This is a genomic window from Caulobacter sp. GW821-FHT11E11, from assembly GCF_058808315.1.
The window spans coordinates 673,472-731,142 of record NZ_JBXARO010000002.1 but is presented as its reverse complement, the minus strand read 5'-3'; the positions used below and the strand labels follow the sequence as shown (position 1 = coordinate 731,142).

43 protein-coding genes (2 of these 43 running past the window's edge) are annotated in these 57,671 nt (G+C 68.0%); 16 read left to right on the top strand and 27 right to left on the bottom strand.

Annotated features, from left to right (window positions below):
* The 3 genes from AC1RR5_RS07335 to AC1RR5_RS07325 form a co-directional block, all read right to left on the bottom strand.
* Positions 1-519, bottom strand: partial view of a FecR family protein gene (locus tag AC1RR5_RS07335; RefSeq protein ID WP_492920558.1) — the 5' portion only. Its footprint begins 465 nt before the window's first position; 519 of the gene's 984 nt are visible here — the first part of the coding sequence; the start codon lies at positions 517-519; its stop codon lies beyond the left edge, outside the window.
* A 3-nt stretch (positions 520-522) separates the two neighbouring features.
* Complete coding sequence (locus AC1RR5_RS07330) at positions 523-1,053, bottom strand: RNA polymerase sigma factor (RefSeq protein WP_492920556.1); 531 nt, start codon at positions 1,051-1,053, stop codon at positions 523-525.
* Between the two features lie 98 nt (positions 1,054-1,151).
* Positions 1,152-3,836, bottom strand: a complete 2,685-nt coding sequence (locus AC1RR5_RS07325) for a TonB-dependent receptor (RefSeq protein ID WP_492920555.1) — start codon at positions 3,834-3,836, stop codon at positions 1,152-1,154.
* A gap of 438 nt (positions 3,837-4,274) precedes the next feature.
* On the opposite strand from AC1RR5_RS07325, the gene AC1RR5_RS07320 reads away from it, so the two are divergent.
* A complete protein-coding gene (locus AC1RR5_RS07320) occupies positions 4,275-6,659 on the top strand; it encodes a TonB-dependent receptor (protein WP_492920554.1) in 2,385 nt (794 codons plus the stop codon).
* Here AC1RR5_RS07320 and AC1RR5_RS07315 read toward each other — a convergent pair.
* The 4 genes from AC1RR5_RS07315 to AC1RR5_RS07300 form a co-directional block, all read right to left on the bottom strand.
* Positions 6,656-8,119: a CehA/McbA family metallohydrolase gene (locus tag AC1RR5_RS07315; protein ID WP_492920552.1), complete on the bottom strand. Its 1,464-nt coding sequence runs from the start codon at positions 8,117-8,119 to the stop codon at positions 6,656-6,658. The two genes, AC1RR5_RS07320 and AC1RR5_RS07315, sit on opposite strands and share 4 nt — an antisense overlap.
* A 93-nt stretch (positions 8,120-8,212) precedes the next feature.
* Positions 8,213-11,017, bottom strand: a complete 2,805-nt coding sequence (locus tag AC1RR5_RS07310) for a TonB-dependent receptor (RefSeq protein ID WP_492920551.1) — start codon at positions 11,015-11,017, stop codon at positions 8,213-8,215.
* A 73-nt stretch (positions 11,018-11,090) separates the two neighbouring features.
* Positions 11,091-12,038 carry a FecR family protein gene (locus tag AC1RR5_RS07305; protein WP_492920550.1) on the bottom strand — a complete coding sequence of 316 codons (948 nt, stop codon included), beginning with the start codon at positions 12,036-12,038 and terminating at the stop codon, positions 11,091-11,093.
* Positions 12,002-12,583: an RNA polymerase sigma factor gene (locus AC1RR5_RS07300; RefSeq protein WP_492920549.1), complete on the bottom strand. Its 582-nt coding sequence runs from the start codon at positions 12,581-12,583 to the stop codon at positions 12,002-12,004. Before AC1RR5_RS07300 ends, AC1RR5_RS07305 begins: the two co-directional genes overlap by 37 nt.
* Positions 12,584-12,739: 156 nt before the next feature.
* Here AC1RR5_RS07300 and AC1RR5_RS07295 point away from each other — a divergent pair, with 156 nt between their 5' ends.
* The 3 genes from AC1RR5_RS07295 to AC1RR5_RS07285 all read left to right on the top strand — a co-directional run bounded on the left by AC1RR5_RS07295 (position 12,740) and on the right by AC1RR5_RS07285 (position 17,304).
* Positions 12,740-15,817 carry a TonB-dependent receptor gene (locus AC1RR5_RS07295; RefSeq protein ID WP_492920548.1) on the top strand — a complete coding sequence of 1,026 codons (3,078 nt, stop codon included), beginning with the start codon at positions 12,740-12,742 and terminating at the stop codon, positions 15,815-15,817.
* 93 nt (positions 15,818-15,910) lie between these two features.
* On the top strand, positions 15,911-16,831 hold the full coding sequence (locus AC1RR5_RS07290) for an alpha/beta fold hydrolase (protein WP_492920547.1): 921 nt from the start codon (positions 15,911-15,913) through the stop codon (positions 16,829-16,831).
* Positions 16,828-17,304 (top strand): cupin domain-containing protein, encoded by a 477-nt coding sequence (locus AC1RR5_RS07285; RefSeq protein WP_492920546.1) that lies wholly within the window; start codon positions 16,828-16,830, stop codon positions 17,302-17,304. The genes AC1RR5_RS07290 and AC1RR5_RS07285 overlap by 4 nt, the downstream gene beginning before the upstream one ends.
* A 42-nt stretch (positions 17,305-17,346) precedes the next feature.
* Here AC1RR5_RS07285 and AC1RR5_RS07280 read toward each other — a convergent pair whose 3' ends face one another.
* The 3 genes from AC1RR5_RS07280 to AC1RR5_RS07270 form a co-directional block, all read right to left on the bottom strand.
* A complete protein-coding gene (locus AC1RR5_RS07280; protein WP_492920545.1) occupies positions 17,347-17,958 on the bottom strand; it encodes a hydrolase in 612 nt (203 codons plus the stop codon).
* A gap of 77 nt (positions 17,959-18,035) precedes the next feature.
* On the bottom strand, positions 18,036-19,052 hold the full coding sequence (locus tag AC1RR5_RS07275) for a FecR family protein (RefSeq protein ID WP_492920544.1): 1,017 nt from the start codon (positions 19,050-19,052) through the stop codon (positions 18,036-18,038).
* A complete protein-coding gene (locus AC1RR5_RS07270) occupies positions 19,049-19,576 on the bottom strand; it encodes an RNA polymerase sigma factor (protein ID WP_492920543.1) in 528 nt (175 codons plus the stop codon). Before AC1RR5_RS07270 ends, AC1RR5_RS07275 begins: the two co-directional genes overlap by 4 nt.
* 165 nt (positions 19,577-19,741) lie before the next feature.
* Here AC1RR5_RS07270 and AC1RR5_RS07265 point away from each other — a divergent pair, with 165 nt between their 5' ends.
* The gene (locus AC1RR5_RS07265) at positions 19,742-19,885 is read left to right on the top strand and encodes a hypothetical protein (RefSeq protein ID WP_492920542.1); all 144 of its coding nucleotides are present in this window, start codon (positions 19,742-19,744) and stop codon (positions 19,883-19,885) included.
* Between the two features lie 3 nt (positions 19,886-19,888).
* Here the strand turns inward: AC1RR5_RS07265 and AC1RR5_RS07260 are convergent, their stop codons facing one another.
* Positions 19,889-20,632 carry a FadR/GntR family transcriptional regulator gene (locus AC1RR5_RS07260; RefSeq protein ID WP_492920541.1) on the bottom strand — a complete coding sequence of 248 codons (744 nt, stop codon included), beginning with the start codon at positions 20,630-20,632 and terminating at the stop codon, positions 19,889-19,891.
* 198 nt (positions 20,633-20,830) lie between these two features.
* Between AC1RR5_RS07260 and AC1RR5_RS07255 the strand changes: the two genes are divergently transcribed.
* The 9 genes from AC1RR5_RS07255 to AC1RR5_RS07215 all read left to right on the top strand — a co-directional run bounded on the left by AC1RR5_RS07255 (position 20,831) and on the right by AC1RR5_RS07215 (position 34,898).
* Positions 20,831-21,988 (top strand): mandelate racemase/muconate lactonizing enzyme family protein, encoded by a 1,158-nt coding sequence (locus AC1RR5_RS07255; RefSeq protein ID WP_492920540.1) that lies wholly within the window; start codon positions 20,831-20,833, stop codon positions 21,986-21,988.
* Between the two features lie 36 nt (positions 21,989-22,024).
* Complete coding sequence (locus AC1RR5_RS07250) at positions 22,025-22,963, top strand: aldo/keto reductase (protein ID WP_492920539.1); 939 nt, start codon at positions 22,025-22,027, stop codon at positions 22,961-22,963.
* A complete protein-coding gene (locus AC1RR5_RS07245; protein ID WP_492920538.1) occupies positions 22,960-23,826 on the top strand; it encodes an amidohydrolase family protein in 867 nt (288 codons plus the stop codon). The genes AC1RR5_RS07250 and AC1RR5_RS07245 overlap by 4 nt, the downstream gene beginning before the upstream one ends.
* Positions 23,826-25,085, top strand: coding sequence for an MFS transporter (locus tag AC1RR5_RS07240; protein WP_492920536.1), 1,260 nt, complete (start codon positions 23,826-23,828; stop codon positions 25,083-25,085). The genes AC1RR5_RS07245 and AC1RR5_RS07240 overlap by 1 nt, the downstream gene beginning before the upstream one ends.
* A 135-nt stretch (positions 25,086-25,220) precedes the next feature.
* Positions 25,221-27,905 (top strand): TonB-dependent receptor, encoded by a 2,685-nt coding sequence (locus tag AC1RR5_RS07235; RefSeq protein ID WP_492920535.1) that lies wholly within the window; start codon positions 25,221-25,223, stop codon positions 27,903-27,905.
* A gap of 144 nt (positions 27,906-28,049) precedes the next feature.
* Positions 28,050-28,778 carry an SDR family oxidoreductase gene (locus AC1RR5_RS07230; RefSeq protein WP_492920534.1) on the top strand — a complete coding sequence of 243 codons (729 nt, stop codon included), beginning with the start codon at positions 28,050-28,052 and terminating at the stop codon, positions 28,776-28,778.
* The gene (locus tag AC1RR5_RS07225; RefSeq protein ID WP_492920533.1) at positions 28,778-29,620 is read left to right on the top strand and encodes a fumarylacetoacetate hydrolase family protein; all 843 of its coding nucleotides are present in this window, start codon (positions 28,778-28,780) and stop codon (positions 29,618-29,620) included. The genes AC1RR5_RS07230 and AC1RR5_RS07225 overlap by 1 nt, the downstream gene beginning before the upstream one ends.
* Positions 29,621-29,658: 38 nt before the next feature.
* Positions 29,659-31,680, top strand: coding sequence for a right-handed parallel beta-helix repeat-containing protein (locus AC1RR5_RS07220; RefSeq protein ID WP_492920531.1), 2,022 nt, complete (start codon positions 29,659-29,661; stop codon positions 31,678-31,680).
* Positions 31,677-34,898: an alpha-L-rhamnosidase gene (locus AC1RR5_RS07215; RefSeq protein ID WP_492920530.1), complete on the top strand. Its 3,222-nt coding sequence runs from the start codon at positions 31,677-31,679 to the stop codon at positions 34,896-34,898. The genes AC1RR5_RS07220 and AC1RR5_RS07215 overlap by 4 nt, the downstream gene beginning before the upstream one ends.
* An 83-nt stretch (positions 34,899-34,981) precedes the next feature.
* On the opposite strand, the gene AC1RR5_RS07210 is transcribed toward AC1RR5_RS07215, so the two are convergent.
* Genes AC1RR5_RS07210 through AC1RR5_RS07160 form a run of 11 tightly spaced genes read right to left on the bottom strand, consistent with a single transcriptional unit; the run spans position 34,982 to position 47,832 of the window.
* The gene (locus AC1RR5_RS07210) at positions 34,982-37,060 is read right to left on the bottom strand and encodes a glycoside hydrolase family 2 protein (protein WP_492920529.1); all 2,079 of its coding nucleotides are present in this window, start codon (positions 37,058-37,060) and stop codon (positions 34,982-34,984) included.
* A gap of 23 nt (positions 37,061-37,083) precedes the next feature.
* Positions 37,084-38,715: a rhamnogalacturonidase gene (locus tag AC1RR5_RS07205; protein ID WP_492920528.1), complete on the bottom strand. Its 1,632-nt coding sequence runs from the start codon at positions 38,713-38,715 to the stop codon at positions 37,084-37,086.
* Positions 38,716-38,772: 57 nt separating this feature from the next.
* On the bottom strand, positions 38,773-39,912 hold the full coding sequence (gene lldD / locus AC1RR5_RS07200; protein WP_492920527.1) for an FMN-dependent L-lactate dehydrogenase LldD: 1,140 nt from the start codon (positions 39,910-39,912) through the stop codon (positions 38,773-38,775).
* Complete coding sequence (locus tag AC1RR5_RS07195) at positions 39,909-40,688, bottom strand: kinase (protein ID WP_492920526.1); 780 nt, start codon at positions 40,686-40,688, stop codon at positions 39,909-39,911. The genes lldD and AC1RR5_RS07195 overlap by 4 nt, the downstream gene beginning before the upstream one ends.
* A complete protein-coding gene (locus AC1RR5_RS07190) occupies positions 40,672-41,628 on the bottom strand; it encodes a 2-hydroxyacid dehydrogenase (protein ID WP_492920524.1) in 957 nt (318 codons plus the stop codon). Before AC1RR5_RS07190 ends, AC1RR5_RS07195 begins: the two co-directional genes overlap by 17 nt.
* Before the next feature lie 9 nt (positions 41,629-41,637).
* Positions 41,638-42,798 (bottom strand): fumarylacetoacetate hydrolase family protein, encoded by a 1,161-nt coding sequence (locus AC1RR5_RS07185; RefSeq protein WP_492920523.1) that lies wholly within the window; start codon positions 42,796-42,798, stop codon positions 41,638-41,640.
* A gap of 4 nt (positions 42,799-42,802) precedes the next feature.
* Positions 42,803-43,573, bottom strand: a complete 771-nt coding sequence (locus AC1RR5_RS07180; RefSeq protein WP_492920521.1) for an enoyl-CoA hydratase/isomerase family protein — start codon at positions 43,571-43,573, stop codon at positions 42,803-42,805.
* 12 nt (positions 43,574-43,585) lie between these two features.
* On the bottom strand, positions 43,586-44,686 hold the full coding sequence (locus tag AC1RR5_RS07175; protein ID WP_492920519.1) for an extracellular solute-binding protein: 1,101 nt from the start codon (positions 44,684-44,686) through the stop codon (positions 43,586-43,588).
* Positions 44,683-45,870 (bottom strand): CaiB/BaiF CoA transferase family protein, encoded by a 1,188-nt coding sequence (locus AC1RR5_RS07170; RefSeq protein WP_492920517.1) that lies wholly within the window; start codon positions 45,868-45,870, stop codon positions 44,683-44,685. Before AC1RR5_RS07170 ends, AC1RR5_RS07175 begins: the two co-directional genes overlap by 4 nt.
* A 23-nt stretch (positions 45,871-45,893) precedes the next feature.
* Complete coding sequence (locus AC1RR5_RS07165; RefSeq protein ID WP_492920515.1) at positions 45,894-46,652, bottom strand: SDR family NAD(P)-dependent oxidoreductase; 759 nt, start codon at positions 46,650-46,652, stop codon at positions 45,894-45,896.
* 1 nt (position 46,653) lies between these two features.
* Positions 46,654-47,832, bottom strand: coding sequence for an aldose 1-epimerase family protein (locus tag AC1RR5_RS07160; RefSeq protein ID WP_492920513.1), 1,179 nt, complete (start codon positions 47,830-47,832; stop codon positions 46,654-46,656).
* 93 nt (positions 47,833-47,925) lie between these two features.
* Between AC1RR5_RS07160 and AC1RR5_RS07155 the strand changes: the two genes are divergently transcribed.
* On the top strand, positions 47,926-48,279 hold the full coding sequence (locus AC1RR5_RS07155; protein WP_492920511.1) for an L-rhamnose mutarotase: 354 nt from the start codon (positions 47,926-47,928) through the stop codon (positions 48,277-48,279).
* Here AC1RR5_RS07155 and AC1RR5_RS07150 read toward each other — a convergent pair.
* The 5 genes from AC1RR5_RS07150 to AC1RR5_RS07130 form a co-directional block, all read right to left on the bottom strand.
* Positions 48,276-50,942, bottom strand: coding sequence for a glycosyl hydrolase (locus tag AC1RR5_RS07150; RefSeq protein WP_492920509.1), 2,667 nt, complete (start codon positions 50,940-50,942; stop codon positions 48,276-48,278). The genes AC1RR5_RS07155 and AC1RR5_RS07150 overlap by 4 nt on opposite strands.
* 14 nt (positions 50,943-50,956) lie before the next feature.
* A complete protein-coding gene (gene pelA / locus AC1RR5_RS07145; protein WP_492920507.1) occupies positions 50,957-52,300 on the bottom strand; it encodes a pectate lyase in 1,344 nt (447 codons plus the stop codon).
* Between the two features lie 144 nt (positions 52,301-52,444).
* Positions 52,445-53,452 (bottom strand): esterase-like activity of phytase family protein, encoded by a 1,008-nt coding sequence (locus AC1RR5_RS07140; protein ID WP_492920506.1) that lies wholly within the window; start codon positions 53,450-53,452, stop codon positions 52,445-52,447.
* On the bottom strand, positions 53,449-54,462 hold the full coding sequence (locus AC1RR5_RS07135; RefSeq protein WP_492920504.1) for a LacI family DNA-binding transcriptional regulator: 1,014 nt from the start codon (positions 54,460-54,462) through the stop codon (positions 53,449-53,451). The genes AC1RR5_RS07140 and AC1RR5_RS07135 overlap by 4 nt, the downstream gene beginning before the upstream one ends.
* 133 nt (positions 54,463-54,595) lie before the next feature.
* Positions 54,596-56,953, bottom strand: coding sequence for a TonB-dependent receptor (locus tag AC1RR5_RS07130; RefSeq protein WP_492920503.1), 2,358 nt, complete (start codon positions 56,951-56,953; stop codon positions 54,596-54,598).
* A gap of 200 nt (positions 56,954-57,153) precedes the next feature.
* Here AC1RR5_RS07130 and AC1RR5_RS07125 point away from each other — a divergent pair, with 200 nt between their 5' ends.
* Positions 57,154-57,671, top strand: partial view of a NupC/NupG family nucleoside CNT transporter gene (locus tag AC1RR5_RS07125; protein ID WP_492920502.1) — the start only. Its footprint extends 736 nt past the window's final position; 518 of the gene's 1,254 nt are visible here — the first part of the coding sequence; its start codon is at positions 57,154-57,156; its stop codon lies off the right edge, out of view.

Below are 57,671 nucleotides of genomic sequence, written 5' to 3'. Positions count from 1 at the left end.
CCGGCTGGCGTCATGCGCCACTTCGAAATAGGCGCGCCCGCCGACCAGATCGATCGAGCGAACCGAGGCGGTGTAGCGCACCCGCATGACGCTCAGGGCGTCCAGGGTGACGCGGCTGCCGTCCGACAGGGTCAGGGTGCGCTGCTCACCCAGGGCCGTCTGGATCAGCTCGTCCTGGCCGCCGCGATGGCGCAGCCACCAGATGCCGCCCGCCGGCGCGGTGACGGCCGCGACCAGGCCCGCGGCGATCAAGCGGCGATCCAGGTTCGGGCGACGTCCACGCCCGGCGCGAGCCCGCGCCAGAGCCTCGCGGCGCGCGGTCAGCAGGTCGTCGGTTCCAGCCGCCTCGCCCATCAGCCGCCACACGGCCTGGGCGCGGTCATAGGCCTCGACATGGGCCGGATCCTGGTCCAGCCAGCGCGCGAAGCCGGCCTCGTCGGACGCAGTCCCGCCCATCCGCCGCGCGGCCCAGCCGGCGGCGGTCTCGTCGATCAGGGACTGTTGAAGCGGGTTCGACAAGGTTCAGCTCTGAAACGGACCGGCCCCGCGCATCAGATGCGCCAGGGCCTTGATGATGTACTTCTCGACCGAGCTGACGGAAACGCCGAACGCCTTGGCGATCTCGGCATGTTTCCAGCCTTCCAGCCGGTGCAGGATGAAGGCGTCCCGCGTGCGCTCGTCCAGTTCGGACAATCGCAGCATCGCCGCCTGCAAGGCCTGCCTGTCACTTAAGACGCGCTCGGGCGAAATACCCTCAAAGCGATCCTGCCGAAGCTCGGTCTCGCTCAGGTGGCTGCGGAACGTCTTCTGGCGCCGGGACCGGTCGCGCAGCAGGTTGACCGCCGTCCGGAAGACGAACGCCTCGGGATTGTCGATGGCCGCCCCGTCCGGCCGTCGCACCAGGCGCAGGAACACCTCCTGCGTCAGGTCCTCGGCCTCGTCACGCGAATAGACGCGGCGCTCGAAATAGGCCGTCAGCGGCCCGCGATAGGCCTCCGACAGGCGCTCGAGGAAGGCCTGCTCGCGCGGATCGAGTTTTGGCTGCGCGGCCATGGCCTACGACAAATCCTCCCTGATGCGCGGATCTTCGCCGCGCCCTTTTGGTTCCGACGCGCTTGCGGAGCCGATCCTCAATGCGCGCGTGCTCATTTTCAGTAGTCCATCGCCAGGCGAACGCCCAGGTGGCGGCCACTGTCGCGCGCCGGCTTCCAGTGGGTGGCGAAGGCCGGCTGGCCGTCGGCGCCCGTCACATTCCACTGCACGTCTCGTCCGCGCGTCACGGCGAAGCGCTGGTCCAGCAGGTTGCTCACGAAGCCGGTCACCCGCCAGCCCGGCCCGCCCAGCATGACCGAGGCGTCCAGCACGCCATAGGCCGGCTCAATCGAGGCCGGGTCCTGCAGCAGGCTGTAATAGACGCGCGAGCGCCAGCGATAGCCGGCATTGACCTCCAGTCGCCGGTCCGCGCCCAGCGGCCGCTGGTAATAGGCGTTGAGGGTCAGCGACCAGCGCGGCGCGTTGAACAGGGTCTTGCCCGACAGGTCCTGGCGACCGCCGACACAGCCCTGGGCCGCCGTCTGGCCGAAATAGCAGGGCGCGCTGTCGAACTCCCGCATGACCGCCCGGCTGTAGGCGGCGGCGCCCGCCACGGTCAGGCGCGGGGTCAGGCGAGCGCTGAACTCGCTCTCCACACCCTCGGCCCGCATGTTGCCGACGCTGTTGAGGACGTTGAATCCGGTGGCGTCGTCGCGGCTCTGGACCTGGAAGCCCGAGAACCGCTCCTGATAGGCCGTCAGGTTCCAGCTGAGGTTCCGGTCCGGGGACACCGCCCGAAGGCCGATCTCGTGGTTCTCGACCGTCTCCGAAGCGATCGGCTGCTGGGCGGCGATGGCGTCGGCCACCGGCTGCCCGGCGAAGGGCCCCGAGGTCAGCCGCGTCCGCGTGGTCAGGCTGCTGGTCAGGTCGTAGGCCCGCCCCTTGTAGCCGGTGGAATAGGTCGCATAGGCCGTGACGTCCGGCGCCACCACGCCCTGCACGCCCAGACGCCCGCTAACGGCGGTGTCGCTGTGGCAGGTCTCGATCGGCACGGTGGGCGAGGCGCGCGAGCACGACGGCGCGCCATAGGTGACGCCATTGCCCAGGTCGTCGAAGCGGTAGCCGATCTTCTCGTGGCTGATCCGCGCGCCCGACAGGATCGAGAGCCGGTCGCTGATGGCGTAAGCCCCTTGCCCGAACGCCGCGAAGGTCTGGCTGAAGGTCCGGGCGATATAGCGCGAATAGGCCGTGCTGTTGGTGGTCGGCAGCGACGGCAGGCCGTTGTAGTCACCCAGGCTGTTGGAGCCCCGCACGAAGTAGCGTCGGGCCTTGGTGTGGCCGACATAGACGCCGCTCACATAGTCCCAGCGCCCGCCTGTGGGGCTGTTCAGGCGCAGCTCCTGGCTCTCGGCGCGGATGCGGAAATAGCCGCCGTTGGACGACCCGCCGCGCGGCAGCCGGGGGTCCTGCAGGCTGTAGTCCAGGTCGGTGGCGTCGGTGTCCTGGCGATCGTAGAGGTAGTAGCGATCCAGGGCCGAGATCGCGGTCAGCCGCCAGGAGCCCACGGCCCCGACCGCGCGGATATTGACGCCCTTGTCCGTGGCGTTACCGCGCGCGTTGATGTCGTAGCGGGCGGTGCGGTTGTTGGGTCCGGGAACGATGCCGCGCAGGATGGTCTCGCGAGGGATCTCGGCCCGGCCCATCGTCGCCTGAGGCGAGACATAGGTGTCGGCCCCGACGCAGCACGAGGCCAGGGTGCGGGTCAGATAGGGCGAGACCGCGATCGTCCAGTTGACGCCCGGCGTCCAGACCAGCTTGCCTCGCAGGTTGAAGTCGGACTGGCCGTTCAGCCACTGCCGGGTCCCGAGGTTGTAGACATTGCCGCGATAGCGCCCGTAGGCGGCCGAGAGCCGGAACTTCAGGTCGTCCGACAAGGGTCCCGTTACCACCGCCTGCGCGCGCTGCTCGTGGTCGTTGGTCAGCATCGTCTCGGCCTGGGCCGAGAAGACGTCGCTGGCCGGCCGGGTGGTGATGTAGATGACGCCCGCTGAGGCCGACTTGCCAAACAAGGTGCTCTGCGGGCCGCGCAGGATCTCGACCTGCTGCACGTCGGCCAGGGCGGTGAAGGCCATGGCCTGGAAGGCCTGCGGCACGTCGTCGACCACCACAACCACGCTGGGTTCGGTGCCGATCGAATAGGAATAGGTGCCCACGCCCCGGACATTGATGCTGTTGTTGCCGGGCTGGGTGGTCTTGGAGATCGTCAGGGTCGGGGCCAACCGCGTCAGGTCGTCGAAGTCGCGCACGCCGGCGCGGTCCAGCATCTGGCTGGACAGGGCCTGCACCGAGGCGTCGGAACGGCCCAGGGTCTCCAGCCGCTTGCCCGAGGTGACGACCACCGCCTCCAGCCCGACCACGGGCTCGATCTCCCGGGCGGTCCGAGCGGGCGCGGGCTCGCGCTGCGGACGGGCGCTGGGCTTGATGCGGTAGATGACGATGACGTCCGACGGCGTGCGGCGGAACGCCAGGTCGGTGCGCGCCAGCAGGAGGCTCAAGGCGCGATCCACGCTCATCCGTCCGCGCAGAGCCGGGGCGCGCTGGTCGGTGGTCAGTTCGGGAGCGTACAGCAGCTGCTCCCCGGTCGCCTGGCCCAGGCGCTGAAGGGCGATGCTGAGACTGGAGGCGTCCTGATCGAAGGTCGCAACGACGCTGGCGGCCATAGCCGTGTCGGGCGCCAGCAGGGCCAGGCCCAGCAAAGCCCCGACACGCCTGCGGCGACGAGCGCGAGCGAGGCGCCGATCCATGTTCACCTCCCCTGCGCGACTCTCCGGCCGCTGTGCGGATCGTCCAATAGACGACTCCTTTCCCTTACGACGCGCCTTGCGATCGGGTCCGCAAGCAAAATGTCGCGATTTGCGCGTCAGCCAAGCGGACAACGCTGTCGGGCCGGATCCGTGTGGCTTCGCAGGAACGCGGGCAGATCAACAGCTATCGACCACAGAAGACGAGCTCAAGAGCAGCTTCACTTCCAGCGATCAGCGAATTTGAACAACAAACGCCACCAACAATAACCGCAGACCAATGAAAGCAACGACAAGCCTTCAGAGCTCTCCGATTGAGATACATCAAGGTTATTGCGCAGAAATTCTGCACGCTCGCCGAAGCAAACTCTATTTATCCCATCGCTTCAGTATAGTTTTGATCCACCCCACATCGAACAACGTTCTGAAACGGGGCTACACGTGATCACTGGTGTTTCGGCGACCTTCCCTTCCCGCCGCCTGTTACTGGCCCTGCTGTGCTCCAGCGCGGCGAGCGCGGCCTTGGCCGGCGAGACGCCCCCGCCCCTGCCCGCCGACACCGCCGCGCAGTCGGCGGACGCCGCCCTGGTCGGCCAGGTCTTCGTCACCGCTCGCCGCCGCGAGGAGACCGCCCAGTCGGTGCCGATCGCGCTGACGGTGACCTCGGCCGAGACCCTGACCCAGACCGGCGTCAACAGCGTCGTCGCCCTGACCCAGTTGGTGCCGACCCTGCAGGTGCTGTCGCCGAACGCCCGCAACACCGCCCTGACGATCCGAGGCCTGGGCGCCTCCTACGGCCTGGCCAATGACGGCCTGGAGCAAGGCGTCGGCATCTATGTCGATCAGGTCTATAATTCGCGTCCCAGCTCGGCGACCCTGGACTTCGTCGACATCCAGCAGATCGAGGTGCTGCGCGGTCCGCAAGGCACGCTGTTCGGCAAGAACACCACCGCCGGCGCCCTCAACATCACCACGCGCGACGCGACCCAGACCTTCGAAACGGACGTCGAGGCGAGCGTGGGCAGCCTGAACTTCCGGCAGTTGAAGGCCACCGTGGCCGGCCCGCTGATCAGGGGCGTGCTGGCCGGCCGCCTCTCGGCCGTGGGCACCTGGCGCGACGGCGACCTCTACAACCCGATCAGCAGGACCAGGCAGAACGCCCGCGCCAGCACGGGCTATCGCGGCCAGCTGAAGTTCACGCCAAACGACCGCCTGACCGTCAAGCTGGCGGGCGACTACAGCGTCCAGCAGCCCGAGTGCTGCACCCAGGTCTATGTCACCGTCGGCCAGACCCTCAAACCCGCCGCCCAGCAATACGCGGCCTTGGCCGCCGGGCGCGGCTACAAGGTCGCCAGCACCAATCCCTATGACCGGATCTCCGACATCAATGATCCGATCCAGGCCGACCAGTGGGCCAGCGGCCTGTCGGCGATCGTCGAATACGACCTGGGCGCGTTCACCCTGACCTCGGTGTCGGCCCATCGCGAGTGGGACTGGGAGCCGCGCAACGACCGCGACTACACCGCCCTGGACGTCACCCGTCGCTCCAACAACCCCTCGCACCAGAAGCAGGACAGCCAGGAGCTGCGCCTGGCCAACAATGGCGGCGGCGCGATCGACTGGACCGTCGGCCTCTACTGGTTCGACCAGAACGTCACGACCCACGGCGTTACCGAATACGGCCGCGACGCCTCGTACTGGCTGCTGCCCGGCACGAACTCTCCGGACGCCCTGCTCGAGGGCTACACGGTGTTCAACGACAGCAGCATCGACACCACCAGCTATGCGGGCTTCGGCCAGCTGACCTGGAAGGTCTCCGACCGCTTCAGCGTCACGCCGGGCCTACGCTACACGCACGAGAAGAAGGACGGAGTCTACGTCCAGACCACGCGCGGCGGCCTGGTCACCACCGACACCACCCTGGTCAACCGCCGCCTGGGCATCGCCCGGCCGCAGAGCTTCTCGGCCAAGACCAGCGACGGTTCGTGGTCGGGTCAAGTGGCGGCGGTCTATGCGATCAACGCCGACATCAATGCCTACGCCACCGCGTCACGCGGCCACAAGTCGGGCGGGATCAACATGACCTCCCTGCCCCTGACCAGCGCCGGCCTCCCGGCCCAGCAAGCGGCGGTGATCCGTCCCGAGCGCCTGACCACCATCGACGTCGGCCTCAAGACCCAGTGGTTCAACCGCCTGGTCACCGCCAACCTCGCGGCCTTCGTCACCGACGTGAAGGACTTCCAGGCCAACGTTGTCGACAGCGGCCCCGGCGCCCTGCGCGGCTACCTGGCCAATGTCGAGAAGGTCGAGGTGCGCGGCGTCGAACTGGACACCTCCACCCGCTCGATCGGCGGCTTCAAGTTCTACGGCAACCTCGCCTATACCGACGGCAAGTATGCCAGCTTCCGCAACGGCCCCTGCCCGCTGGAACGGATCGGCTCTTCGACCGCCGCCTGCGACCTGTCGGGCAAGGCGCTGCCAGGCCTGTCGAAGTGGGCGGGATCGGCCGGCGCCGAATATCGCGCCAAGACCAGCCTGGGCCGTCAGACCGGCGAGGCCTATGCCGGCGTCGACGCCAGCTTCCGCTCGGCCTATTTCGCCGACAGCTCGGACTCGATCCACACCCGGATCAAGGCCTACGAGATCGTCAACCTGCGCGCCGGCTTCCAGTCCGACAGCGGCTGGGAAGCGTTCGTGTCGGTCCGCAACGCCTTCGACGCCGAGTACCTGCAGAACATCACCGTAGTCTCGGGTAATTCGGGCCTGGTGGTCGGCACGCCCGGCGACGCGCGCGCCGTCGCCTTCACCCTGAGGGCCAGCTACTAGCGGCTTGCGGCGGGCGTCAGATAGATCGGATTGCCGATCATCAGCAGGCGCCCGCCCGCATCGCGGACATTGACCCGCACCCAGCTGGCGCGCGGGCCCAGATGGACCGTGAACTTGCCGTCCGAGATCGATGGAGTGAGCTTGGCGCCGTCCTGGATGATCTCCAGACCCGCCGCGTCAGCGCCAGCCAGCGTTACTGCGAAGGTCACCGCCTCGCCCGGCTTGGCCGCCAGCGCTCCGCCCATTACCACTGTCCGGTCGCCGACGCTGGCCGACAGGTCCAGCATCCGGTCGCGGGTCCCGTCCAGGTCGATGAACACCCGCCCCGCTTTCAGGCCCACCAGCAGCGCCTCGGTCGAGAGACTCTCGGCGTGGATCACCGTGGCCGGGCGACCAACGGCCGAGGACTTGTCGTGCGGGATGCCGGCGTCGTGGTTGTCGCTGCCGCCGATGGCGGTGATGCGGCGGCCCTGGTTCAGCTGGGCCTCCCAGAAGGGCACACCCGACAGCATGCCCTCGAAGCCGCCCAGCGCCTTCTCGTTGCCGCCATTGGCGACCTCGATGGCGGCGACCGCGTCGAAGTCGGTGTCCTTGGCGGTCCAGCCGCAGCCCATGCACATCTCGCCCGACGGCACGGCCGGGTGGCTGATCGAGAAGATTCCGCCGGCCGCCTTCACCGCCTGTTGCAGGCTACGGATGGTCGGGACGGTCTTGGAGCCCAGGCGGAAGTCGATGAAGGCCGTGGGCCCGAAGACGTTGGCGTGGCCTTGGAAGGTGGTGACCTCGCGGCCAGTCATCAGCAGCAGGCCCGGGAACGACGGCTGCAGCTCGGCCAGGGCCTCGGCCTGGCTGGTGGTGTTGTGGTCGGTGATCGCGACGAAGTCGAGGCCGGCGGCCTGGGCGGCCAGCACGGTGCGATAGACCGGACATGGCGCGCGCGGCGCCTCACCCGTCGTGCAGCCGCCGTCGCTATGGGCGGTGTGCATGTGCAGGTCGCCGCGGTACCAGCCTGGCGTCGTCGCCTTGGGCAAGGTTGCCGGCAGCGGCGCGGGTCCCCGCGCGAACCAGACCTTGGCCTCGTAGGTCGCCTTCGAGTTCGGCCGCGCATTGGGCACGCCCAGCAGCAGGGTCCATTTCCCGGCCGGCAACGGTCCCGGCAGATAGCTGGCCGTCGCCGCCTCGGCCGAGACGAAGAAGCTCTTCTTGTTGCCGCCGCTCCAGCCTCGGAAGCGGACAGGATCCAGCAGGCCCAGATCCACCACCGTCCTGTTCTCGCGGCCGGTGTAGTCGAAGGCCACCGACAGACGCGTGACACCCGCCGGGACGTCAAAGGTCACCGGCTTGTAGGTCTGGTGGTCGGCGCCGGTGATCTCGCCGGTCAGGACAAGGTCGGGCTTGCCCTCCTGCGCCAGGGCCGGAGACGCGATCAGCAGCAGGACGAGAGCAAGCCAGCGGAGCATGGGTGAGGTCCACAAAAGAATGGGCGGCCGAGGCTGCGGCCGCCCCAAGTTCAGGGGAATGGGTTTCAGGGGAAGAAAGTCAGGCGGCGCGCCCTAGAACTTGTAGAGAAGCGCCGCCTTGAAGGCGCGACCGAACTCCGGCCGGCCGATGCCGTAGAGCGCCCCGGCCTCGCCGCTGATGATCTGGCCGGCGCGGGGGTTGCCCTCGGTCAGGCCCAGCTCGTTGGTCAGGTTCGTGCCGTAGGCATAGACCGACAGCTTGTCGTTGACGTTGAACCGCACCGTGGCGCCCACCAGGGTGTAGGCCGACAGCTTCAGGGTGTTGGCGGCGTCCGAGTAGCGGTCGCCGTAACGCTCGATGCTGCTCTCGATGCGCAGGCGACGGTCCAGCAGGTTCACACCGGGCGTCAGACGGAAGGCCGTCTTCGGCACGCGGATCAGCTGCTTGCCCGTGAAGTCGCGGGTGCGGCTGGCGGTCCCGGCCGGCGGCTTGACCTGGCAGATCGGGTCGGTGGCCGCGACCGTGCAGGCTTCCTCGAACTTGTAGTCGCCGAACTTGGGATCCTGGACCGTGGCGCTGAAGCCCAGGTCGAACCAGGCGACCGGGCGCAGCGTGCCTTCCAGCTCCAGACCCAGGGTCTTAGTGTCGGTGATGCTGGTCTGGGAGACGTAGGCTCCGGTGGCCGGGTTGAACACCAGGCTGCCGAAGCTCAGGGCGTCATAGGCCGTGTGGAAGACCGTGGCGTAGAGATCCAGCTTGCCGGTGGTCAGCTTGTAGCCGCCTTCCATCAGATCCATCGTCTGGATGAAGGGCGATGTATTGGTGGCGTTGGTGATGTAGTCGCCCAGCGACGGCAGGCGGAACGCCGAGGTGTAGCGGGCGAACAGGCCCATGTGCGGGTTGATCCGGTAGTCCGCGCCGACGGTCCAGCCGCTGTGCTCGAACTTTTTGTCCAGGCGGTCATAGACGCCCGAGCCAGCCAGCACGGTGTCGTCAGCCGGGGTCGGCGAGAGGCCCAGATTGATGGTGGCGGTGCGCTCGCTACGGCCTTCGAACTCGATCCGCTCCCAGCGCACGCCGGCGTCGATGCGCAGGGCCGGCGTCACCTGCCACTCGTCGGTCAGGTACAGGGCCGTGGTGTTGGACTTGCCGTCGCCATTGGCGAACTCGGCGCCGTAACGGCTGATGCCGTTCTCGGTCAGGCTGGACAGGATCTTGCCCGAGGCGTCGACAGCCACCAGGTCCAGGCGGCGAGCGTTCTCACGCACGTCCAGCAGGGTGTTGGCCGAATAGCGGTTGAAGGCCTCCTCGACATGGGCGCGGTAGAAGCCGAACGCCACGTCGTGGGTCTGGCCGCCGAAGTCGAACTTATGCAGCACGCGGGTGTCGCTGATCAGCTCGTCCAGCGGCACCGAGACGTAACGCAGCGAACCGTCCAGCACGAGGCCGTTGCCGTTCTGGCCCGCGCCGGTGGTGCTGAACACCTCGCTCGGGTTGGTCGAGTAGCGCAGTTGCACGTCGGTCGCGCCCGGCGTCGCCGCCAGCAGGGCCGCGCGGTACTGAGCGATGCGGGCCGCGCCGGTCACCGGGGTGTTCGGGAACAGGCCGATACGCTTGGACTCCGAGGTCCGGTAGCGCAGCGTCTCCTGCAGATGCCAGCCGTCGGCGATCTCGTACTTCAGCTCGGCGGTGGCTTGGGTCAACTTGACCTCGGTGCCGCGCGACAGGTCCCAGTCGAACGGCCCCTTGGGGCCGCGCAGGGTCAGCTTGTTGGTCTCCGGCCCGGCCAAGGCGCCGGTCAGCGGGTCGAAGCCCGGCGCGGCGCTGGCTTGGCCGTCGGCGTTGAACTTCAGCGGCACGCCGGCGAACAGGATGACGTTGTCGTCCAGGTGCTTGATGTTGAAGTCGAAGCTGCCGCGCTCGAAGTCACGGCCGATCGAGGCGCGGACCTGGTAGCCCTTGTTGGCCGTGAAGCCCGGGTCGCGGATACCCTTGTCGTCGCGCCAGAAGCCGCCGACACCCATGCGCCAGTCGCCGATTGGACCGCCGTAATAGGCGTCGACGCGCTTGAGGCCGTAGTCGCTGCCCTGGATCTTGACGATGCCTTCCTGGGTTTCGCCCTTGCGGGTGATGAAGTTGACCGTGCCGCCCGGCGCGTACGAGGCGAAGATCGAGGACGGGCCGCCGCGCACCACTTCGATGCGGTCGATGGTCTCGTCCAGGCGGAACGACTGGTCGGCGTTCAGATAGCCCAGGCCGCCGTCATGCTGGATCGGCGCGCCGTCTTCCTGCAGGGCGATGGCCGAGAAGCCTTCCTGCGGGATACCGCGGGCGCGGATGTTGGCGCTGGCCTCGCCGCCCGAGGCCTCGACCCAGAAGCCGGGCACCGACTTCAGCGCGTCGGCCACGCCCATCGGCGAGCGCAGGCGCAGGGTCTCTTCGTTCATGGTGGTGACGGCGTAGCTGGTCGCCAGGCGGGTGCGGGCGTCCGAGCCGGCGCGCGAAGTGACGATCAGTTCCTCGACCGTCGACACGTCAGCGGCGGCCGCGCCCGCGGCCAAAGGGCCGGCGCCCCGCTGGCGCAGCGTGATGACCTGGGCGGTGGCCGAGGCGATCTCCAGCTCGCTGCCGTCGATTAGCTTGCGCACCGCGTCCTCGCGGCCGAACGCGCCCTGCAGGCCGCTCGTGCGGTGCTTGGCGGCCACGTCGTAGGGGAACAGGATCTGAACGCCGGCCTGGCGCGAGAAGGCGTTCAGGGCCTGGGCGGTGTCGCCGGCCGGGATGTTGAACTCCACCCGCGCGACGGCCTGGGCCTGAGCGGCGGCCGGAACGACGGCGACCAGCGCAGTCGTGGCCAGAAGCAGAGCGCCGATGCGCGGCGTCCAAGTCTTGGTCATTGTTTTTCGCCCCTCTTGTCATCGCCGGAAATCGGCGTCTCGCTCGGGAAGATGGAAGGGGCGCGAGAAACCTCTATCGAGATTTGAGAAGAATTCGTGACGGACCATCCTCGATGATCCGTAGACCGAAGGTCGTCCGCAGGGCTTCCAGGAAGGTTTCGGGATTGTCGGTCAGGAACCGGCCACCCAGACGCATGGCGCCGACCTTGGCGTCTTCTATGACCAGCTTGCGGACGAGATAACGATTGTATTCCTCGACCGCATCGGACAGGCGCTGACCTTCGAAAACGATTTCACCACGTCGCCAGGCCTGCACGGCCTGGACCTCGGCCTCGGGCGCGGCGGCCACGGCTACGCCGGCGGCGGTGACGGCCAGGGCCTGGCGGGCGTCGGTCGCGGTTTCCACCACCGCCTGGGCTTGGCCAGCGGCCGTGGCGATCGCCGCGCGGCCGGCCAGGACGATCAGGTCCAGGCCCGCCGGCCGCAGGCGGGCGTTGAACTGGCCGGGCGTCAGCCGCGCAAGGCCTTGCTGGGTGAACAACTCGAACGGCCGCAGGACGTCCTGGGCGACGGTCAGGGCCACCTCCCCTCGCTGCAGCCACAAGCGTCGATGCTTGCGATCGAAGCGCCACAACACCTCGGTGTCGGTGTTCAGCTCGACCGAACTGCCGTCGGGCAGAGCCAGGGTGCGGCGCTCGCCGACCCCGGTAATCGTGCGGGCGCGAAACAGCTGATCGCGCCCGAGATAGGCCGCGCCGGAGAGCCCGGCGGCCATGGCGACGCCTCCACCGATCCAGGCGCGACGGCTCATCGCCGGCCGCTGACGCGGCTCGGCGTCACGCAAGGCGTCCAGCTTGCTCCAGGCGGCGGCGACCTCGGCGAAGGCGGCGGCGCGGCGCGGATCGGCGTCGCGCCAGGCCTCGAACTCGGCGGGGTCGGCCCGGCCGGCGTCCAGACGCGCCAGCCATTCCGAAGCCTGGGCGATCAGCGCGTCTCTGTCTTGATCGCCCGTTTTCGCCATGTACCCGCTCTACTCCCGATCCCGCGGCCATCACTCGCCGCCAGGGCCTTCGTCAACAACATCAGCCCTTTGGCCAGGTGCTTCTCAACCGTAGAGATGGATAAGTTCAACCGAACCGCTATCTGGCCCGGCGAAAGCCCTTCCATTTTTCGTAAAGTGACCACCCGCCGGCACTGTTCGGGCAGGCGGTCGACCGCGTCGAGCACCCGCAGCAATTCCTCGCGGGCGCTGGTCACAGCATGCGCGTCCGGCGCCGGGTCTGGCAGGGCTTCCATCTCCAGCACCCCGATCTGGCGAATGCCCACCACCTTGGCCCGGCGAAATCGCTCGAAGGCCAGGTTGCGGATGATGGTCAGGACGAAGCGCTCGGGCTGCTCCAGGCGTCGCCAGTCCGGCACGCCCAGCACCTTGGCATAGGCTTCCTGGACAAGGTCCTCAGCCTCGACCGCGTCGCCCGTCAGCTTGCGGGCATAGGCGCGATAGACCGACGCGGACGGCAGCACCGCCTCGGCGAACCACTTGTCGATCTCACGTAGCCAGGCCATCGCGCCCTGTCCCGTCGGCGACGCGCCGACTCCTTCAAAGCGCTGCACTAACGAGCGGACGTGTCAGTTTGCTGACGATCAACCCATAGGGACTCGCGCGCCCAGCGGGACAGGCCTAGAAACCGCACTGGTGATCCAGCGCCTTTGGGGGAAGGTATGCATCCGCACCGACCCGCATTCCGGCTCTGGACCTGCGTCGGCGTTTTGCTGGCCATCGCAGCGCCCGCGCAGGCCGCGCCCAACCTCGTCCATGTTCGCGCCGGCGCCCTGCAAGACGCCTTGACGGAACTCGCCCGCGATAACGGCGTCGACATCCTCTATTCGGCGGATCTGGTCAGAGGGCGACGGACCGCTGTCGTCAAGGGCCGGCTGACCACGCAACAGGCGCTCTCCCAACTGCTGATCGGATCGGGCGTCGGCTACCGGGTCACGTCCGACGGCGTCTTCGTGCTGTTCGAGTTGCCGAAGCGCGAGATCGCCGATCCAGGCGACGGCGCGATCTCCGAAGTGCTGGTCCTGGGTCGCCGCACCCAGAACGCCGACATCCGGCGAACCGAGAACGACATCCAGCCGTACCGCGTGGCAGGGCCGCGCGACCTGGCCGTCGCGGCGCAGGACAATGTCGATCAGTACCTGCGCGAGCGTCTGCCCGCCAATGGCCAGGTCATCTCGCCCGGTCAGAACGTCGGCTACACGGGGGCTCCCAATTCGGCGATCGACCTGCGTGGCGTGGGCCTGCAACGGACCCTGGTCCTGGTTGACGGCCGGCGCCTGCCCAGCCTGCCATCGCGCGCGGCCGGGCTGGAACAAAGCGACGTCAACGCCATACCGCTGGGCGCGATAGAGCGGGTCGAAACCCTGACCGCTACGGCCGGCGGCATCCACGGCCCAACCGCGATCGGCGGGGTCGTCAACGTCGTGCTGAAGCGCGGCTATCGCGGCGCGGAGCTGACCGTGGTCTCCGGCCTATCCAGTCGTGGCGACGCCGGTCGCGAACGCATCGAAGCGCACCTCGGCTTTACGCCTGATCATGGACGCACCGACGTGATGCTGGCCGCGTCGTATTCCGCCGCGCAGCCGCTGACCGTGGGCCAGCGCGACTATGCGCGCCGGTCGCTCGAATGGCAGGCTCAGAACGATCCGAGCCAGTTCCTGCTGCAGCGCAGGCCGGTCAACGCGATCACTGTCCGCAGCAGCCTGGGCGAGCCGCTACGACTGGACGCCGCCTATGGCGGAGCCGTGCTGAACGGCAGCTACACGTTCCTGCCGCTCGACTTTCAGGGAACGGACCAGGAGAAGGCGGCCGCGCTGGCGACCAATGCCGGACGCCTGCCAACCGACCCCGCCGACGGCGACACCTCGCTGATCTCCACGCCCAAGACCTATTCCATCCTGTTCAGCGCGCGCCGTCGGATCAGCGACCGGCTCGAGGCGTTCGTCGACGGCCTCGACCTCCACGACGAGGCGCGGACCTCCTCGCCCCGGTACCTGGAACTGCGCAGCCTGAGCCACGCCAACGCGGCCGGAAACCTGTTCGCCAACTCGGTCTATTTCTATTTCCCCCTGCCAGGCCTGACAGACCGGAAGTCGGTCGAGATCGATGTCCGCCGTCTCACGGGCGGCCTGATCGCCACCCTGCCCGGGCGCTGGCAGGCGTCCGCGGACTATACGGTCGGCCATTCGCTGCTGGAGATCAGGCGCGAGGGCATGGTCGTCACCTCCAACATCGCCAACGCCTTCTGGGACGGCTTCGCCGGCGCGCGCGGCCAGGCGCCGATCATTCCGCTGGGCGACTATGCCAGCCTGCAATCGGCGGCGATGACCTACGCCGTTCCGTCGGGCGAGCACAGCCGGCTGACCACACGGTTCAGCAACGGCACCGTGCGCGCCGCCGGCCCCATGATCACTCTTCCGGGCGGTCCGCTCACGGCGACGGTGCTGGGCGAGATCCGGCGCGAGCGAATACCCGAGACCGTGTTCGTGGGCTCGGGCGAAGGCGGAATAAGCAGGACGCCGACGCCCGACCGGGTGCAACGCGTGACGTCCGGATATATCGAGCTTCGGGCGCCCCTGTTGTCCCGCGACTCCCGGTTCGCGCCCACGCGCGGCCTGGAGCTGCAGTTGGCCGTGCGGCGCGACGAGGTCAGGACGACCTTCCCCGACACGGTCCTGACCGGCGTCACCACCTATGCCCGCGCCACCGTCCGCCACCAGGCGGATGTGTTCACTGTGGGCGCCCGCGCGTTTCCAGCCGACTGGCTGATGCTTCGGGCCAGCGCGGCGACCGGCCAGTCCCCGCCGGACATGACGCACCTCCAGGAAATCACCATCCTGAACAAGAGCCCGCTCGGCAGTCCCTATACGGACCCCAAACGCGGCGGGCGAAACCTCCTGTCCGACGGCCCCTATCGGCTGGGCCGAAGCGGATGGCACGACATCGGCCAGGAAAAGGGCGTGACGCAGTCGGTCGGCGTGGTGTTCAACCCTTCGGGCCGCAACGGCCCGCGCCTATCCATCGACGCCTCCCGCGTCGAGATCCGTGACGAGATCGGCATGTCCGGTCTCAACCCCCAGCAGGTTATCGACGCCGAGGAGCGCTATCCCAACCGCGTCGTCCGCGAGCCCCTGTCCGCTGCCGACGCCGCCCTCGGCTATACCGCCGGCCGGATCATTGTCCTCTACAGCGGATTGGCGAATGTCGGCCGCACCCTCGCCGAGACGGTGGACCTCCAGCTCGACTGGACGCTGCCGCCGGTCATGGACGGCGAGACCCGGCTCTATGGCGCGGCCACCTGGCAGCCGACCTTGCGGACCCGGCGCCGGCCGGGACTGCCGTGGCTGGACCGCGTCGGCTTCCGCGACGGTCCCCTGGAATGGCGTGGCAATGCGGGCGTCCAATGGACACGCGGCCCGCTGCTGATGGACCTGAATGCTCAGTACATGGGACATTCGCTCCCGCTGTATTCGCCCTACAGCAACGTCATCGCGCAAGGCGCGGCCCATAACCAGACGCGGAAATACATCCCGTCACGACTCTATCTCGACCTGACGGCCCGCCGCCGGTTCGACTTCGCAGGCGACCATGCGCTGCGGTCGCTCGACGTTCGCTTCGCCGTGCAGAACCTGCTCGACACCACGCCTCCCATCGTCGCCGACGCCAACAACATGGGCTACGACTATCGCGGCGACCCACGCCGGCGGCGTTTCGAACTCAGCCTGTCGGGTCATTTCTAGGCCGCCGCGAGCCCGGTGAGGGTTCTTCGAAAACCTGCGTTCCCCCTTGGTGAAGGCGTCCGACCGGACGCCCCGCACACCGGAGGACAGCAGGTGCTCAAGTTCATCCCGGTCGCCTTGGCGACCCTATTCCTTTCGACCTCGGCGTTCGCGCAGGTCAAACCCTTCCCCGCCGACTTCAAGACCCAGGAGATCACCACCAACGGCGCGACGATCCATGTCCGCGTCGGCGGCAAGGGTCCGGCCGTGGTGCTGCTGCACGGCTATGGCGAGACCGGCGATATGTGGGAGCCCTTGGCCGCGGACCTCGCCAAGGACCACACCGTGATCGTGCCCGACCTGCGGGGCCTTGGTCTGTCGTCCAAGCCGGCGTCGGGCGGCTATGACAAGAAGACCCAAGGCGGCGACGTGGCCGGCGTGCTGGCCGCCCTGAAGGTCACCAAGGTCGACCTGGTCACCCACGACATCGGCAACATGGTCGGCTACGCCTTCGCCGCCGAACATCGCGACAGCGTCCGCCGCTTCGTGCTGATCGACGCGCCCCTGCCCGGCGTCGGCCCGTGGGAAGAGATCCTCAAGAACCCGCTGCTGTGGCACTTCCGGTTCGGCGGCCCCGACATGGAGCGCCTGGTCGCCGGCCGCGAGCGCATCTATCTGGACCGCTTCTGGAACGAGTTCTCGGCCACGCCGGCCCGCTTCACCGAAGCCTCGCGCCAGCACTACGCCAAGCTCTACGCCCAGCCCGGCGCCATGCATGGCGGCTTCTCGCAGTTCGCCGCCTTCGACCAGGACGCCATCGACAACAAGGCCTTCGTGGCGCAGGGCAAGCTGGACATGCCGGTGCTAGCCCTGGGCGGCGAGAAGTCGTTCGGCCCGATGATGGCGACGGTGATGCGCTTCGCCGCCAGCAACGTCACCGAGGGCGTGGTGCCCGACTCCGGCCACTGGATCATGGAAGAAAACCCCAAGGCCACCGTGGCCCTGGTGCGTGACTTCCTGGACGCCAAGCCGTGAGCCGTCGTCTCGTCCTCGCCGGCGCCGCGCTCCTGCTGATCGCCGGCGCGGCTTCGGCCCAGGAGCGCCAGGTGCGCCTGACACCGCCGGAAATCCAGGGCCTAACCGCGGGTGGCGCGACGGCTGGCACCTCGGGCGTGACCGGCATCCGCACGACGGTGCTCTACGGCGATCCGACCAAGGCCGGCCCCTACACCATCGCGCTGAAGGTGCCGCCGAACACCCGCATCGCCGCACACGGCCATCGCGACGACCGCACCGCCATCGTGGTCGGCGGCGTCTGGCGCTTCGGCTATGGGCGCAAGGCCGACGAGGCCCTGGTCAAAATCCTGCCGCCGGGAAGCTTCTACAGCGAACCGGCGGGGGTCGAGCACTTCGCCATGACCGGGCCGGAAGGCGCGGTCGTCTACATCTCCGGCTATGGCCCGACCAGCACCGACTATGTCGAGGCGGCCGACGCGCCCAAGCCCTAAGCGCGTGGGGAGCAAGGCCAACCGCCCTGCTCCCCTTTCGCCTCAGTGACCGACCGCGCGCAGCACGATGTCGGCGAAGCCCTCGGCGGTCGCCTTGCGGTTCCAGTCGCGCTGCAGTTCGCACGCCACCTGGATCCAGCTGACCGGCTTGCCGCCCGCCTGGACGACGCGATCGATGCCCGCCTGGTGCGCCAGCTGCGAAGTGCCGCCGACCGCGTCCACCACCGCGAAGACGTCATAGCCTTCAGCCAGGGCGTCCAGGGCCGGGAATGCCAGGCAGACCTCGGTCCACAGGGCGACGATGATCAGCTTCTTGCGGCCGGTGGCCTTCACGGCGGCGACGAAGTCCTCGTCCTCCCAGGCGTTGATGGCGGTGCGGTCGATCGGCTTGGCGTCCGGCAGGACGTCGGTGATCGGCGTGATGGTCGGCGTGTTCAGGCCCGTGGCCACGTTCACCGTGGTGAGCACCACCGGCAGGCCATAGAGCTTGGCGGTCTTGGCCAGATTGGTGACGTTGGCGATCAGCAGGCGCTTCTCCATCGTGACGATGGACGAGACCTGGACCGGTTGGAAATCGATGATCAGCAAGGCGGCGTTCTGCGGCGTCAGCAGGTGGTCGTCCAGCGGGTCGCGGATACTCAGGGGCGATGTCATTTTGCGTTCTCGCTCAAGGGTTTCGAGCGACGATCTGCGGCGCTCCCTAAGGGGGAACGCAGGGTCGCCCGAAGTCCTCAGCGCCGGGTCGAGACCAGCTCGTAGGTGTCGACGTCGCGGGCGATCATCCGCACCGGCAGCACCTCGGACACCGAGCGTCCGAACCGCCGGGCGTCACCGGTCTTGAAGACGCCGGTGATCCGCAGCGCCGCGACCTTTGGATCCCGGATGACGATCCGAACCCGCGTGTAGCGGTTCAGCAAGGCGACCGCCTCGGACAGCGGCTGGTCGCGAAACTCGACCACGCCCTGCTTCCAGGCCAGCGCCTCGTCGACATTGGCCGCCGACACCTTGCCGGCCGCGCCGGCCTTGGCCTTGAAGGCCTGGCCCGGCGTGAGCTTGACGGCCCCGTCGCTGGACGCCACCGACACGCTGCCCTCGGCCAGCACCACCTGTAAGGCGTCCGGCGTCACCTGCACGTCGAACTGGGTGCCAATCGCCGTGACCACGCGCCCGCCCGCCTGCACGGCGAAGGGATGGGCGCGGTCGTGGGCGACGTCGAAGAACGCCCGGCCGTTCAGCAGGCTCACATCACGCCGGCCGCTGGCGAAGGCCACGTCGAGCGCGCTGTCGGCGTCCAGCGTCACATGCGTGCCGTCCGGCAGGTCGACGACGGATCGCTGCCCCTTGCCGGTGACGTAGTCCGGACGCCCCACGGCGGTGAGCGATGGAGCCTCGGCGACCTGGATCGGCTTGGCCGGCCGCTCGAACCAGCCTTGCTGGGCGCCCACCAGCAGCGTCGCCGACACGGCCGCGACGGCGATGGACGCCGCGATCAGACGCGGCCACCAGGGCTTGGCGACGGGCTCGGGTCCGGCCTGCCGGGCCGCGCGGGCCATGGCGGCGATCAGGTCGCTGTCGTCGGCGTCGTCGAAGATCGCCCACATCTGGTGGGCCTGGCTCCAGGCGTCGCGGTTCTCCGGGCTCTCGTCCAGCCACATGGCGAACTGCTCGCGCTGGGGCGATTGGTCGAGGTCCTCGCGGGCCAGCCATTGGGCGGCCGCCTGGGCGGGCGTCAGGGCGTCGCGGCTCATCGGGCGCCTCCCGCATGGGCCATCAGGTGCTCGATGGCGCGGACCATATGTTTTTCGACCGCGCTGACCGACAGGCCCAACTGGGTGGCGATGGCCTGATGGCGCAGGCCGTCGATCCGGCGTAGCAAGAAGATCGTCCGCGTCCGCTCCGGCATGGTCATCAGGGCGGCGGCGGCGGCGTTCAGGGCCTGCTTGCCGGCATAGATGCGGGCCGGATCGAAGTCCTGGTCGCCGCAAAGATCGGGATCCAACGCCACATGCTCGTCGGCATGCCGGACCGTGCGGCGGCGATAACGGTCGGCCAGCACGCTTGCGGCGGTCTGGAAGATGTAGGCGCTGGCGTGATCGGTGTTGTCGGGCGTGCCCCGCACGGTCAGGCGCAGGAAGACCTCCTGCACTAGGTCCTCGACCTCGCCGGCGTTGCGCACACGGCGACGGAAGTAGGCGGCCAAGGGTCCGCGCATCGCCGCCGCCTGCCGCGCGAAGGCGTCCGCGCGCGCGGCGGCGTCGGAAGCGTCAGCCATCAGCCCCTCTCGCGCCATTCCCATCAGAGACTCCGCCACCTGTCCAACAGACCTGGCTTTCGAGAAGGCAGAACGCAGCCCTAGGCAAAGTCCTCATCAGATCGGTGAGGAAATTCCACCGACCCGCGTTACGCTAGTCAGGCGCCCTCACCCAAGGACTCTCCCATGCGCAAGACCGCTATCGCCTTCGCCCTGGCCTTCAGCCTGACGGGCATGACTGCCGCCTACGCCCAGACCAAGCCGACGATCGTGCTGGGCGCCTTCGCCGATAGCAGCAACTGGAACGGCGTGGTCGCGGCCGGCCGCTAAGGGTCAGCCCCGGTTTTCCATGCTCGTGGGCCGGCGCTTGCGCCACGAGGTCTCGATGTGGTCGCGCATGGCATGGGCGGCGCCGTCGGAGTCGCCCGCCACGATCGCGTCGTAGATCCGCTTGTGGGCCTCGTGCGTGGCCCGCACGTGGTCGACGTTCAGGCGGCCACTATAGCCGTAGGTCTTCACGGCCTTGCTCTGGATGCTGTCGATGATCGCCTTGCTGAGGCGATCACCCGACAGGCGCATGATGATGTCGTGGAAGGCGACGTCCTCGTGGACATAGCCGGCGGGGGTGTCGATCAGCCCCTCCAGCCGCTCCATCTGCCGACCCAGCTGGGCGGCGGCTTCCGGCGTGATGTTGCGGGCGGCCTTCGACGCCATGCTGGCCTCCAGCGACGCGCGGATCTCCGACAGGTTGTCCAGATAGCTGAGGCCGTCCTCGCGCCGGAACAGGGCGCTGAGGATCATCGGGTCCAGCAGGTTCCAGGACGAGGCGTCCTGGATGATCGTGCCGCGCCCCTGCTGCGAGACGACTAGGCCCTTTTCCGTCAGCGCTGTCGTCGCCTCGCGCACGACCGTGCGGCTGACGGCGTACATGTCGCACAGCACGTTCTCGGGCGGCAGCACCGTGCCCGACGGATAGATCTCGGTGACGATCGCGTTGACGAGATCCTCGACCACCGCCACGGCCAGCCGGGGACGACGCGCGGCTCGCGCACCCGGGGCGTTCATCGAAGCTGTCATGGCCTGGCGCTCATTTGGTTGTCCGAGCGTTCTATCCGACGCCCTGGTCGTATCACAATACGAGATTCGAAGGACGTCGGGCGGTGGAAAGCCCCGCCCCACCTGCCTTTTCGGGAAGGCTTGCAAAGCCAAAATTCATCATACATATTATCTCATCGAGTGACGACAGTCCCATATTCTGGATTAAAGACCGACACCATGCGGATTACCGGCTATCGCAGCCTGACGACCATCCACGATTGGCAGCGTCCCGTCGGGGACGTGAACGGCGTGGTCGAAGCTGGCGTCACCGAGACGCCGATCCTGCTGCTGGAAACCGACGGCGGCCTGACCGGCGTCGGCTTGGGCCAGCACGCCGACATCGCCCGCGTCTTCCCGGCCGTCGAGGGCGAGGATCCTCGCGCTGTCGCGGCGCTGTACGACCGCATGCTGGCCCACGTCTTCAAGAGCGGCCATGCCGGCGCCACCTATGGCGCCATCGCCGCGGTCGACATGGCCCTGTGGGACCTCAAGGCCAAGATGGCCGACGAGCCTCTGTGGCGGACCCTGGGCGCCCGCGACCGCTTCGTGCCCGGCTACGCCTCGGGCCTGTGCTACGGCCTGACGGACGAAGCCTTCGAAGCCCACTACGTGCTGTGGGCCGAGCGCGGCTTCACCGCCGCCAAGATCAAGGGCGGCCGCGATGTCGAGCGCGACGTGCGCCGCCTGCAGATCGCCCGCGACGTCCTGCGCCGCAACACCGAGCGCCCGGCCATGATGCTGGACGTCAACGAGTGCTGGAGCCGCAAGCAGGCCGTGCGCCACACCAGCGAGATCGAAGCCCGCGTCGACCTGACCTGGATCGAGGAACCTTTGCGCCGCTGGGATGCCGAGGGCCACGCCATCGTCAGTCGCGCGATCAAGGCCGCCGTCGCCACCGGCGAGAACCTGACGGGCCTGGACCAGTTCACGCCCCTGTTCGAGGCCAAGGCGGTCGACATCGTCCAGACCGGCAGCGTCTGGGGGATCACCCACTTCAACCGCGTCGCCCTGGCGGCCCACGCCCACAACCTGCCTGTCTCGCCGGTCGGCTATGACTGCAATCCGGTGGCCCACGCCGCCGCGGCCGTCCCCAACATGGTCGGCATCGAGATCCAGGACTTCAACTTCCCGCTGGGCCTTACCGTCGACCAGCAGATCACCGACGGCGGCCTGGTGCTGGGCGACCGTCCGGGCCTGGGCATCGAGGTCGACGAAGAGGCGATCGCCGCCAACCGACTCAGCGGAACATGGTCCAAGTCCGGGGGACCACACGTCCGGTCCCGGCGGGCCGGACTGGGGCTGGTCCCCAACGGCCGCGCCGCCGGCGAACGATAAGACGTCCTCAAGGACGCAGGGTAGGAAGCAGACAGGATGATCACCACCCGCCTCGGCGCGCCCCTCTCGCCCGTCGCCCTCGGCGGCGCCTCGCTGGGCGGCGTGTATCACGCCGTGTCGCAAGGCCAGGCCGACGCCGTTGTCGTCGCCGCACTCAAGGCCGGCGTCAACCTGATCGACGTCGCGCCCTACTACGGCCTGACGCGCGCCGAGACGGCGTTGGGCGTGGCCCTGAAGGGCGCCGACCGGAACGCCTACGTACTGATGACCAAGGTCGGTCGTTATGGCGACAAGACCTGGGACTTCTCGCGCGAAGCCACCCTGCGCAGCCTGGACGAAAGCCGCGCGCGCCTGGGCGTCGACCGCATCGACGTCCTGCAATGCCACGACATCGAACACGGCGACCGCCGCCAGTTGCTGGACGAGGCCCTGCCGACCTTGCGCGACCTGAAGGCGCAAGGCGCGATCGGTCACATCGGGATCACCGGCTACGACCTTGCCCTGCTTGATGACATCGCCACGGCCGAACAGGTCGACACGGTGATGGCCTATTGCACCTACACCCTGCAGGACCAGCGCCTTGCCCCGGTCGCTCAGCGCCTGGCCGCACAAGGGGTCTCAGTTTTCAACGCTTCGCCCCTGGGCATGGGACTACTGACGGCCGGTGGTCCGCCGGACTGGCACCCTGCCCACGACAGCGTCCGCGACGCGTCCGCGGAAGCCGCCCGCCGTTGCGCAGCGCTGGGCGGAGATCTGTCGTCCGTCGCCTTGCAGTTCGCTTTGCAGACCGCCGCCAGCGCTGGCATGGCCTCGACGGTCATCGGCATGTCCAAGGCCGAGAACCTGCATCGCAACCTCACCGCCCTGACGACGCCGTTGGATCCCGCGCTTTTGGCCACCGTCGAGGAGGCCCTGGCGCCGGTCCGCGACCTCGGCTGGGACGTCCTGCCCGGCAACGGCGGCAAGGGCGCATGATCGACGCGCACCTGCATCTCTGGGATCCCGCCAAGCTGGACTACGACTGGCTGCGCCACGTGCCGACCATCGCCGGCCGGCAGTGCCCCGAACAATGGGCCACCCTGCGCAATGGCGTGCGGCGGGCCGTGTTCGTCCAGGCCGACTGCGCGCCGGACCAAGCCCTAACCGAGGTCGACTGGGTCGCCGAACAATCGCACCCGGACCTGGAGATCCTCGGCATCGTCGCCTTCGCCCCGCTGGAGCAGGGCAAGGCGGCCGGCGAGCACCTCGACGCCCTGCGCCACCGTCCGCTGGTGCGAGGCGTGCGCCGCTCGGTGCAGAATGAGCCCGACGACCTCATCACCGATCCTAGCCATCTGGACGGCCTGGTCGCCGCCGCCGAGCGCGGCCTGACCATCGACGTCTGCGCTCGCGACCACCAGCTGCCGCGCGTCATCGAGATGCTCAGCGAGCTGTTCGAGCGCGCGCCCCAGGCTCGAGTGGTGCTGGACCATCTGGGCAAGCCCGACATCGCGGCGCACGGCGGTGACATCCGCGGCGCGAACTGGGCCATCAACCTGCGCTTCCTGGCCGCCTTCCCGAACGTCTTCGCCAAGCTGTCGGGCCTGATGACCCAGGACCATTGGACCGAAGGCCGCGACGAGACCCTGGTCCCTTACGTCCGCCACGCCCTGGCGTGCTTTGGGCCCGAGCGCCTGATGTTCGGCGGCGACTGGCCGGTCGTCGAGCTGGCTGGCGGCTATGCCCGCTGGCTGACCCTGTTCGAGACCATCACCACCGCCCTGCCCCCGCGCGACCGCCTGCGCATCGAGGCGGGAACCGCCACCGATTTCTACGCCCTGGCGACGGAGACGCTCTGATGAGCCTGGACACCACCCTGCCTGCCGCCGCGCCTGCCAACGCCGGCCGCATGCGCCTGCAGCTGTCGCTGATGGTCAACTTCTTCCTGCTGATGGCGCTGTACAGCGGCGTGCTGGGCGTGCTGCTGCCCAACCAGATCGCCACGCTGAATCCCGGCGAGAAGGCCAACAACCTGGCCCTGCTGTTCGCGATTACCTCGGTGTTCTCGACCCTGACCACGCCGATCGCCGGCGCCCTGTCTGACCGCACCCGCACGCGCTGGGGCCGCCGCTCGCCGTGGATCGCCATCGCCTCGCTGATCGGCTCGATGGCCCTGTTCGGCGTGTCATGGCAGACCAGCTTCTGGTCGCTGATGGTGCTGTGGGTGATGGCCACCGTAGCCTACAACTCCATGCAGCCGGCCATGACCACGGTGATCGCCGATCGCTTCGCGCCCGAGACGCGCGGCGCGGTGTCGGGCATCGTCGGGGCGGGCATGACCGCGGGCCTGACCGCCGGCACCGTTGTGGCCGGCTATCTCGCCGGCGCCCAGGTGCTGGCCTACGGCCTGTTCGCCGCAGCCATCGCCATCTCGTGCGTGGCCTTCGTGCTGATCAACCGCGAGCCGTCCAGCGCCGAGGCGCCCGCCCGCCCGTTCTCGTGGAAGGCCTTCGCCACCAGCTTCTGGATCAGCCCAAAGGAACACCCGGACTTCGCCTGGGCCTTCGCCGGACGGTTCACCGTCTACATGGGCTACCAGGCCGTGGCGGCCTACCTGCTGTACATCCTGCGCGACTATATCGGCCTGTCGGATGCGGCTTCGAACCGGACCATCGCCAACCTGGCAATGCTGACCCTGGTCTGCCTGATCGTCTCGTCCCTGGCCTCGGGCTTCCTGTCCGACAAGCTTCAGCGCCGCAAGCCGTTCGTGATCGCCTCCAGCCTGATCATGGGCTGCGCCATGGTCGCCCCGCTGGTCCTGCCCAACCTCACCGGCATGTGGATCTACGCCGGCGTCATCGGCATCGGCTACGGCATGTTCATGTCGATCGACATGGCGCTGATGACCCAGGTCCTGCCCAAGAGCGCGGTCGGCGACGAGGGCAAGGACCTCGGCGTGCTGACCACGGCCGTCAACATTCCGCAGATCATCAGCCCGGTCATGGCGGCGGTGCTGCTGCACATCTTCGACAACAACTACGCGGCCATCTTCGTCGCCGCGATCGTGTTCGTCTTCGCCTCGGCCCTGTGCGTGGCCCCGATCAAGGGTGTGCGCTGAGGTCCGAATATTCGTATGACGTATTATGATAATTTGACATACGTCTTACCTTGTCGTAGAAGCTTTGGTTAAGGCCGGGAAACGGCCAAGGGGTTGAAACGACAGGATCCAAGCATGTCCACGAAGACGACTTTGATGGCCGCAACCGCTCTCGGGCTTCTGGGAGCATGGGCGGCTCCTTCGGCGGTTTGGGCTCAGGACGCCTCCACGACCGCTGTCGAGGAGATCGTCGTAACGGGCATCCGCGCGAGCCAGCAGCAATCGATCGACATCAAGCGCAACGCGGTCGGCGTCGTGGACTCGATCGCCTCGGAAGACCTGGGCAAGCTGCCCGACCAGAACGTCGCCGAGTCGCTGCAGCGCATCGCCGGCGTGACCATCGAGCGTAACCGCGGCGAAGGCCGCTACGTCTCGGTCCGGGGCTTTGGTCCCAAGTTCAACGCCGTCACCGTCAACGGCCGCACCCTGGCCACCGACAACAACGGCCGTGAGTTCTCGTTCGATGTCCTGCCCTCGGAGATCATCTCGGGCGCCGACGTCTACAAGTCGCCGCAGGCCAGCGTGAACGGCGCCTCGATCGGCGCGACCATCGACGTGCGCACCCTGCGCCCGCTGGAACAGCGCCAGGCCTTCAGCGCCGCCGGCTCGGTCAGCGGCACCTGGGCCGAACTGCGCGACAAGTACAATCCGGAAGCCTCGGGCGTCGTCAGCTGGCGCAACGCCGATCGCACCCTGGGCGTGGCCCTGTCGGCCTCGTACACCGACCAGAAGGTGCGCGACGACGAGTTCACGATCGGCGCCGGCCATGTGCGCCGCTCCAGCACGGACTCCTACTACAACGCCGGCGGCGTCGCGGGCGCGCGCATCGGCCCGGGGGTTGCGGCCTTCAGCAACGTCTCGATGCCCTCGAACCTGTCGCCGTTCTTCTTCGAACGCGACAAGACGATGCTCGGCCTGAACGGCACGGTTCAGTACAAGCCGACCGAGCGCCTGACCGCCACGATCGACGCTCTGTACGCCAAGGCCGACATCAAGGAACAGCAGACGGGTCTGGCCTATGACTTCGCCGGCGGCACGCTGGTCGAGCAGGTCGTCCAGAACGGCGAGGCGGTCTACCAGCGCTACCAGGGCGGCTTCGTCGACCAGATCATCCAGTACGATCACCGCAAGGTCACGACCGACCAGATCGGCCTGAACCTGAAGTGGGCCGCCACCGACAACCTGACCCTGAGCTTCGACGCCTCGACCTCGAAGGCCGAGCGTCGCGGCAAGGAAGACAACGACTTCACGACTATCCGACGCAAGAACGTCGACACCTGGTTCGATCGCCGGGGCGGCAACGAGATGTACTCATACGGCTTCACCAGCCCCAACTACGCCAACGCCGCGACCAACCCGCAGGGCGTGACCGCCCACTACTACATCTGGGGCGGCGGCTCGGACGTCGACGACGAGATCAACGAGTTCGCCTTCGACGCCAACTGGAAGCCGGAAGGCATGGTGTCGCTTCGCGCGGGCCTGGCCTCGCAGAGCCGCAAGAAGACCATCACCGCGGTCGAGATGCCATTTGGCGAGCAATGCGCCTACTGCGACTCCAACCAGGTGCTGCCGACCACGCTATTCCAGAACACCAACCGCAACTTCTTCGACGGCAAGTACGGCAACAGCATCCTGCACGACTGGCTGATCTACGATCCGCGCGCCCTGATCCTGCAGGTCAAGGAATACGCCACCCGAGACGGCAAGGCCTTCAACCAGGCCATCCCCTCCCCCTCGGCCTCGTCGGTCGTGGATGAGAAGGTGCTGCTGGGTTACCTGATGACCGACATCAAGGCCGACCTGGGCACCATGCCGCTGGCCGTGAACGTGGGCGTCCGCATCGAGGACACCGACTACACCTCGGCCGGCGCCTCGCGCACGGTGACCAGCGCCAAGCCGAACGGCGCGGGCCAGAACATCATCACCGTGTCGCCGGTCGTGCCCGTCAGCTTCAAGGGCCACTACACAGACATCCTGCCGTCGCTGAACGCTCGTCTGAACGTCACTGACGACTTCATCGTTCGCCTGGCTGCATCGCGCGTCATGACCCGCCCGACCCTGTCGGACCTGTCGCCGCGCCAGACCATCCAGACCAACCCGGGCAACGAAACCATCCGTCGCGGCAATCCGGACCTGCAGCCCTTCCGCGCCACCCAGGTCGAAGGCGGCCTGGAATGGTACTTCGGTGAGACCTCGCTGCTGTCGTTCGCGGCCTTCTACAAGAACATCGACTCGTTCGTGACCCTGGTCACCACGCCGCAGAAGGTCGACCAGGTCACCTTCCAGGTGACGGTCCCCGCCAACGGTAACGGCGCGGTCGTGAAGGGCTTCGAGGTGGGCTACCGCCAGGTGTTCAACCAGCTGCCCGCGCCGTTCGATGGCCTGGGCGTGCAGACCAGCTTCACCTACGCGGAGTCGAATGCCAACTACACCAACACCGTGGCCAACGTATCCTACGGCCTGGAAGGCCTCTCCAAGTACTCGTACAGCCTGGTCGGCTTCTACGAGAAGGGTCCGATCCAGGCCCGCGTGGCCTACACTTGGCGTGACAAGTTCCTGCAGGTCGCCTCGGGCCGCAACGGCGAGCCGGAATACTTTGACAGCTACGGCCAGCTCGACGTCGGCGCGTCCTACAACGTCAACGACCACTTCACGGTGTTCGTCGACGGCCTGAACCTGACCGACACCGAAGAGTTCATCTACTCGGTCACGCCGAACCGCACGAAGGAGTTCCGGACCACGGGTCGCCGCATCGCGGCCGGCGTCCGCATGCGCTTCTAAGTCTTTCCCCCGTACTGCCTTTTTGGTGAACCGCGCCCCGCTTGTCGTGGCGCGGTTTTTCTTTTCCGCGATGCCTCAGGCCGCTCTTGACGGGCTCCAGCATCGCCACTAGCAAACATCATACGTCTTATGTTTAGGGGTGACGTGATGAGGCTCGCAGGCAAGACCGCTCTGGTGACGGCGGCGGCGCAGGGGATCGGCCGGGCGACGGTCGAGGCCTTCCAGCGCGAGGGCGCGACCGTCATCGCCGCCGACATCCGCACCGAGGCCCTGGAGGGCTTCGAAGGCCTGACCGTGCGCCAGCTGGACGTCACCGACCGCGAGGCCGTCAAGGCGATCGCCGAGGAGTTCCCGAACATCGACGTGCTCTACAACTGCGCGGGCTTCGTCCACGCCGGCACGATCCTGGACTGCGACGAGGACGCCTGGGACTTCTCCAACGCCCTGAACGTCACCGCCCAGTACCGGATGATCCGCGCCTTCCTGCCGCGCATGATCGCCAACGGCGGCGGCTCGATCATCAACATGTCGTCGGTGTGTTCCAGCATCAAGGCAGTGCCCAACCGCTTCGCCTACGGCGCCACCAAGGCCGCCGTGATCGGCCTGACCAAGTCAGTCGCCGCCGACTTCGTGGCCAAGGGCATCCGCTGCAACGCCATCTGCCCCGGCACGGTCGAGACCCCCTCCCTGCTCCAGCGGCTGCGCGACACCGGCGACTTCGACAAGGCCTATGCCGAGTTCACCGCCCGCCAGGCCATGGGCCGCTTCGGACGGGTTGAGGAACTGGCCGCGCTGGCGGTCTATCTGGCGTCCGACGAGTCGGCCTTCACGACCGGCACGATCAACGTCATCGATGGCGGCTGGGTGAACTGATGAAACTGCTCCGCTTCGGCCCGATCGGCCAGGAAAAGCCCGGCATCCTGGACGCCCAGAACCGCATCCGCGACCTTAGCGGTGTCGTCGCCGACATCGGCGGCGAGACGCTGTCCGACGAAGGCCTGGCCAAGCTGCGGACGCTAGACCTGGATAGCCTGCCGCTAGCCCCTGAAGGCGTCCGCTACGGCGCCTGCGTCGCGGGGGTCAGCAAGTTCCTGTGCATCGGCCTGAACTACGCCGACCACGCCGCCGAGAGCGGCCTGCCGATCCCCGACGAACCGGTGCTGTTCTCCAAGTTCACCTCGGCCATCTGCGGCCCGAACGACGAGGTCTTGAAGCCTCGCGGCTCGACCAAGCTGGACTGGGAAGTCGAGCTGGGCATCGTGATCGGCAAGACCGCCAGCTACATAGACGAGAAAGACGCCGACGCTCACATCGCCGGCTATTGCACGATCAACGACGTCTCCGAGCGCGCCTTCCAGATCGAGCGCGGCGGCACCTGGGACAAGGGCAAGGGCTGTGACACCTTCGGCCCGATCGGGCCTTGGCTAGTGACCCGTGACGAGGTTGCCGATCCGGCGAACCTGAAGATGTGGCTGACGGTCAACGGCAAGACGTTCCAGGACGGCTCGACCGCGACCATGATCTTCAAGCCGGCCTTCGTCGTCGCCTATCTCTCGCAGTTCATGACCCTGCTGCCGGGCGACGTGATCTCGACCGGCACCCCGCCGGGGGTGGGCCTGGGCCAGAAGCCGCCGCTCTATCTCGAGGTCGGCGACGTCATGGAGCTGGGCATCGAGGGCCTGGGGCAGCAGAGACAGGTCGTCGGCCAAGCCTGACGCCCCACTCGACAAGAACAAGACTTAGGGAGTTCGTGATGGTCAAAACCCTCCTCGCTCGCGGCCTCGCGGCGACCATGGTCTCCAGCGCCGTCTTGGCCTGGGCGGCCCTCGCGAACGCTCAAGTGACCCTGCATGTCTCGCCCCAAGGCGATGACAAGAACCCCGGCACGGCCGAGCGTCCGGTGCGCACCCTGCCCCGCGCCCAGGCGCTGGTGCGGGCCAGCAACGCTAAGAGCGACATCACGGTCGAGGTGGCCTCCGGCGAGTACCGGCTGGACAAGCCGCTGGTCTTCACGGCGGCCGACGGCGGCCAGGCCGGCCACCGCGTCACCTGGCGTGGCCAAGCCGGCGCGCGGCCGCTGGTCTCGGGCGGTTTCGACGTCGCGGGCTTCACTGTGTTCGACGCCACGCGCCGGATTTATGTCGCCGACATTCCCAAGGGCCTGGACACCCGGCAGGTCTGGGTCAACGACACCCTGGCCGAGCGGCCCTGGCTGGAAATCCGCGCCTCGGACGTGACCCTCAATGCCACGGGCTTCGAGGTCACCAATCCCAAGCTCGCGTTCCTGTCGTCCCTGAAGCACCCGTCGAGGCTGGAGGTCGAGGCTACCGGCTTCTTCACCGACCGCGTCTCGCCGGTGCAGGCCATCGACGGAACCAAGGTGACGATGCGCCAGCCGGCCTGGGACAATAACACCTGGGGCTATGACACCCTGTCCAAGCCGATCTTCCCCGAGGACTCGCGGCTCTTCCTGGTCAACGCCCTGGAGCTGATCGGCAAGACCAACGACTGGCACGCCAAGCCCTATCAGTGGTTCGTCGATCCGGCCGCCGGCAAGCTCTACCTGCGCATCGCCGAGGACGACGATATCAAGACCCTGCGGGTGACCGTCCCCGCCCTGCCCGCCCTGGTCTCGGTCGCCGGCACGACCAAGGCGCCGGTGCGCGACATAACCTTCGAGGGCCTGCGGTTCTCATACACCTCGTGGATGGGTCCGTCGGAGCCTACCGGCTACGCCAACCAGCAGAGCGGCGCCTTCCTGAAGGAAACCTCACCCTTGCGTCCAGCCGACGCCTGGACCTCGTGCGGCTGGGGCTGTCCCGAGTTCGAGTCCATGCGCCAGAAGTGGGACCAGATCCCGGCCGCCGTGCAGGTCGCCGCGGCGCAGAACGTGACCTTCACCGGCAACCAGTTCTCGCAGCTGGGCCAGATCGGCCTCGGCATCGGCAACGACGCCAACGCCAACCTCTCGGGCCAGGGCCTGGGCACGAGAGGCGTGCGCGTCAGCCGCAACCTGTTCGCCGTGCTGTCGGGCAGCGCCATCATGGCCGGCGGTGTGCGCGAGGACGCTCACCACCCGTCCGCCCCAGAACTGGTCAATGCCGACCTCGAGATCGCCGACAACACGATCGCCACGGTCAGCCAGGACTACAAGGACAACGCCGCCATCCTGACGACCTACATCGACGGCGCGCGCATCCTGCACAACGAGATCTCGGACGCGCCCTATGACGGCGTCGCAGTCGGCTGGGGCTGGGGCTACAACGACGCCGGCGGCAACCCGAACTATGACGAGAACCAGAAGGGCTACCGCTACAACACCAAGTACAAGACGCCGACGGTGCTCAAGAACACCCTGGTCGAGGGCAACCGCATCCACGGCGTGAAGACCTGGTACATGGACGGCGGCGCCATCTACAACCTGTCGGCCAATCCGGGTTCGGTGATCCGCGGCAACCACATCTTCGACATCGACGGCAAGATCGCCATCTATCTGGACGAGGGCTCCAAGCACTTCCAGGTGACCGGCAATGTCGTCGACACCCAGGGCAAGTGGCTGAACATCAACACCGCCGGCAAGATGTTCCGCCGCAAGATCTCGACCGACAACCTGGCCACCGGCAACTGGCACAACTCCCTGCGTACCGGCGGCCGCTGGCTGGACGAAATCGGCAATGTGGAGAAGGACAACATCCTGGTCCCGACCCGTGACTGGCCGACTGAAGCCCAGGCCGTGATCGACAAGGCCGGTCCGCGTCCGGAGGCGGGCAAGTGAGCGTCTCCCGTCGTGGCGTGATGATGGGCGTCGGCCTGGCCGGCGTCGCGGCGGCTTCGCCCGGCCTAGCGCAACAGACGATGCAAGCACCCGCGCTCGAAGTGCTCGACCTCAAGGCCGGTTCGGTCACCGCGCCCATCGGCGTCGAGGACCAGGCCGTGCGCCTGTCCTGGCGCCTGGTTAGCCCCGATTCCGACGTCAAGCAGACCCGCTACGAGATCCAGGCCGCCAGCTCGCGCGGGAAACTGGAGGCCGGCGCCCCCGACCTCTGGAACGCCGGCGAGGTGCTGACCGACCAGTCGATGGACGTCTCCTGGCTGGGCAGTCCGCTGACCTCGCGCCAGATCGTCTGGTGGCGCGTGCTGGTGCGTGACAACAAGGGCCGCAAGGCCACCAGCGCCATCGCAAGCTTCGAGACCGGCCTGCTGGCGCCGTCCGACTGGACCGCCAAGTGGATCGCGGCCGAGAGCGAACTGGCCAAGCCCGACCGCCAGGCGGGCCTCGTCTGGATGCGCGGCGACCGTCCGACGGATCGCTCGGCCCGCTATTTCCGCCTGGCCTTCGACCTGCCGGCGGCGGCCAGCGTGACCCTGTTCTCGATCGCCAACTTCAAGTCCGACGTCTGGCTGGATGGCCAGCCGGTCCAACGCCCGCCGCACTCGCCCATCGCCTTCGGCGTCGCCCCGATCGCCGAGACCCGCCACAAGCTGGCCGCCGGCCGCCATGTAGTAGCAATCAAGGTCGAGGATCCGACCGGCTTCAACGAACCCAAGCTGCACGAGATCGCCACGGCCGTGATGGTCCGTGCCGAGCTGTCCGGCGGCAAGACGCTGCGGCTCACCTCGCGCGGCATGAAGACCGCCCTGCACGCTCCAGACGGCTGGATGCGACCGGGCTTCGCCGATGGCGGCTGGGCCAAGGCCGAGGTGTCGAAAATCCAGCCCCAGGCCTGGCCAGGCTACGGCGCCTTCCTGCTGCGCAAGGACTTCAAGGTCGCCCGCCCCGTAGCCCGCGCCCGACTCTACGCCACGGCCCTGGGCGCCTACGAGGCCCAAATCAACGGCAAGCGGGTCGGCGACGCCCTGCTGACGCCCGAGAGCACCGACTTCCGCAAGACCGCCCTTTATCGCGCCTACGACGTTACTGCGCTGCTCACCGAGGGCGACAACGCCATCGGGGCGATGGTCGGCGACGGCTGGTATGGCAGCTACCACGCGCCCGCCGGCCGCTACACGTTCGGCGACGCGCCGTTGCGCTTCCTGGGCCAGCTGGAGATCACCTACGCCGACGGGTCGCGCGAGACCGTCGCCAGCGACGAAACCTGGCGCATCGCACCTGCCCCGATCACGCGCGGGGAGATCTACTACGGCGAGGACTACGATGCCCGCCTGGAACAGCCGGGCTGGTCCACCGCCGGATTCACTGGCCAAGGCTGGCGCGCGGTCGACATCGCGCCGACGCCGCCGTGCGCCCTGAAGGCCCAGACCAGTCCCCCGATCCGCCGGATCGAGACCCTGAAGGCCGCCACCATCAAGGCCGTCGGCGCGCGCCACGTCTTCGACTTCGGCCAGAACTTCGCCGGCTGGGCGCGACTGAAGGTGCGCGGCAAGGCCGGCCAGGTCGTCACCCTGCGCTTCGCCGAGGTGCTGGCCGCGGACGGCCGCGCCGACCAGTCCAATCTGCGGGCGGCCCGCGCCGCCGTGGTCTACACCCTAAAGGGCGACCCGGCTGGCGAGACCTACGAGCCGCGCTTCACCTATTTCGGCTTCCGTTATGTCGAGGTCGAGGGCCTGGCCGAAGCCCTGGGCCGCGCGCCGACGGCCGACGACGTCGAAGGCATCGTCGTCTCATCGAACCTGGCCGAAACCGGCCACCTGCGCATCGCCAATCCGGTCATCCAGCAGCTGTGGCGCAACAGCCTGTGGAGCCAGCGCAGCAACTTCATGGGCGTGCCTACCGACTGCCCGCAGCGCGACGAGCGCTTGGGCTGGACCGGCGACGCCAACGTGTTCTGGGACGCGGCGGCCTTCAACATGGATGTGGCCGCCTTCACCGAGCGGTTCGGCCGCGACCTGCGCGACGCCCAGGGCCGGCGCGGCGAGTTCCCGGACTATGCTCCGGCCGGCTGGGCGGATCTCGGCCTCGGCGCCTCGCCCGGCTGGGCCGACGCCGGCGTCATGCTGCCGTGGACGGTCTGGAAGCGCTACAACGACACCGCTATCGTCGACCAGAACTGGGCAGCGATGACTCGCTACCTGGCCTTCATCCGCGGCGCCAATCCAGACCTGATCTGGCGCAAGGAGCGGGGCTACGACTTCGGCGACTGGGTGGCCCTGGACGCGAAGAACCCCGGCGACGAGACCACGCCCAAGGCCCTGATCGCCACCGCCTGGTGGAAGCGCTCGGTCGAGGCCATGGCCGACATGGCCTATAGCTCGGGCCGCAAGCCGGACGCCGTCCGCTACCACGATCTCGCCAGCCAGATCACCGCCGCCTTCCAGCGCGAGTTCGTGCGGCCCGACGGCTCGATGGGCAACGGCTCGCAGGCCGGCTACATCCTGGCTCTACGCTTCGGCCTCGTCCCGGAGGCCTTGCGCTCAGCGGCCACCGCTCATCTCGTGGCCGACATCCGCCGGCGCGGCAACCTGCTGTCGACCGGCTTCCTGGGCACGCCGTTCAGCCTCGACGCCCTGGCCGACAACGACCAGGACAGCGTCGTCTACGACCTGCTGCTGCGCACCGACTTCCCGTCGTGGGGCTACATGATCCGCAAGGACGCCACGACGATCTGGGAGCGCTGGAACGGCGACACGGGCGACGTGTCCATGAACTCGTTCAACCACTACGCCCTGGGCGCGGTGACCGGCTTCGTCTTCCGCCGCATCGCGGGGATCGAGCCGATCCGGGCGGGCTTCCTGTCGTTCCGCTTCGATCCGGTGCTGGACCCGCGCGTGCCCAAGGGCGGCGGGGACTATGACAGCGTGCTGGGCCGGATCAGCACGGACTGGGAGCTGAAGCCCGACGGCTTCTCGCTGCGGTTGGTCGCCCCGACCAACAGCCGCGCCGAGGTGCATGTGCCGGCCAAGAGCGTTGACGCCGTGCGGGTGAACGGCGTCCCGGCGGCGCAGGCTCCGGGCGTCACGATCCAGGGCATGAAACGCGGCAAGCTCGTCCTGGACATCGGCTCCGGCGACCACCGGTTCGAAGCGCGCGCGTAACACCTCCCCCGTTATGCAGCGCGCACGAAAAGGCCCTCCCGCGACGATCGCTGGAGAGCCTTCTTGTTTCTGGTTCAGAGGGCTTACGGGTTGGTCTTGTAAGTCCACCGCACGCTGTCTGTTAGCATCTTGCCGCTGCCTTGCGTCTCGGCCTCGACCACGTTCTCGCCTCTCGCCAGGTCGATCTCCCACAGCGCGATATGATCCTCGACCGGCACGCTCGCCCAGTCGCCGCCGTTCAGCCGCAACCGCACCGACGGCTGGTTGGAATAGACCTTCACCTTCACGCGCTTGATGCGCTTGTTGACGTCGCGGCTGCTGGTGATGTGCAGCATTGGGACCTGCGACCAGTTGGCCTGGTACCAGTAGTAGGCGTCCTTGCGAACCTTGCGGTCCTCGGTGACCAGGCCCTTGTCGTTGATCGCCGGGCGGTCGCCCTCGTTGCGCTTGAACGACGGGAAGTCGAAGCCGACCCAGATGAAGTTGGACCACAGGAAGTCGCGCTTGCGCAGCTCGCGCCAGTGCACTTCGTGAAAGACCGTCTGCCACTGCTCGGGATGCCAGAAACCGTCGGCGACCGGGCGGCGCAGGACGGGGTCTTCCTGGTGCAGGATGCTGGCGCCGGCCCCGTACTCGCTGACCCCGATCGGGCGCTTGGGCAGACGGCCATGCAGTTCATCCGCCCACGGACCGATGTCCTTGCTCTCGGTCCAGTACCAGCCGAAGTAGCGGTTGTACGAGACCGTATCGCTGTGCTGGGCGACCGGATCGTCGTCCTTCAGGCAGCAGTGGGCATAGGTCGTCGGCCGGGTCGGATCCAGCTCCTTGGCGGTCGACTGCAGCGCCGCCAGCAGTTTGTTGGGCGCCTCGCCTGTGGTGCGCAGCTCATTGCCGATGCCCCACAGCGCCACCGATGGATGGTTGACGTTCTGGGCGATCAGCTCGCGCATCTGCTGGACGAGGTTCTCGCGGAAGGCGTCCGACGGATCGATGTCGTCGATCAGCGGCACTTCCGTAGTCAGCAGCAGGCCCAGGCGGTCGGCGGCATCATAGACCCGCTGCGGATGCTGCATGTGGGCCAGGCGTAGAGCGGTGACGCCCATGTCGGACATGATCTGCATGTCCTCGTCGATCTCGGCGTCGCTGATGATTGGACCCTTGCCGAAGCGGGTCGGCATCTGGATGTTCGCGCCGTACAGGGCGTAGGGCTTGCCGTTCAGCAGGAACCGCCCCTGCCCGTCCAGGCCGACGGTGCGCACGCCCAGTGGGACCTCGGCGGTGTCCATCAGCTTGCCATCGACCCGCACCTCGGTGCGCAGGCGGTAGAGATAGGGCGAACGACGTCCCTCCCACAGCTTGGGATTCTTGAGCGTCAGCGCCTGTAGAACCGCCTGCCCTTGGCCTGCCACAAGCTTGGCCGAGCCCTTGGCCTGGGCCGCCACCGCGCCTTTGGCGTCGAGGATGGTGGTCACGACCTGGACACCGGCGGCCGCCTTGCGGTCGTTGCGCACCAGCACCTTGGCGGCGATCTTCGCCTGCCCGGCGCTGAGGGCCTCGGTCCGACCGTACACGCCTGGGCCGCCCCAGTCGGACAGGTCCACGTGGACATCCGAGGTCTCGACCAGCTTCACGGCGCGGTACAGGCCACCGAACACGTTGAAGTCCCCGTTCAGCGGCGCGAAGCGGGTGTTGCGAGCATTGTCGACGCGCACGGCCAGCACGTTGCGGCCGGCCTTCAGCGCCTCGGTGACGTCGTAGCGGAAGGCCGCGTAGCCGCCTTCGTGCGTGCCTAGCTTCGTCCCGTTCAGATAGACATCGGCCTTCAGCGCCGCGCCGTCGAACTGCAGGAAGTAGCGTTGGCCAGCCTTGGGCGCATGATCCAGCGCCAGGCGGTACCAGGCCGGTCCGCGATAATAGGCGCCTTCCGGCTCGCCCCGCGCCTTGGCCCCGCCAATGCCGGAGTCGGCGATGTTGTAGGTGTGCGGGGTCGAGACCGTGGTCCAAGCCTTGTCGTCGAAGGCCACGGCCTCGGCGCCGGCGGCGTCGCTGCGCACGAAGCGCCAGCCGTCGCTCAGCGGCTTGAACTCGGCGGCCTGGGCCGCGCTGAACGCCAGGACGGCGAGACCGGCCAGCAGGCCGGCGCGGAACGATCGAGGGGTCATGGCGTCTCTCTCAAGGTCGATATTCAGGTCAGGCGCTCGACGTCGCGCACGCGCACCTCGCGGCTGCGCACGGCGCGGACGGCCGAGCCAGGCGCGAGGCTGGAGCGCAGGCCGTCGACGACCGCGCCTTGCACGTCATCCAGCATCACGGCCGGTCGCGCGTCGGGCTTGTCGACCGTGAAGCTGACGTCCTTGATGCTGATATTGCGGGCGTGGCGCACCCAAAGGCCGTGGGCCGGGAACGCACCCATGAAGCTGGGCTCCAGCGACGACTTGGGCCGCTCCTCGATCTCGCGGGCCGCGTCCTCGCGCGTGCCGCCGCCGGCCGAGCGCACGTGGATGTCCGAGAAGCTGACGTCCTCGACGATCCCGCCCGGGATGCCGACGACACCGCTGGCATAGGGTCCGCGCGCGCCCGAGACGTTGATGTTCGAGAACCGCACGCGCCGCACCTGGGACGGGCCATTGCCCTCCGGCGCGCGGTTGCGGGCCGACAGGCGAACGAAGATCGGATGGTTGACCGGGTTGCGCAGCAGGATGTTCGAGAAGGTCACGTCCTCCAGGATCCCGCCGTCGATCGCGCCGAGCTGCAGGCCACGGGTGTTCTCGCAGACGCAGTCGGAGATCAGGATGTTGCGGAAGCCGGCCACGCTGTCGGTGCCCAGCTTGATCCGCCCCAGCACCCCGATGTCGTCCACCGACATGTAGGGCGACGGCTGGTAGGTCCCGTCGACCACCGTGCCCAACAGGTAGCCGCTGGTCTTGCAGCCGATGACGCTGACGTCCTCGCAGAAGCGCGGCTCCTTCAGGGCCATGCTGCTCTTCAGGACGATGGCGTCGTCCTTGGGGGCGTTGACGATGCAGTTGGTGACCTTCACGTCGCGGCAGGCGTCGATGTCGATACCGTCGCGGTCGGTGTCGACCGTCAGGCCGTCGATCCGGACATTGGTCGAGCCCAGCACGTAGCAGGCGAAGTGGCCGCCTTGCAGGATGGTGAAGTCGCGCAGCAGCACGTTGCGGCAGCGGATCAGGCCGATGCCTTTATTGCCGCGGCCTTCATAGGCCATCTCGCGCGGGATCGCCCGGCGGGCGGCGTCGGCGCTCAGACCCTGCTCGGCCGGCGACTTCCAGCCCGCCATGCCGTGCCAGCGCGGCGTGGGTCCTTCGCGGTCCAGGCCCAGGCCGTGAATCAGGCCCTTGCCGATGATGGCGACATCGTTGACCCCGTCGCCATAGATCAGGCTGTTGTGGAAGTGGCTGACGCCATAGTCCTGGAACTGCTCGTCATAGGCGCTCTCAGGCAGGTCGTAGCGGCCGGCGTGCTTGCGCGGATCGGCGGCCTCGATCACCGAGCCATTCATCAGCACCAGGGTGATGAAGCTCTTCAGGCGGATCGAGAAGCACAGGTAGTGGCCGGGCGGCACGACCACCGTACCGCCGCCAGCCGCCGCCGCGGCCTCGATGGCGCGGTTGATGGCGTCGGAGTCGATGGCGATCCCGTCGCTGACCGCACCGTAGTCGCGGATGTCGTGGAAGCCCTTCAGCGAGCCGGCAGCCCGCACCAGCGATGGGCTGGCCGCCATGGCCGCGCCCAGGCCCAAGGTCACAAACCGACGGCTGAACTCCGCCTTCTGGCCAAACGCGTCGTCCGCCATGCCTCCCCACCTCTTAATTGTTTGAAGGCATCATGTTGTATGATGTATTATCTTATATCAACCCATCTTTGCCAGGATGTCGGCGGAGATCGCGTCCGTGGACGTGACGCCGGTCAGGGCCATGGCCACCCGCATCTCGGCGGCGATCAGTTGCAGCAGCCGCGTCACGCCCGCCTCCCCGCCGGCCGCCAGGGCGTAGATGTAGGCGCGACCCAGCATCACCCCGTCCGCGCCCAGGGCCAGCATCCGCACGACGTCGAGGCCCGTGCGCACGCCGCCGTCGACCAGCACGGTCATCCGGTCGCCTACCGACTCGGCGATCGGCGGCAGGGCGCGAGCGGTCGAGAGCACGCCGTCCAGCTGCCGGCCACCATGGTTGGAGACCACCACCCCGTCAGCGCCGAAGCGTAGGGCGTCGCGGGCGTCCTCCGGGTCCAGGATCCCCTTGATGATGATCTGGCCTTTCCAGACGTCGCGGATCCACTCCAGGTCCTTCCACGAGATCGACGGATCGAAGTTCTCGCCCAGCCAACCGATGTAGTCCGCCAGGCCCGTGGCCTTGCCGCGATAGGCCGAGATGTTGCCCAAGTCGTGCGGACGGCCGTGCAGCCCGACGTCCCAGGCCCAGCCGGGCTTGAACACCGCCTGCGTCATCCGCCGCACGCCCGACCACGGCCCGCTCATGCCCGAGTGCGGATCGCGGTAGCGCGAGCCCGGCACTGGCATGTCGACGGTGAAGACCAGCTTGGTCACGCCCAGCGCCATCGCGCGTTCCAGGGCGTCCCGCATGAAAGCGCGGTCCTTCAGGACATAGAGCTGGAACCAGATCGGCCGCCCCGAAGCCTCGGTCACCGCCTTGGCGTCGCAGACGCTGACGGTCGACAGGACGTAGGGGATATTGGCCGCCGTCGCCGCGCGGGCCACCTGCAACTCGCCGCGCCGGGCCGCCATGCCGCCCAGACCGATCGGAGCCAAAAGCACCGGCATGGCCAGGGTCTCGTCGAACAGCCGGGTCTTGAGGCTCAGCGCGGAGACGTCGCGCAGCACCCGCTGGCGCAGGGCGATGTCGGCCAGGTCATCGACATTGCGCTGGAGTGTCTTCTCGGCGAAGGCCCCGCCGTCGATGTAGTCGAACAGGAAGCGCGGCAGGCGCTTCTGCGCGGCGCGGCGGAAGTCGGTGGTCGAGGCGATGATCATGTGAGGCCGCGCTGCTCGTCCAGCAGCAGCGTCAGGTCCGCATAGGCCGGCATGTCGGAAAGGATGTGACGGGTCAGGCGCTCGTAGTGCTGGATGAAGACGCCGATCTCGTCGTCGCCCATCGTCCGGCCGCCCTCGCCCAGGCGGCGGCGCAGGTCGTGCTCCTGCTGGATCCGCCAGTCGCGCACGACCTCGAAGCCCGGCGCGGCCAGCAGCACCAGCCGGTCGATGCGCGCGAAGAGGTCGGCATAGTCGGTGGCCAGGGCCAGGTTGACGAAGCGCCGCCAGGTGACGTCCGGGTCGCGCTCGGCCTCCAGGGTGTTGACCGGCGTCACCAAGGCGGCGTCATCCTGGGCGCGGGCGCCGACGCACCAGCCCTCGAAGATCAGGACGTCCAGCGGCCCCTTCACGGGCGTGCCGCTCGGCGCGGGATCGTCGGTGGCCTTGTCGAAACGCGGCAGCACCACGTCGGCGCCGGCGCGGACGGCGTCCAGCAGGCGAAGGCCCGCCTCCGCGTCATGGGTGCCGGGCACGCCACGCGTGACGAACAGCGGATGAACGACCTGGCCCAGCCGCGCCCGCTCCGAACGCGACAGATAGAGGTCGTCGATCGACAGCGTCGCCGCCCGCAGGCCCTTCGTGGTCAGGCGCTGTGTCAGTCCCTCGGCCAGGGTCGACTTGCCCGAGCCCTGCGCGCCACAGACGCCCAGAACGAAAGGCCCGCCGCCGCGCCAGCCGTCCAGAGCTCGCTCGACGGCGTCAAGCGACGCGGTCATGGGGCGGTTTGCCGTCGAAGAAGGCGTCGAGATTGTCGGCCGTCCGCATGCCCATGGCCGTGCGGGTCTCGAGCGTCGCGCTGCCCAGGTGCGGCAGCAGCACGGTGTTGGGCGCGGCCAGCAGCAGCGGGTTCACCTTTGGCTCGCCCTGGTAGACGTCGAGGCCGGCCCCGGCGATCACCCCGTCGGTCAGGGCCTGGGCCAGGTCGGCCTCGTTCACCACCGAGCCGCGTGCGGTGTTGATCAGGATCGCCGTCCGCTTCATCCGCGAGAGCAGCGCCCCGTCGATCAGGTGATGGGTCTCGGCCCCGCCTGGCGTGTGCAGCGACAGCACATCCGAGGCCGCCGCCAGGCTTTCCAGGCTCTCGTGATAGGTCGCGCCGTCCTCGTCGGTCGCGCGCCGGCGGCTGTAGTAGGCCAGCTCCATGCCCAGCGCCGCCTTGGCCCGTTGGGCGGTAGCGCGAGCGATGCGGCCGTAGCCGACCAGGCCCAGGGTCTTGCCCGCCAACGACTGGCCCAGCAGGTGCGTCGGCCGCCAGCCGGCCCACTGCCCTGCCCGCAGCTCGCGCTCGCCCTCCCCGGCCCGCCGGCTGGTCATCAGCATCAACAGCACGGCCAGCTCGGCCGTCGCGTCGGTCAGGACGTCGGGGGTGTTGGTCACCACCAGGCCGGCGGCCTTGGCAGCGTCCAGGTCGATGTGTTCGAAGCCCGCGCCGTAGTTGGCGATGATCTTCACCCGCGCGTTCGGCGTACTCAACACCTCGGCCGGCATCTTGTCCGAGACGGTCGGGCACACAGCGTCGTACTCGACCATCGCCACTTGCAGCTGCGCGATCGTCAGCGGCGTGTCGGTCGCGTTCAGCGTCACGTCGTAGCGCGCGGCCAGGCGCTGCTGGACGGCCTCGGGCCAACTGCGGCTGATCAGGATCTTCGGCTTCATCGTCTCGTCCTAGATCAGGCCGCGACGGGCCAGGTTCCGCATCAGGTCGGCGACGCCGAAGGTCCACGGTTCGCAGACGTCGGTCGGGCGCACGCGATTGACCAGCGCGCCCAGCTCGTCGCAGGCGATGCGGACCACGTCGTTCGTCGCGTGGGTGAATCCCTTGCCGCTTTCGTAGCGGTCCTCGACCGGGGCGAACAGGGTCCCCAGGAACAGCACCAGGCCGTCGGGATAGCGGTGATGGGCGTTGATCGCCTGGGCCACGAGGTCGGCCGGGGGGCGACTGATCTCGCTGAGCGACGAGCGGCCGCGCATGACGAAGCCATCCTCGCCGGTCACGGTCAGGGCGATCTCCAGCCGGCCCACGGTGTCGAGGTCGAAGTGCTCATCGAACAGCCGCACGAACGGGCCGACCGCGGCGGCGGCGTTGTTGTCCTTGGCCTTGCCCAGCAGCAGGGCCGAGCGGCCCTCGACGTCACGCAGGTTGACGTCGTTGCCCAAGGCCGCGCCGACGATCCGGCCTGCGGACGAGACGGCCAGCACCACCTCCGGCTCGGGATTGTTCCAGGTCGAGGCCGGGTGCACGCCGACATCGGCGCCCGTCCCGACCGACGACATCGGCTGTCCCTTGGTGAAAATCTCGGCGTCCGGACCGATGCCGACTTCCAGGTATTGGCTCCAGGCCCCGGCCGCGATCAGGGTCGCCTTCAGCGCCGCCGCCTCGGGTGAGCCGGGCTTCAGCCGCCGCAGGTCGTCCCCGACCAGGTCGCGGATCTGGCCGCGTAGGCCGGCCGCCGCCGACAGGTCACCGCGCGCTCGCTCCTCGATCACTCGCTCCAGCATGGAGGTGACGAAGGTGACACCGGCGGCTTTCACGGCTTGCAGGTCGATCGGCGACAGCAGCCAGGGCTTGGAGACGTCGCGCGTGTCGGGGTCGGTATTAGCCAAGACATCGGCCAACAGGCCCAGGTCCTCGCCCTCGGCGTTGCGCAAAGCACTAGGCGGATCGTCAGCCTCGCACAGGTCACGGGCGGTCGGGAACGCGCGCGAGACGTCCGTCAGGCGCTCACCATCGACGCGGATCACGGCCGGGCCGGCCGGCGTCCAGACGCGGCCGAACAGCAGGGCCCGCGCGTCGGCGGGCAGGATGTCGGAGGGCTGACGGCGCATAGCTCTACCGGCGACGAAACACGGGCGGACGCTTCTCGGCGAAGGCCGCGCGGCCCTCGGCGGCGTCCTGGGTGGCGAAGCAGATGGTCTGCAGGTCGCGCTCGTATTCCACCGCCTTCTCGTAGGGCATGGCGTGAGCGGCCTTCAGGTTCAGCTTGGCGGTCTCGGCGGCGATCGGGGCGCGCGAGGCGATGGTTTCGGCGAGGGCCTTGGCGCGGGCTATCAGGTCCTCAGGCGCAGTGACCTCGCTGACCAAGCCCCACTCGCGGGCGCGCTCGGCGTCGACCGGGTCGCCAGTCAGGATCATCAGGGCCGCGTTCGAGGCGCCGATCGAGTGGACCAGCCCCGCCGCCATGCCGCCGCCGCCGATCCAGCCCAGCTTGATCTCGGGCGCGGCGAACTTGGCGTTGGTCGAGGCGATGCGGATGTCGCAGCTCATCGCCGTCTCCAGCCCGCCGCCCAGGGCGTAGCCGTTGACCGCCGCGATCGTCGGCTTGCGGCACAGACGCACCGCGTCGCAATAGTCGCCCCGGTTCCGGAAGTCCCAGGGGGTCTCGTAGCTGTCCAGGGTCGAGATGTCGGATCCGGCGCAGAACGCCTTCTCCCCTGCCGCGGTGATGACCACGCAGCGGATGGTGTCGGAGGCGTCGACCTGCGCGATCGCCGCCTCGACGGCCTTGGCCATGTCGGGGGTCACCGCGTTCAGCTTCTGCGGGCGGTTCAGGGTGATGACGGCGACGTGGCCCGTCACCTCGAACAGAACATCTTGGCTCATCTCTCGTAGTCCTCAGATCTCGGCGCCCGCCGGGCGGTGGCGCTCGAACAGCCCCTGCAAGTCGTCCAGCACGGTGTCGGCGGGCTCGGCGGCGTCCAGGCCCATGCGGATGCGCTGCGAAGCCGCCGTCTGGAAGGCGATAGCCCCGCCATGGCGTGGTCGCAGACTGGCGCCGTCCAGGGTGGCGTAGGTGTCGGCATAGAAGCCGCCCCAGCGGGCGTTGACGACCGGATCGCGCCAGGCGCTACGCAGGGCCGGCTGGCCCTCGTGCTCGGGGATGAAACCACGCTGGGCCTCGTCCGACATCAGCCAGCGCAGGTGGTCCAGCAGCTGCGGCGTCACCTTGCACCAGCGCGAGACGCCGATGCCCGTGCCGCCCAGGATCGAGCCCACCGGCCCGTCCGCCGTCACGCGCGGCGCGTCAGCGAAGCTCAAGGGCCCGCCGGGCGCGTAGTTCGCATAGCCGTAGACCAGCGGGCAGACCGCCACGTCGTCGTTGCGGCTCATGTGCTCCAGGATGCCGATCGGGTTCAGCGGCCGCAGCACCTGCGGGCTCTTCGACGACAGTCGAGCCAGCAGATCCCAGGCCGCGCGAGCCTCAGGACGGTTGCGGAAGGTCCCACCATGGGCCGCGCAGATCGACTGGAAAGTCAGGGCCGCATGCGGGCCCGACAGCGACATCGCCACGACGCCGGTCTCCGACAGCCGCACGACCTCGTCCCACAGCACTGGCGGGGCGTCGAGGCGATCCCGACGCCAGGCCATGACCTGGGTGGCGGCGTCCTGCGGCAACGCCCAGTGCTGGCCGGCATAGTGGTAGCTGGCCAGGCTCTTGCCCATGGCCTGGTCGGCCCAGACGGCGATCTCCTCGGCCGTGAACAGCTCCTCCAAAGGCCGCAGACAGTGGGCGGCAACGGCTTCGCCGACGTGCGGATGGTCCAGCACCACCAGATCGTACAGCGCGCACTGCTCGCCGATCGGCCGCTCCTCGAAGCCTTCCAGCGAGTGGCGGTCCCAGGTCAGGGACAGGTCGTCGCTCGCGTGAGCGGCGGCGGCCTCCAGAGCCTTGTAGCCGCGCGGATGGTCCCAGGTCAGACCGCGATAGGCGCTCATGCCGAGCGGACCACGCCAGACTGGATCAGGGCCTCGATATCCTCGGCCGAGCGGCCGGCCTCGGCCAGGATTTCACGCGTGTGCTCACCGACCAGCGGCGCGCCCCGGTCGATGGTCGAGGGCGTCTTGGAGAACTTGATCGGGAAGCCGGGGACCTTCACCCGACCCTCGGTGGCGTGGTCGTACTCGACGAACGTGCCGTTGTGCTGGATCTGCGGATCCTGGACGAGGTCGGCGTAGCCATAGACCGGGCCGCACCAGATGTCGTGTTCACGGAACAGGGCCAGCCACTCGGCGCTGGTGCGATTGAGCAGACGCTTGCGGACACAGGCGAAGATCTCGTCGCGGTGCGTCCAGCTGTCGGTCTCGTCGTCCAGGTCGGCGAAGAACGGCTCCTCGATCAGCGCGCCCAGGGTCTTCAGCGAAGCCATGGCGATCGAGATGTAGCCGTCGGCGGTCTGGTACACGCCGTAGGGCGCGCGGATGTAGGTATGGGCATGCGGTTCGGCCGAGCGGGTCTGCGGCTTGCCGCCGACCGTGAACACTGAAAGCTCCTGCATCTGGATGGTGGTGATGGCGTCCAGCATGTTGATTTGGACCAGCTGCCCCTCGCCCGTCCGCTCGCGATGGAACAGGGCCGCCAGCGCGCCCTCGAAGGCGGTGTAGGCGGTGATGGCGTCGACCAGGTACTGGCCCGCCGGCTGCGGCGGCTGGTCGGCCGATCCCGAGGACATCATCGCCCCCGACATGGCCTGCAGCAGCAGGTCCTGGCCGGGATAGTTCTTGTACGGACCATCCTCGCCATAGCCTGACATCGAGACATAGATCAGGCGCGGATTGATCTTCGACAGGGTCTCGTAGTCGACGCCCAGTCGCTGGGCGACGCCAGGGCGGTAGTTCTGCAGGAAGACGTCGGACGTCTTGACCATCTCCAGCAGCAGGGCTTTGCCCTCGGCGCTCTTCAGGTCGACGGCCAGCGAGCGCTTGTTGCGGTTCAGGGACAGGAACGAGACGTTGATCTGGTTGCCGCGCGCGCCGCCGGCCGCGACGTGGCGCTGCCACTCGCCGGTGGTCGGCTCGACCTTGATGACGTCGGCGCCCATGTCGCCCATGCGCTGGGCGGCGAACGGGCCGGCCATGGCGATCGAACAGTCGAGAACGCGAATTCCGCTCAGGATACCCATTTCAGAACAAACCTTTGGCTGGATCAGCTCATCACCCAGCCGCCATTCACATGCAGCGTCTGGCCGGTGATGAAGCCCGCCGCGTCGGCGGCGAAGAAGGCGATGGCGTGGGCGATGTCGCCGACATGGCCGCGGCGCTTGATGGCCTGGCTGTCGAGGACGTGGCGGGTGTAGCCCTCGGGATCGGGATGGATCTTCTCGGCGTCGGTGGGGAAAGCGCCGGGGGCGATGGCGTTGACAGTGATCCCGTAGGGCCCGAACTCGCGCGCCCAGGCCCGCGTCAAGCCGATCAGCGCGCCCTTGGAGGCGACATAGGGCGACAGGTTCGCCCACTCGCCCGACAGGGTGATGCTGGAGATGTTGATGATGCGGCCAAAGCCCCTGGCGCGCATGGTCGGCAGGGCTTCCTGCACCGCCACGATCGCCGCATCGACATTGACCCGCTGCACCCGCTGGTGATCCTCGATCGTGTAGTCCTCGAAAGGCCGCGACGGGTAGATGGCGGCGTTGTTGATCACCACGTCGAAGCCGCCGACCTTGGCCGCCAGCACGCGCAGGGCAGCGCGGAAACCTTCCAGTTCCGAGAGATCCGACGTCGAGACGATCAGCTTGCCGGCCTCGAAGCCGGCGGCGGCCGCTTCCAACGCCGCCACCTTGGCCGGGTCGTTGTCGACGGCCACCACGGTGGCGCCGCGCTCCATCAACTTCAGCGTCGTCTGCAGGCCAAGGCCGCCAGCCGCGCCGGTGTAGAGAACGACCTTGCCGTCCAGGTCCGCGCTCATCTCAGCGTCCCCCGATGGCAGGATAGACCCCCGACAGCGCGGGATAGTCCTCGGCCGGCTGGCGCGCGACGCCTTCGATGCGGGTCACGGCCTCGGACACCGCCGCCGCGTCGGGCAGGATGCGGAAGACGCTGTCGTACCGACGCTCCTCGCCATGCTCGAGTTCGATCAGCTCGCCGCGTTCGCGGGCGAAGTCCTTGCCCAGCACGTGATTGGTCGAGGGCTCGATGCCCAGGGCGTAGTGGCCCGCGTGCAGATTCTGCCACTCGTACATGGCCGGGAACTGCGACTTCAGGGTCTGGACCTCGAAGCCGAAGCCCAGGGCCTCGTTGACCAGGGCGACATTGACGCGGCCCTCGGCGTCCGGGGCCATGTCGTGCTGCCAGACCTGTTCGTGGAAGTTGCGGATCGGCGCCGACAGCGTGCGGTAGCCGACGCCCTGCTTGCGGTAGTCCTCGCCCGCGTGCGAGGCCCAGACCACGTCGCGGATCGGGGCCACGTAGCGCGAGCCCTCGGCCAGCACCGGATAGCCGACATTGATGTGGTAGCAGTACATGTGCGGCGTCTTGTAGAAGCCGTGATTGACCACCCGGTCGTGCAGGCGGATCTCGTCGGAGCCGACGGTCGCCTCGATGCGACGGATCAGGTGCAGGTCCTCGCCGAACACCGTCGACTGCTGGACGACGCCCTCGGCCCAGAGGATGCACTCGTCACCCTCCCAGCGTTCGCCATAGCCGGTCAGGCGCGCCGGGATCGTGCCGACGCGGCCGTGCAGGGACGAACTGACCGTCTTCTTGGGGCCGTAGAAGTAATGCTCGGCCGGGTCGTCGTGCATGAACAGCACGTGGTCCAGGCCGCAGGTGACCATCAGGCCCGAGAACGACCGAAACCAGGAGAGACCGCCCTCCCCCTCATACTCGTGCAGGCCCGGATGGCGGAAGCCCGAGGGCGAGTGCCAGCCGACCGCGCGGCCGTTGTGCTCGCACTCGGCGATGTCCATGGCGCGGTCGACCAGGACGGTGAAACGCAGGCCCGTGCCAGTGCGGAATTCCAGCTGCCGCACACCGCGCTCGACGCCGTCGCCCAGGGTCGAGAGACGGACGCCCGCGAACTGCGACAGGGCGCCGGTATGTTCGGCCAACGCGCGGCGGCTCAGACTCCGTCCATACAACTCGGGCACGCCTTGCCTCCCCGGCAGCGATCTCTATAAGATAATATGTATGATGTTTATAAGCGTCACGCCGATCCCGTCAACGGGCTTGTCGAGGTAAGAATGAGCAAGACTGTCAGGCGATGCTTCGCCGTGGACTTGTACGACGACCCCGCCCAGATCGCGCGTTATCGCGCCTGGCACGCGGCCGGTGGCCCGCCAGAGGCAGTGAACGCGGCGATCCGCGCCGACGACGTGCGCGAGCTGGAGATCTGGCTGATCGGCGACCGGATGTTCATGATCCTGGAACAGGGCGATCAGTACGATGCAGCCGCCAAGGCCGACCGCGACGCGGTTAATCCTGACGTCCAGGCCTGGGACGCGCTGATGCGCACTTTCCAGAAATCCTTGCCCTTCGCCCCGGACCAAACCTGGGTCGAGATGGAGCGGATCTATGCCCTCTCGGAGCAGCCCTAGGTCGGGCCGAACCGCAGGGTAGGCTCGTTGATCAGGCCCGACGGCAGAGGCTTCAGTTCGCTCATGTTCTGCGGCTGGAAGCGGTCGCCATAGGCATTGCGCAGGGCCGTGTAATCGGTCGGCGGACGACCGGCCAGGCCGTTGATCGCGGTGTTGTAGACACGGATCTCCAGGCGGTTCCGGCCTGGTTTCAGATACGGCTTCAGGTCCAGCCGGAATGGCGCGCACCAGATCGCGCCGGTGCGCTGGCCGTTGACATAGACCTCTGCCGCATCGCGGACCGGCGCGTCGTACTGGGCGTAGTAGCCCGGCCCTTTACGCTCGTTCGCCACACCTGGTCCGCCAGCGCCAAGGTCGAGCGCGATCGTCGGCGCGTTCAAGTCCGCCGCCGTCAGCTCGATGTCGCGGCTGTAGGTTCCCTGGCCGGAAAAATGCTGGAGCGACGGTTCGTCGGTCCAGGAACCGAACGCCTTGCCCGCCTTCGCCCCGACCTTCACGCGCCAGCCGCCGGACAGGGGCAGGCTGCGCTCGTCAGCAGGGATGACCTCACGCGGCGCCGCCAGGTCGCGACCGAAGACGAAGACCCGCGACTCGAACGGCGCCAGGCGGACCTCGCCGCCCGGCTTGAAGCTGTCGACAGTCCCCGTCACCGGATCCCAGGCCTGTCCCACCTTGTCGGACACGCCGAACGCCAGCGGCGCGGCGATCGGCGCATTGGTGGTGTTGGCGACGAAATAGAGGTCCCCGCCCGCCAGACGGCGGTGGACATAGCCGACGCCCTTGGGCGTCCCGCCAAGATCCGGCGGCAGGAAGCCGTTGAGCATCTCGACCAGTCCAGCCTCGTTCGTAACGGCGGCGCGTTTGGACGCAAACACCGCCTTCGACAGCTCGGCGACGCGTTGGCTCTGGCCGTCCTTCAGGCCGACAGCCTTGGACGGCGGCGCGCCGACCGCGATGACCACGCCGCCCGCCTCGGCGAAGGCGCGGACGCGCTCATAGGCCTCCGGCGCGATGCGCTCGATGTGGGGCAACAGCAGGACGCTATAGCCAACCCCTCGCCGCAGGATGGCGTCGCCGTCGATCAGGTCGAAATTGTAGCCGCCATCGATTAAGCCCTCGAGGATGGCGGCGGGAAAGGTCTTGCGCAGCACGTCGTTGATCGAGACATCCTTGCCCGGCTGGAAGCCCGACATGATGTCCTCGGTCGGCACGTACAGGGCCACGTCGGCGACGTTCTCGCCCTGGCGCAGCAGGTGGCTGAGGCGCTGGAGATAGAGGTTCACGTCGGCCATCACCGGCCACCACGGATTGTGGTCGTTGAACACCGCCGCCGCGTAGAGCGCCCAGCCGGGCTCGGGAACCTTGGGCGGCGAATAGGGCCAGCCGTGGACGATGAACTGGTTGACGCCCTGCAGCATCAAGACGTCGGCCTCGGCCTTGATGTCCAGCGGCGTGGCCCGGAACGCGCCCTTGTGCAGCCAGGTGAAGCTCTCGGCCGAGGTCACCGGCTGGCCGTACAGGTGGTTGGCCGAGCTGGCCCAGCGGGTCGAGGTCGCGCTCCGCCATTCGGCGCCCTCCCCCTCCGCCAGGTCGACCAGGCGGTTGGAGGACAGGGTCACGGCCGGCGTGCCGTAGGTCTGCGAACGGAACAAGGTCTGGCGCGACTTGGCCCAGGCGCTGACCTGGCTGAGATAGTGCTCGTTGACCAGCTCCGAGAGGGTCAGGCCCCAGTCGTAGCGGACGCCTGCCGAGCGGTCGGTGTCGTGGAACAGGTCCAGTAGATACGGGGCCAGGTCGTAGCCGCGACGGACCTTGAACTCGGGCAGCAAGCCGTCGGTCCAGTTGGCACCGTAGACCTCCAGGCTGTCGCTGAAGATAGCGTGCGGGCGGTCGTCGCCGAACGCCGCCAACAGCGGCTCGCCCACGGTCTCGAGATGTTTGCGAACCGCCTGCGCATTCAGGTGATCGAGCACGAAGCCTTCGGAGCCGACCGTCGGGCGCTTGACCTGCTGGCGCGTGCGCGTCTGCAGGACGAGATAAAGCGTCCGGTCCGCCGGAACCTTGGCGAACGTTGCGCGGGCGCCGTCGATCATTGCAGGCTGGGCGTCGGCCGGCGAGGTCCCGACGAAGGCGGCGATGTAGCGCTGGCCCGGCTCGAGCGCCGGCAGATCCATGGCCTCGACGCCAGCGGGCGCGGGCAGGTCCTGCTTGATGACGCGAGCGGCGGCGTGTTCGGGGTCGATATGCGGACCGCCGAAGGGCCAACCGGACCCCAGGGTCATGTCCGCCCGCATCCCTTCCGCCCGGCCCGTCCGCGCCGCGTCGGCGACCATGTCGAGGAAGTCCTTCGACAGATACGGCTTGTTGCGGACGCCCAGCTTGGGATCGTCCAGCGACAGCGGATAGACCGGCTGGATCTCGAAGCCGCCGAAGCCGCCGGCCTTCATCGCCTTGATCTCGCGGACGATCTCGTCGGCCTCGACCGCACCGCCGAACCACCACCAGCGGGCCATGGGCCGGCTGTCGGCGGGCGGCCGGGCGAAGCCGGCGGCCAGTTGCGCCAGGCCCGGCCGATCCGCCGCCGCCACGGGCGAGGCGATCAGCAGGCCCAGCGCGCTGGCGCCAAGCAGGACTCCCCGTCGTGTCGCCCCTGGCGTCGGCATGATCAATTCACAGCCTAGGGGTGAGACGGAGCCCATTGTTCGTAGGCGTCCAGGGCCTTCTGCGGGCCGGCCGAATACCAGGAATAGCCATTACGGCGCCCCTTGGAGATCTCGTTGACGTCGTCATGGATGGTCTTGCCCCAGTCGCCGAAGATCGGTTGGCCGGTGCGGATGTCGTAGTTGCGCGACCAGATCACGGGCGCGCCGGGCTGGTCGATCAGCTTGCGCCCCTCCTCGTCGCTGACCTTGGTGAAGGCCTTGTCGCGGACGGCGTGGGCCTTGAGCCAGGCGACGCCGGCATGGACCGAAGCCTTCACCTCCGGCGTCGGGTTGGGCTGACGCATCAGGAACAGCAGGATGTCGGTGCTCTCGGCGCTGGCCAGCGAGCGCATCTCGTAGTCGCGGGCCGAACTGGGCTTCAGGGTCAGCGGGTCGACCTGCTGCGGCCAGACGGTCTTCTTGCCGTCCACCACGACCTGGGCGTCCAGGATCGGGCGGATGGCGCGCGCCGAGGCCGCGCCGGCGACCTTGCGCAGGGCGGGCGGGGCGAAGTCGAAGCCCTCCTTGGCCTCTGCGACGTCCTCCAGGATCATCGCGGCCTCGGCCACGGCGTTGTCGTTGAACGTCACCGCGTCGTGGAAGCCGCCCTCGATCGGATAGATCTGCGGCCAGCCGCCGTTGGGATACTGGGCCGCCAGCAGATAGTTGACGCCCTTGATGATGCTGGCGCGGTAGGCGTCGCCATCCTTGCCCGGGCGCTGCTGCTGCACCTTGGCCAGGAAACGCATCTCGGTCGTGGTCGCGTTGTTGTCCAGCGTGCCGACGAAGGTCCAGAAGCGGTCCTTGGGCGTATCGAAGCTGTCGTCCAGCGCCATGTGCTCGGCGTTGTTGGCGTAGCGCTGGCCCTTCAGGCGCGGTGGCTTGGTGCGATCCTGGTTCTTGCTCCAGCCGCCGGCAGGGGTCTGGAAGCTGACGATGGTGTCGGCGATCGCCTGGGCCTCGGGGCCGGCGTACCAGGCCACGTCCTTGTCGAGCGGCATGTGGCCACTGCCGGCTTCCGGCGGAGGCGGCGGCGTCTGGCCCGGCGCCAGCTCGGCGGCCAGGGTGGCCTTGTCCGTCTGCATCTGGGCCTGCGAGCGCTTGATATAGGCGGCCCAGGCCGCGCGCTGCTTGGCCGGCAGTTCCGGCAGGCGATCGGCAGTCAGCGAGCGGGCCGGCTGGTTCTTGGCGATCTCCGCGGCCTGGACCGCGCCCGGCGCGGCCAGCAGGGCCATGCCCAACAGCGCCGCCTGGCAGACGCCGCCTAGGCGTCGGGAATGATGAGCGATCCCATGGATCGGTACGCTGATCTTGGTCACTTCCTACCCTATCCTACTCGCCCCGACCGATTGACGCCGGTATCATAGAGGATCGAAATCATACCATTATATGGTACTCTTTATCATATATTGCGACAATTCAGACTCCGTCGCAACTCCCTTGTTACGGGCTTCGCCTGAGGATCAGGGCGACGACGACCTGAACACCAGGACCCGCTGCGCTTCCATCGGATTGAAGTTGTCGTCGGCGAACAGCGCCAGCGTCCGCTGACCGCCGACCCGAGGCCCCCAGGCCATCGCTTCGAAATTGGCTGCGCCGCCGGCGATGCCGTCGAGATTGACCAGCAGGCGCTTGGCCAGGACTTTGCCCGGCGCGGCGCCACGCAGGTCCACCAGATAGAGCCGGCAGTGATAAGTGAAACGCCCCTGCCCGTCCTCGACGCCTGAACGCTCCAGCACCAGCAGTTGGCGATCGTCGACAGCCAGGATCTCGCTGATCCCGTTGTCACCGCGACGGGCGGGCGCGGCCTGGATGGGGTCCAGGCGATAGGTGTACTGCATCGCCACGCCGCCGGCCCGGTCCAGGCGAGTGATCCGGGTGAGGCCGCCCCGCGCGACGCTGCTGACCGGGCCGTCCTGGATCAGCGGCGCCTCCATGGCCAGCCACAACCAACGGCCGTCGCGCGAGAAGCTCAGCCCCTCGAAGGTCAGGTTGAGCCGCGCACCGGTCGGTGTGAAGCGGAAGGCTTCCGGCGTCGGAATCGCGCCCTTCGGAGCCCCGTCGCGTCCCATGCGCCGGACCGCTGGATCAAAGCCCCGCAGTGCATCGCCTTCCGTGGACCAGACGAGATCGCCGGTCCGGGGATCGATCCGCAGCGCCTCGGCGTCGGCGCGTTCGCCCTCGGCCGCCGAGAAGGTCGCGTCATCCGCGCGGCGCAGCGGGACCTGGCGCGTTAGCCGCAGCCCCCTCACCCCGCTCAAGTCATAGTCCAACCGCCCGACGTAAAACCGCGCCGGCGCCTTCTCCGAGCGGTCGTCGGAGATCATCAGCCACTCGCCGCTCTCGCGGTCGTAGTCGACGCCGGAGATGCCGCCAAACGGCGCGCCGTCGACGGCGAGATCCTTGGGCAGGTCGAGCGTCCCGACCAGCTTCAGGGCCAGCGCCAGGCCGAGGGCGGCTCCGAAGTTCATTTCAGCTTGCGCACGGACTCGCGCTCGATCAGCTCGACATTGAACACCACGCGGCGGCGGGGCTCGCCTCGCGCGGCCATCCGGCGGATCAGGGTCTCGACGGCGGCGGCGGCCATGTCCTCGACTGGCATGTCGATGGTGGTCAGGGCCGGCGTGTGCAGCTGGGCCCAGGGGATGTCATCGAAGCCGACCACCGAGACGTCCTCGGGCGACGACAGGCCCATCGACCGGATGTGGCGCATGGCCCCGATGGCGATCAGGTCCGCGCCGGCGATCACCGCCGTGGCGGTGCGGCTCTCCAGGGCCTGGGTCACCGCCGGCTCCAGGTCCAGCGAGAAGGCGTTGTGGACGTGCCAGACCAGGTTGGCCTTCTCATTGACCGTGGCGATAGCGGCCTCGGCGCGCTGGCGGGCGCTGGAGGCGGCGTGCGGGCCCGAGATCACGCCGATGTTGACGTGTCCCGCCGCGATCAGGTGCTCGGCGGCTAGGCGACCGCCCTCGGCATAGTCGGCCTGGATGACATCGTAGCCCGGCAGGTTGCGGTCCAGCACCACCGTCGGCACACCCTCGATCAGGCGTCCGACCGGACCGTCGTCGGCGATCGGGAACCAGATCACCCCGTCGACGCCGTGGTCGACCAGCAGGCTGACCGCCCGCTGTTCCGCCTCAGCCGAGCCTTCGGTGTCGGTCAGGAACACGCTGTAGCCGTGGGCCCGCGCGGCCTGGATCACCACCTGAGCCAGGCTGGGGAAGAACGGATTGGTCAGGTCTGGCAGGATCAGGCCGATCGCACCCGTCTTGCCGGTTTTCATGGCCTTGGCGCTCTGGTTGGGCCGATAGCCCAGCTCGGCGGCCACTTTCAGGATGTGCTCGCGCGTCGCCTCGCCCACCGAGCCCGCGCCGTTGATCGCGTAGGAGGCGCTGGCCAGCGACACGCCAGCGGCCTTGGCGACCTCCTTCAAGGTCGACCTCCGGGGAGGATCGATGGGCGGCGGGTCGGACTTAGCCATGCGTCGAATTTCCGTTGCTCCTCCTGGAGGTGAAAGCTTTCAGGGCCAGCGTCAAGAAAGGGATCGGGGCGGAGTCGCGATCCGCCCCGCAAAGGCGCTCAACAAGGGGAGAGAGCGCCCCTGGTCCTGCCCCCTAGAACCTCGCCCGCACCGACAGCGTGTAGGTGCGCGGCGCGCCGACGAAGTAGCGGTCCAGGGTGCGGGCATTCGGGGTCGCGGCGGTGTAGCCGAACTCCGGCTGAGTGGCCGTCGAGCCGCTGACCGCGCCGATGTATTCCTTGTCGAACAGGTTATCGACGTTGAACTGGAAGCGCAGGTCCGGGACACCAGCGCGCTTTAGATCGTAGGTCGCCGTCAGCCCGACCAGCGTATAGGCGTCGATCATCTCGACACCCAGCTCCTGGAAGGTGGTCGGGGCCACGATGTGGCCGCCGACGCGCTCGCCGACATAACGAACATTGGCGTCGATCTTCAGCCCACTGACGGGTTTCCAGCCGACCTGGCCGAAGAAGCTGTTCTGGGGGATGTCGCGCACCCCTGCCCCGCCGATCACGGCAACGGCGGCCAGGGCCTTGCGGGCGTCGCTGCCGACGGCCGGGTTGTCGTGCTTGGCATCCTGGCGCGAGTACGAGCCGTAGAGGTCGACCGCGCCGAAGTCGTAATAGCCGGTCAGCTCGACGCCCTTGGTCTTGATGCCCGCGATGTTGACCGCCTTGGTCGCGACGTTGCCACGCACGACCTCGTCGGGATCGAGGGTCGCGGTCGGATCGCGCGGCACGATGCCGACATTGTTCTTGAGTTCGACGTCATACGCCTGGATCGAGAAGGCCATGTTCGGCTTCACATAACGCAGGCCCAGGTCGACGTTTTCGGTCGCGACCGGGGTGAGATCCTTGGGGCTGATCACCGCGGTCGAGCCCAGGAAGGCGTCCTCCGGGATACCGGCGAAGTTCTTGGCGTAGCCGCCGAACAGCTCCCAGGCGTCGGCCAGTTGGTAGGTCGCGCCGAGCTTCGGGTTGAGGTCCGAGTGCTGCGAGAACTTGACATTGGCTTTGTACTCCAGCGGCGACTTGGCGTCGTATTTGACGTTGTACCAAGTGACCCCGAGGTCGACCTTCAGCCTGTCGTCGAAGGCTCGGAACTCGTCCTGGGCGTACAGCATGGTCGTCTCGACCGAGGCCGTGCGCTCGTACTCGACATAGTTCAGCTTCGAACGATCATAGGCCGTGCTCTGGGCTGAGTTGATGATCGGGTAGAAGTTGCGCTTCTCGGTGGAGTCGCCGCCCTCCCACCAGCCACCGAAGCGCAGGGCATGGCCGCCGAACCTGGCCTTCAGCTCGCCGGTCACGCCATAACGATCACGGTCGCGCGGCGTCACGCGCATGTCGGCCGGACCGCCGACGACGTTGCTGTTGCGGATCGTGGTCAGGGTCGGTCGCACCGCCCCGCCATTGGCGTTGTAGCCGGTCACCGCGCGCGGATCGCCACCCGTCAGCACGCGCTGGCGGTCCTGGTAGCGGAACGACTCGCCCTTCAGCGTCTGGTAGTACGGATTGACGTCGAGGCTGACCGCATCACTCAGCACGAAATGGCTGTTGGCATAGGTCAGCCAGTCCTTTCGCCAGCCGCCCAGGGCTCCGCCGAAGTCGATGTCCTTGGCCGGGATGCCGGTGATAGCGTCCAGCGCGCGGTCGCTGCGCGGCGCGGCCTCGAACTCGCCCTTGGTGACGATGTTGAAGTCGTTGTCTTTCTGGTCGTTGTACGAGACGCGAGCCTTCACGAACGAGCCGTTGTCGAAGTCCTTCACCACCTTCAGCTCGTAGTGGTCGCGAACGCTGCCCCGGCTGTTGCGGCCGGCCCAGACGTCGTTCTCCTGGTGCGAATAGCTCAGATATCCCGAGAGGCCCGGCGCGATCTCGCCGCTGTCGACGCGGCCATAGATCCGCCGGAAGTCGAACGAGCCGAGGCCCGCCTCGACGGTCGCGCCGAAGGCCTTGCGCGGGGCGTCAGTGACGAAGTCGATGAAGCCGCCCAGGGCGAAGCGCGACGGCGCGCCGATGTCGCCAGCGCTCTGCGAGACGGTGATCTTGCCGACGTTGCTGCTCTCGATGAAGCGCTGCGGCGGCGAGCCGCCGTTGAAGCGGCTGTCGCCGGTCGGGATGCCATCCAGGGTCAGGCCGACCTGCTCGTCGGACAGGCCACGCATGTAGATCTCGAACGAGAAGCTGCCGCCGCGGCTGTCGCCGGTGGAGACCTGCACGCCGGGCACCTTGACCAGGGCCTGGGTGATCTCGGCGCCCAGCGGACGCTCCTGGATGTCCTCGGCGCCGATCGTGAACGTGGCGCGGGCCAGGCCCGAGCCGAAGCGCTCGGCGGTGACCACCACCTCGTCGATCGTGTCGGTAGCGGCCGGCGCGGTCTGCTGAGCCATGGCGGGCGCGGCCATGACCAGGCACAGCGCGCTCGAAGCCAGCCAGATGGACGTCTTCATGTTCAAGCCCCCTTCAGGCGACCCGCCTCAGCGGGTGTCGATGCCATTTAGTGAAACGTTTCATATTCGAGTTCAATGACAATTTCATCACACAGACGGGGTGTTCACGCGATGCCTAAGGCTTGGGCACAGGTGATACGATGCTATTTCCTTGAAACGTTTCACTCTATAGAGTCGCGCCGACCGTCGTCGGAGGGGACATGCCGGACAACGAAACCGCGCGGGCGCTGCTGGGCGTCGTGGTGTTCCTCGCCATCGGCTGGCTGCTGTCGGAGAACCGCCGCGCCCTGCCCTGGCGTCCGGTGCTGGTCGGCCTGGCGTGCCAGATCACCCTGGCCCTGCTACTGACCAAGATCCCGGCCATCACAGCCGGCTTCGCCGCCGCCACCCACGCGGTCGACGCCTTGCAAGCCGCCTCGCGAGCGGGATCCAGCTTCATGTTCGGCTATCTGGGCGGCGGCCGCGCGCCGTTCAGCATGGCCGACCCCAGCGCCGCCTTCATCTTCGCATTCCAAGCCTTGCCGGCCATCCTGCTGGTCGGGGCGCTGTCGGCCCTCCTGTGGCACTGGAAGGTGCTGATCGTTATTGTCCGCGCGGCGGCCTGGGCGTTCGGCAAGCTGTTCGGAGTCAGCGGCCCGGTCGGGGTCTCGACCTCGGCCTGCGTGTTCCTCGGCATGGTCGAGGCGCCATTGCTGATCAAGCCGTTCCTGCCGCGCCT

What these genes read in the sequence shown, in the direction of transcription:
- AC1RR5_RS07225 (WP_492920533.1), top strand. Translation starts at nt 28,778, where the DNA reads ATGAAACTGCTCCGCTTCGGCCCGATCGGCCAGGAAAAGCCCGGCATC.
- AC1RR5_RS07130 (WP_492920503.1), bottom strand. Translation starts at nt 56,953, where the DNA reads ATGAAGACGTCCATCTGGCTGGCTTCGAGCGCGCTGTGCCTGGTCATG.
- AC1RR5_RS07150 (WP_492920509.1), bottom strand. Translation starts at nt 50,942, where the DNA reads ATGCCGACGCCAGGGGCGACACGACGGGGAGTCCTGCTTGGCGCCAGC.
- AC1RR5_RS07245 (WP_492920538.1), top strand. Translation starts at nt 22,960, where the DNA reads ATGATCGACGCGCACCTGCATCTCTGGGATCCCGCCAAGCTGGACTAC.
- AC1RR5_RS07330 (WP_492920556.1), bottom strand. Translation starts at nt 1,053, where the DNA reads ATGGCCGCGCAGCCAAAACTCGATCCGCGCGAGCAGGCCTTCCTCGAG.
- AC1RR5_RS07190 (WP_492920524.1), bottom strand. Translation starts at nt 41,628, where the DNA reads ATGAAGCCGAAGATCCTGATCAGCCGCAGTTGGCCCGAGGCCGTCCAG.
- AC1RR5_RS07250 (WP_492920539.1), top strand. Translation starts at nt 22,025, where the DNA reads ATGATCACCACCCGCCTCGGCGCGCCCCTCTCGCCCGTCGCCCTCGGC.
- AC1RR5_RS07210 (WP_492920529.1), bottom strand. Translation starts at nt 37,060, where the DNA reads ATGACCCCTCGATCGTTCCGCGCCGGCCTGCTGGCCGGTCTCGCCGTC.
- AC1RR5_RS07205 (WP_492920528.1), bottom strand. Translation starts at nt 38,715, where the DNA reads ATGGCGGACGACGCGTTTGGCCAGAAGGCGGAGTTCAGCCGTCGGTTT.
- AC1RR5_RS07300 (WP_492920549.1), bottom strand. Translation starts at nt 12,583, where the DNA reads ATGGCCTGGCTACGTGAGATCGACAAGTGGTTCGCCGAGGCGGTGCTG.
- AC1RR5_RS07325 (WP_492920555.1), bottom strand. Translation starts at nt 3,836, where the DNA reads ATGGATCGGCGCCTCGCTCGCGCTCGTCGCCGCAGGCGTGTCGGGGCT.
- AC1RR5_RS07295 (WP_492920548.1), top strand. Translation starts at nt 12,740, where the DNA reads ATGCATCCGCACCGACCCGCATTCCGGCTCTGGACCTGCGTCGGCGTT.
- lldD (WP_492920527.1), bottom strand. Translation starts at nt 39,912, where the DNA reads ATGATCATCGCCTCGACCACCGACTTCCGCCGCGCCGCGCAGAAGCGC.
- AC1RR5_RS07170 (WP_492920517.1), bottom strand. Translation starts at nt 45,870, where the DNA reads ATGGGTATCCTGAGCGGAATTCGCGTTCTCGACTGTTCGATCGCCATG.
- AC1RR5_RS07180 (WP_492920521.1), bottom strand. Translation starts at nt 43,573, where the DNA reads ATGAGCCAAGATGTTCTGTTCGAGGTGACGGGCCACGTCGCCGTCATC.
- AC1RR5_RS07265 (WP_492920542.1), top strand. Translation starts at nt 19,742, where the DNA reads ATGCGCAAGACCGCTATCGCCTTCGCCCTGGCCTTCAGCCTGACGGGC.
- AC1RR5_RS07220 (WP_492920531.1), top strand. Translation starts at nt 29,659, where the DNA reads ATGGTCAAAACCCTCCTCGCTCGCGGCCTCGCGGCGACCATGGTCTCC.
- AC1RR5_RS07275 (WP_492920544.1), bottom strand. Translation starts at nt 19,052, where the DNA reads ATGAGCCGCGACGCCCTGACGCCCGCCCAGGCGGCCGCCCAATGGCTG.
- AC1RR5_RS07175 (WP_492920519.1), bottom strand. Translation starts at nt 44,686, where the DNA reads ATGAGCGCCTATCGCGGTCTGACCTGGGACCATCCGCGCGGCTACAAG.
- AC1RR5_RS07305 (WP_492920550.1), bottom strand. Translation starts at nt 12,038, where the DNA reads ATGGCGAAAACGGGCGATCAAGACAGAGACGCGCTGATCGCCCAGGCT.
- AC1RR5_RS07280 (WP_492920545.1), bottom strand. Translation starts at nt 17,958, where the DNA reads ATGACATCGCCCCTGAGTATCCGCGACCCGCTGGACGACCACCTGCTG.
- AC1RR5_RS07270 (WP_492920543.1), bottom strand. Translation starts at nt 19,576, where the DNA reads ATGGCTGACGCTTCCGACGCCGCCGCGCGCGCGGACGCCTTCGCGCGG.
- AC1RR5_RS07310 (WP_492920551.1), bottom strand. Translation starts at nt 11,017, where the DNA reads ATGACCAAGACTTGGACGCCGCGCATCGGCGCTCTGCTTCTGGCCACG.
- AC1RR5_RS07315 (WP_492920552.1), bottom strand. Translation starts at nt 8,119, where the DNA reads ATGCTCCGCTGGCTTGCTCTCGTCCTGCTGCTGATCGCGTCTCCGGCC.
- AC1RR5_RS07140 (WP_492920506.1), bottom strand. Translation starts at nt 53,452, where the DNA reads ATGAACTTCGGAGCCGCCCTCGGCCTGGCGCTGGCCCTGAAGCTGGTC.
- AC1RR5_RS07185 (WP_492920523.1), bottom strand. Translation starts at nt 42,798, where the DNA reads ATGCGCCGTCAGCCCTCCGACATCCTGCCCGCCGACGCGCGGGCCCTG.
- AC1RR5_RS07260 (WP_492920541.1), bottom strand. Translation starts at nt 20,632, where the DNA reads ATGACAGCTTCGATGAACGCCCCGGGTGCGCGAGCCGCGCGTCGTCCC.
- AC1RR5_RS07165 (WP_492920515.1), bottom strand. Translation starts at nt 46,652, where the DNA reads ATGAGCGCGGACCTGGACGGCAAGGTCGTTCTCTACACCGGCGCGGCT.
- AC1RR5_RS07155 (WP_492920511.1), top strand. Translation starts at nt 47,926, where the DNA reads ATGAGCAAGACTGTCAGGCGATGCTTCGCCGTGGACTTGTACGACGAC.
- AC1RR5_RS07255 (WP_492920540.1), top strand. Translation starts at nt 20,831, where the DNA reads ATGCGGATTACCGGCTATCGCAGCCTGACGACCATCCACGATTGGCAG.
- AC1RR5_RS07135 (WP_492920504.1), bottom strand. Translation starts at nt 54,462, where the DNA reads ATGGCTAAGTCCGACCCGCCGCCCATCGATCCTCCCCGGAGGTCGACC.
- AC1RR5_RS07195 (WP_492920526.1), bottom strand. Translation starts at nt 40,688, where the DNA reads ATGACCGCGTCGCTTGACGCCGTCGAGCGAGCTCTGGACGGCTGGCGC.
- AC1RR5_RS07240 (WP_492920536.1), top strand. Translation starts at nt 23,826, where the DNA reads ATGAGCCTGGACACCACCCTGCCTGCCGCCGCGCCTGCCAACGCCGGC.
- AC1RR5_RS07235 (WP_492920535.1), top strand. Translation starts at nt 25,221, where the DNA reads ATGGCCGCAACCGCTCTCGGGCTTCTGGGAGCATGGGCGGCTCCTTCG.